The organism is Ferrovibrio sp. (assembly GCF_002796975.1).
GTDB lineage: Bacteria > Pseudomonadota > Alphaproteobacteria > Ferrovibrionales > Ferrovibrionaceae > Ferrovibrio.
Window position 1 is genome coordinate 23,602 of sequence record NZ_PEKV01000012.1, and the last position, 55,068, is coordinate 78,669.

General features: G+C 64.4%; 58 protein-coding genes, 1 other RNA gene and 1 riboswitch (1 of these 60 only partly in view). Of the genes, 32 read left to right on the top strand and 27 right to left on the bottom strand.

The window, feature by feature from the left end; genetic code table 11:
• The 15 genes from CTR53_RS13425 to CTR53_RS13495 all read left to right on the top strand — a co-directional run.
• Positions 1-870 (top strand): phenylacetate--CoA ligase family protein (locus CTR53_RS13425; protein ID WP_290814204.1); only part of this gene is annotated, 870 nt, incomplete at its 5' end.
• Positions 871-900: 30 nt separating this feature from the next.
• A complete protein-coding gene (gene ccmA, locus CTR53_RS13430; protein WP_290814207.1) occupies positions 901-1,533 on the top strand; it encodes a heme ABC exporter ATP-binding protein CcmA in 633 nt (210 codons plus the stop codon).
• Positions 1,530-2,195 (top strand): heme exporter protein CcmB, encoded by a 666-nt coding sequence (gene ccmB / locus CTR53_RS13435; RefSeq protein WP_290814210.1) that lies wholly within the window; start codon positions 1,530-1,532, stop codon positions 2,193-2,195. Before ccmA ends, ccmB begins: the two co-directional genes overlap by 4 nt.
• A 26-nt stretch (positions 2,196-2,221) precedes the next feature.
• The gene (locus tag CTR53_RS13440) at positions 2,222-2,953 is read left to right on the top strand and encodes a heme ABC transporter permease (protein WP_290815197.1); all 732 of its coding nucleotides are present in this window, start codon (positions 2,222-2,224) and stop codon (positions 2,951-2,953) included.
• Between the two features lie 72 nt (positions 2,954-3,025).
• A complete protein-coding gene (ccmD, locus tag CTR53_RS13445) occupies positions 3,026-3,226 on the top strand; it encodes a heme exporter protein CcmD (RefSeq protein WP_290814212.1) in 201 nt (66 codons plus the stop codon).
• The gene (gene ccmE, locus CTR53_RS13450; RefSeq protein ID WP_290814215.1) at positions 3,223-3,690 is read left to right on the top strand and encodes a cytochrome c maturation protein CcmE; all 468 of its coding nucleotides are present in this window, start codon (positions 3,223-3,225) and stop codon (positions 3,688-3,690) included. Before ccmD ends, ccmE begins: the two co-directional genes overlap by 4 nt.
• The gene (locus CTR53_RS13455) at positions 3,687-5,666 is read left to right on the top strand and encodes a heme lyase CcmF/NrfE family subunit (RefSeq protein WP_290814219.1); all 1,980 of its coding nucleotides are present in this window, start codon (positions 3,687-3,689) and stop codon (positions 5,664-5,666) included. Before ccmE ends, CTR53_RS13455 begins: the two co-directional genes overlap by 4 nt.
• A gap of 3 nt (positions 5,667-5,669) precedes the next feature.
• Positions 5,670-6,224 (top strand): DsbE family thiol:disulfide interchange protein, encoded by a 555-nt coding sequence (locus tag CTR53_RS13460; protein WP_290814223.1) that lies wholly within the window; start codon positions 5,670-5,672, stop codon positions 6,222-6,224.
• An 11-nt stretch (positions 6,225-6,235) separates the two neighbouring features.
• Positions 6,236-6,688: a cytochrome c-type biogenesis protein gene (locus CTR53_RS13465; RefSeq protein ID WP_367158977.1), complete on the top strand. Its 453-nt coding sequence runs from the start codon at positions 6,236-6,238 to the stop codon at positions 6,686-6,688.
• Positions 6,685-8,082, top strand: a complete 1,398-nt coding sequence (gene ccmI, locus CTR53_RS13470) for a c-type cytochrome biogenesis protein CcmI (protein WP_290814228.1) — start codon at positions 6,685-6,687, stop codon at positions 8,080-8,082. The genes CTR53_RS13465 and ccmI overlap by 4 nt, the downstream gene beginning before the upstream one ends.
• A gap of 119 nt (positions 8,083-8,201) precedes the next feature.
• Positions 8,202-8,489, top strand: coding sequence for a hypothetical protein (locus CTR53_RS13475; RefSeq protein ID WP_290814231.1), 288 nt, complete (start codon positions 8,202-8,204; stop codon positions 8,487-8,489).
• 109 nt (positions 8,490-8,598) lie between these two features.
• Positions 8,599-9,636: an ABC transporter substrate-binding protein gene (locus tag CTR53_RS13480; RefSeq protein ID WP_290814234.1), complete on the top strand. Its 1,038-nt coding sequence runs from the start codon at positions 8,599-8,601 to the stop codon at positions 9,634-9,636.
• 28 nt (positions 9,637-9,664) lie between these two features.
• Positions 9,665-10,375: an ABC transporter ATP-binding protein gene (locus CTR53_RS13485; RefSeq protein ID WP_290814237.1), complete on the top strand. Its 711-nt coding sequence runs from the start codon at positions 9,665-9,667 to the stop codon at positions 10,373-10,375.
• Positions 10,368-11,162, top strand: coding sequence for an ABC transporter permease (locus CTR53_RS13490; RefSeq protein WP_290814240.1), 795 nt, complete (start codon positions 10,368-10,370; stop codon positions 11,160-11,162). The genes CTR53_RS13485 and CTR53_RS13490 overlap by 8 nt, the downstream gene beginning before the upstream one ends.
• 10 nt (positions 11,163-11,172) lie before the next feature.
• The gene (locus CTR53_RS13495) at positions 11,173-12,480 is read left to right on the top strand and encodes an FAD-dependent oxidoreductase (RefSeq protein WP_290814243.1); all 1,308 of its coding nucleotides are present in this window, start codon (positions 11,173-11,175) and stop codon (positions 12,478-12,480) included.
• A 24-nt stretch (positions 12,481-12,504) separates the two neighbouring features.
• Here CTR53_RS13495 and CTR53_RS13500 read toward each other — a convergent pair whose 3' ends face one another.
• A complete protein-coding gene (locus tag CTR53_RS13500) occupies positions 12,505-12,987 on the bottom strand; it encodes a MarR family winged helix-turn-helix transcriptional regulator (RefSeq protein WP_290814245.1) in 483 nt (160 codons plus the stop codon).
• A gap of 180 nt (positions 12,988-13,167) precedes the next feature.
• Between CTR53_RS13500 and CTR53_RS13505 the strand changes: the two genes are divergently transcribed.
• Positions 13,168-13,704 (top strand): NUDIX hydrolase, encoded by a 537-nt coding sequence (locus CTR53_RS13505; protein WP_290814247.1) that lies wholly within the window; start codon positions 13,168-13,170, stop codon positions 13,702-13,704.
• Here CTR53_RS13505 and ftsY read toward each other — a convergent pair.
• From ftsY to CTR53_RS13530, 5 genes are all read right to left on the bottom strand, one after another.
• Positions 13,698-14,630, bottom strand: a complete 933-nt coding sequence (gene ftsY / locus CTR53_RS13510; protein ID WP_290814249.1) for a signal recognition particle-docking protein FtsY — start codon at positions 14,628-14,630, stop codon at positions 13,698-13,700. The genes CTR53_RS13505 and ftsY overlap by 7 nt on opposite strands.
• Positions 14,627-15,889 carry a tRNA (N(6)-L-threonylcarbamoyladenosine(37)-C(2))-methylthiotransferase MtaB gene (gene mtaB, locus CTR53_RS13515; protein ID WP_290814251.1) on the bottom strand — a complete coding sequence of 421 codons (1,263 nt, stop codon included), beginning with the start codon at positions 15,887-15,889 and terminating at the stop codon, positions 14,627-14,629. The genes ftsY and mtaB overlap by 4 nt, the downstream gene beginning before the upstream one ends.
• Complete coding sequence (gene dapF / locus CTR53_RS13520) at positions 15,889-16,743, bottom strand: diaminopimelate epimerase (RefSeq protein WP_290814253.1); 855 nt, start codon at positions 16,741-16,743, stop codon at positions 15,889-15,891. Before dapF ends, mtaB begins: the two co-directional genes overlap by 1 nt.
• Positions 16,744-16,825: 82 nt before the next feature.
• The gene (locus CTR53_RS13525; protein WP_290814256.1) at positions 16,826-17,335 is read right to left on the bottom strand and encodes an Hpt domain-containing protein; all 510 of its coding nucleotides are present in this window, start codon (positions 17,333-17,335) and stop codon (positions 16,826-16,828) included.
• Positions 17,336-17,352: 17 nt separating this feature from the next.
• Complete coding sequence (locus tag CTR53_RS13530) at positions 17,353-17,850, bottom strand: response regulator (protein WP_290814258.1); 498 nt, start codon at positions 17,848-17,850, stop codon at positions 17,353-17,355.
• 224 nt (positions 17,851-18,074) lie between these two features.
• On the opposite strand from CTR53_RS13530, the gene CTR53_RS13535 reads away from it, so the two are divergent.
• A complete protein-coding gene (locus CTR53_RS13535; RefSeq protein WP_290814260.1) occupies positions 18,075-19,280 on the top strand; it encodes a multidrug effflux MFS transporter in 1,206 nt (401 codons plus the stop codon).
• A 4-nt stretch (positions 19,281-19,284) separates the two neighbouring features.
• Here CTR53_RS13535 and thyX read toward each other — a convergent pair whose 3' ends face one another.
• On the bottom strand, positions 19,285-20,223 hold the full coding sequence (thyX, locus tag CTR53_RS13540) for an FAD-dependent thymidylate synthase (protein WP_290814262.1): 939 nt from the start codon (positions 20,221-20,223) through the stop codon (positions 19,285-19,287).
• A 109-nt stretch (positions 20,224-20,332) separates the two neighbouring features.
• Here thyX and ssrA point away from each other — a divergent pair.
• The 3 genes from ssrA to CTR53_RS13555 all read left to right on the top strand — a co-directional run bounded on the left by ssrA (position 20,333) and on the right by CTR53_RS13555 (position 22,991).
• Positions 20,333-20,662, top strand: a transfer-messenger RNA (tmRNA) gene (ssrA, locus tag CTR53_RS13545).
• A 135-nt stretch (positions 20,663-20,797) separates the two neighbouring features.
• On the top strand, positions 20,798-21,319 hold the full coding sequence (locus tag CTR53_RS13550) for an SspB family protein (protein WP_290814264.1): 522 nt from the start codon (positions 20,798-20,800) through the stop codon (positions 21,317-21,319).
• Between the two features lie 61 nt (positions 21,320-21,380).
• On the top strand, positions 21,381-22,991 hold the full coding sequence (locus CTR53_RS13555; protein WP_290814266.1) for a fumarate hydratase: 1,611 nt from the start codon (positions 21,381-21,383) through the stop codon (positions 22,989-22,991).
• A 478-nt stretch (positions 22,992-23,469) separates the two neighbouring features.
• Here CTR53_RS13555 and CTR53_RS13560 read toward each other — a convergent pair whose 3' ends face one another.
• Positions 23,470-24,009 carry a TetR/AcrR family transcriptional regulator gene (locus tag CTR53_RS13560; RefSeq protein ID WP_290814269.1) on the bottom strand — a complete coding sequence of 180 codons (540 nt, stop codon included), beginning with the start codon at positions 24,007-24,009 and terminating at the stop codon, positions 23,470-23,472.
• Between the two features lie 88 nt (positions 24,010-24,097).
• Here CTR53_RS13560 and CTR53_RS13565 point away from each other — a divergent pair, with 88 nt between their 5' ends.
• The gene (locus CTR53_RS13565) at positions 24,098-25,075 is read left to right on the top strand and encodes an NAD(P)-dependent oxidoreductase (protein ID WP_290814271.1); all 978 of its coding nucleotides are present in this window, start codon (positions 24,098-24,100) and stop codon (positions 25,073-25,075) included.
• A gap of 60 nt (positions 25,076-25,135) precedes the next feature.
• On the opposite strand, the gene CTR53_RS13570 is transcribed toward CTR53_RS13565, so the two are convergent.
• From CTR53_RS13570 to CTR53_RS21295, 10 genes are all read right to left on the bottom strand, one after another.
• Positions 25,136-25,849, bottom strand: coding sequence for an ABC transporter ATP-binding protein (locus tag CTR53_RS13570; RefSeq protein ID WP_290814273.1), 714 nt, complete (start codon positions 25,847-25,849; stop codon positions 25,136-25,138).
• Positions 25,846-26,571 (bottom strand): ABC transporter ATP-binding protein, encoded by a 726-nt coding sequence (locus tag CTR53_RS13575; protein ID WP_290814275.1) that lies wholly within the window; start codon positions 26,569-26,571, stop codon positions 25,846-25,848. Before CTR53_RS13575 ends, CTR53_RS13570 begins: the two co-directional genes overlap by 4 nt.
• Positions 26,568-27,569 carry a branched-chain amino acid ABC transporter permease gene (locus tag CTR53_RS13580; RefSeq protein WP_290814277.1) on the bottom strand — a complete coding sequence of 334 codons (1,002 nt, stop codon included), beginning with the start codon at positions 27,567-27,569 and terminating at the stop codon, positions 26,568-26,570. Before CTR53_RS13580 ends, CTR53_RS13575 begins: the two co-directional genes overlap by 4 nt.
• On the bottom strand, positions 27,566-28,435 hold the full coding sequence (locus CTR53_RS13585; protein WP_290814280.1) for a branched-chain amino acid ABC transporter permease: 870 nt from the start codon (positions 28,433-28,435) through the stop codon (positions 27,566-27,568). The genes CTR53_RS13580 and CTR53_RS13585 overlap by 4 nt, the downstream gene beginning before the upstream one ends.
• A 36-nt stretch (positions 28,436-28,471) precedes the next feature.
• On the bottom strand, positions 28,472-29,704 hold the full coding sequence (locus CTR53_RS13590) for an ABC transporter substrate-binding protein (RefSeq protein WP_290814282.1): 1,233 nt from the start codon (positions 29,702-29,704) through the stop codon (positions 28,472-28,474).
• 28 nt (positions 29,705-29,732) lie between these two features.
• Positions 29,733-30,341, bottom strand: a complete 609-nt coding sequence (locus CTR53_RS13595; RefSeq protein WP_290814284.1) for a MarR family winged helix-turn-helix transcriptional regulator — start codon at positions 30,339-30,341, stop codon at positions 29,733-29,735.
• Positions 30,342-30,604: 263 nt separating this feature from the next.
• The gene (locus CTR53_RS13600; RefSeq protein ID WP_290814286.1) at positions 30,605-31,198 is read right to left on the bottom strand and encodes a response regulator; all 594 of its coding nucleotides are present in this window, start codon (positions 31,196-31,198) and stop codon (positions 30,605-30,607) included.
• Positions 31,199-31,273: 75 nt separating this feature from the next.
• The gene (gene dapD / locus CTR53_RS13605; RefSeq protein ID WP_290814288.1) at positions 31,274-32,128 is read right to left on the bottom strand and encodes a 2,3,4,5-tetrahydropyridine-2,6-dicarboxylate N-succinyltransferase; all 855 of its coding nucleotides are present in this window, start codon (positions 32,126-32,128) and stop codon (positions 31,274-31,276) included.
• An 85-nt stretch (positions 32,129-32,213) separates the two neighbouring features.
• Positions 32,214-32,369: a hypothetical protein gene (locus CTR53_RS13610; RefSeq protein ID WP_290814290.1), complete on the bottom strand. Its 156-nt coding sequence runs from the start codon at positions 32,367-32,369 to the stop codon at positions 32,214-32,216.
• A complete protein-coding gene (locus CTR53_RS21295) occupies positions 32,353-32,811 on the bottom strand; it encodes a pyrimidine 5'-nucleotidase (protein ID WP_367158978.1) in 459 nt (152 codons plus the stop codon). Before CTR53_RS21295 ends, CTR53_RS13610 begins: the two co-directional genes overlap by 17 nt.
• A 165-nt stretch (positions 32,812-32,976) precedes the next feature.
• Here CTR53_RS21295 and CTR53_RS13615 point away from each other — a divergent pair, with 165 nt between their 5' ends.
• On the top strand, positions 32,977-34,221 hold the full coding sequence (locus CTR53_RS13615) for a sensor domain-containing diguanylate cyclase (RefSeq protein ID WP_290814293.1): 1,245 nt from the start codon (positions 32,977-32,979) through the stop codon (positions 34,219-34,221).
• 510 nt (positions 34,222-34,731) lie between these two features.
• Complete coding sequence (locus tag CTR53_RS13620; protein ID WP_290814294.1) at positions 34,732-35,373, top strand: DUF2336 domain-containing protein; 642 nt, start codon at positions 34,732-34,734, stop codon at positions 35,371-35,373.
• Positions 35,374-35,663: 290 nt separating this feature from the next.
• On the opposite strand, the gene xdhC is transcribed toward CTR53_RS13620, so the two are convergent.
• Genes xdhC through CTR53_RS13645 form a run of 5 tightly spaced genes read right to left on the bottom strand, consistent with a single transcriptional unit; the run spans position 35,664 to position 41,849 of the window.
• Positions 35,664-36,467 carry a xanthine dehydrogenase accessory protein XdhC gene (gene xdhC, locus CTR53_RS13625; RefSeq protein ID WP_290814296.1) on the bottom strand — a complete coding sequence of 268 codons (804 nt, stop codon included), beginning with the start codon at positions 36,465-36,467 and terminating at the stop codon, positions 35,664-35,666.
• Positions 36,464-38,788, bottom strand: a complete 2,325-nt coding sequence (xdhB, locus tag CTR53_RS13630; RefSeq protein WP_290814298.1) for a xanthine dehydrogenase molybdopterin binding subunit — start codon at positions 38,786-38,788, stop codon at positions 36,464-36,466. Before xdhB ends, xdhC begins: the two co-directional genes overlap by 4 nt.
• The gene (gene xdhA, locus CTR53_RS13635) at positions 38,785-40,242 is read right to left on the bottom strand and encodes a xanthine dehydrogenase small subunit (RefSeq protein WP_290814300.1); all 1,458 of its coding nucleotides are present in this window, start codon (positions 40,240-40,242) and stop codon (positions 38,785-38,787) included. The genes xdhB and xdhA overlap by 4 nt, the downstream gene beginning before the upstream one ends.
• A gap of 42 nt (positions 40,243-40,284) precedes the next feature.
• Entirely contained in the window at positions 40,285-41,058 is a 774-nt protein-coding gene (locus CTR53_RS13640) for an ABC transporter permease (RefSeq protein ID WP_290814303.1), read from the bottom strand.
• On the bottom strand, positions 41,055-41,849 hold the full coding sequence (locus CTR53_RS13645; RefSeq protein ID WP_290814305.1) for an ABC transporter ATP-binding protein: 795 nt from the start codon (positions 41,847-41,849) through the stop codon (positions 41,055-41,057). The genes CTR53_RS13640 and CTR53_RS13645 overlap by 4 nt, the downstream gene beginning before the upstream one ends.
• A gap of 212 nt (positions 41,850-42,061) precedes the next feature.
• Here CTR53_RS13645 and CTR53_RS13650 point away from each other — a divergent pair, with 212 nt between their 5' ends.
• Positions 42,062-43,276, top strand: a complete 1,215-nt coding sequence (locus CTR53_RS13650) for an MFS transporter (protein WP_290814307.1) — start codon at positions 42,062-42,064, stop codon at positions 43,274-43,276.
• Positions 43,277-43,322: 46 nt separating this feature from the next.
• Here CTR53_RS13650 and CTR53_RS13655 read toward each other — a convergent pair whose 3' ends face one another.
• Both CTR53_RS13655 and CTR53_RS13660 read right to left on the bottom strand, forming a co-directional pair.
• Positions 43,323-45,509 (bottom strand): xanthine dehydrogenase family protein molybdopterin-binding subunit, encoded by a 2,187-nt coding sequence (locus CTR53_RS13655; protein WP_290814309.1) that lies wholly within the window; start codon positions 45,507-45,509, stop codon positions 43,323-43,325.
• Positions 45,510-45,511: 2 nt separating this feature from the next.
• On the bottom strand, positions 45,512-45,973 hold the full coding sequence (locus tag CTR53_RS13660) for a (2Fe-2S)-binding protein (protein WP_290814312.1): 462 nt from the start codon (positions 45,971-45,973) through the stop codon (positions 45,512-45,514).
• Between the two features lie 348 nt (positions 45,974-46,321).
• Between CTR53_RS13660 and CTR53_RS13665 the strand changes: the two genes are divergently transcribed.
• Positions 46,322-46,774 carry a helix-turn-helix domain-containing protein gene (locus tag CTR53_RS13665; RefSeq protein ID WP_290814315.1) on the top strand — a complete coding sequence of 151 codons (453 nt, stop codon included), beginning with the start codon at positions 46,322-46,324 and terminating at the stop codon, positions 46,772-46,774.
• A gap of 3 nt (positions 46,775-46,777) precedes the next feature.
• Here CTR53_RS13665 and CTR53_RS13670 read toward each other — a convergent pair whose 3' ends face one another.
• Positions 46,778-47,245, bottom strand: a complete 468-nt coding sequence (locus CTR53_RS13670) for a PAS domain-containing protein (RefSeq protein WP_290814318.1) — start codon at positions 47,243-47,245, stop codon at positions 46,778-46,780.
• Positions 47,246-47,411: 166 nt separating this feature from the next.
• On the opposite strand from CTR53_RS13670, the gene CTR53_RS13675 reads away from it, so the two are divergent.
• Positions 47,412-47,777 carry a hypothetical protein gene (locus CTR53_RS13675; protein WP_290814321.1) on the top strand — a complete coding sequence of 122 codons (366 nt, stop codon included), beginning with the start codon at positions 47,412-47,414 and terminating at the stop codon, positions 47,775-47,777.
• Positions 47,778-47,836: 59 nt separating this feature from the next.
• On the opposite strand, the gene efp is transcribed toward CTR53_RS13675, so the two are convergent.
• On the bottom strand, positions 47,837-48,409 hold the full coding sequence (gene efp / locus CTR53_RS13680; protein WP_290814324.1) for an elongation factor P: 573 nt from the start codon (positions 48,407-48,409) through the stop codon (positions 47,837-47,839).
• Between the two features lie 124 nt (positions 48,410-48,533).
• On the opposite strand from efp, the gene epmA reads away from it, so the two are divergent.
• The 6 genes from epmA to CTR53_RS13710 form a co-directional block, all read left to right on the top strand.
• Positions 48,534-49,613, top strand: coding sequence for an EF-P lysine aminoacylase EpmA (epmA, locus tag CTR53_RS13685; RefSeq protein ID WP_290814327.1), 1,080 nt, complete (start codon positions 48,534-48,536; stop codon positions 49,611-49,613).
• Entirely contained in the window at positions 49,592-50,266 is a 675-nt protein-coding gene (locus CTR53_RS13690) for an extensin family protein (RefSeq protein ID WP_290814330.1), read from the top strand. Before epmA ends, CTR53_RS13690 begins: the two co-directional genes overlap by 22 nt.
• Before the next feature lie 30 nt (positions 50,267-50,296).
• Positions 50,297-51,697: a hypothetical protein gene (locus tag CTR53_RS13695; protein WP_290814333.1), complete on the top strand. Its 1,401-nt coding sequence runs from the start codon at positions 50,297-50,299 to the stop codon at positions 51,695-51,697.
• A 133-nt stretch (positions 51,698-51,830) separates the two neighbouring features.
• Positions 51,831-52,853, top strand: a complete 1,023-nt coding sequence (locus CTR53_RS13700) for a glycosyl hydrolase family 28-related protein (protein ID WP_290814336.1) — start codon at positions 51,831-51,833, stop codon at positions 52,851-52,853.
• 137 nt (positions 52,854-52,990) lie between these two features.
• Positions 52,991-53,072, top strand: a riboswitch (SAM riboswitch).
• An 88-nt stretch (positions 53,073-53,160) separates the two neighbouring features.
• Positions 53,161-54,375, top strand: coding sequence for an O-succinylhomoserine sulfhydrylase (gene metZ, locus CTR53_RS13705; protein ID WP_290814339.1), 1,215 nt, complete (start codon positions 53,161-53,163; stop codon positions 54,373-54,375).
• Between the two features lie 155 nt (positions 54,376-54,530).
• A protein-coding gene (locus CTR53_RS13710) for an OmpW family outer membrane protein (RefSeq protein WP_290814341.1) crosses the window boundary here: on the top strand, positions 54,531-55,068 show its 5' portion. 494 nt of this gene lie beyond the right edge of the window; only the first 538 of its 1,032 coding nucleotides appear in the window; the start codon lies at positions 54,531-54,533; the stop codon falls past the right edge of the window.

The window sequence follows — 55,068 nt, forward strand, 5'->3', positions numbered from 1 at the left end:
CCGGGCGATCTGGTGCATAATGCGTTTTCCTACCACATGACACCCGCGGGTCGCCTGACCGAGGGCTCCGCGCACGCCATCGGCTGTCCGGTTTTTCCGGCCGGCACCGGCAATACCGAATTGCAGCTCGATGCCATCGCGCAACTGCAGCCGCGCGTCTATACCGGCACGCCGTCCTTCCTGAAAATCCTTTTGGAGAAGGGTAGGGAACTTGGCAAACCGACGGCGTCGCTGAAGAAGGGCCTGGTCGGGGCCGAGGCGCTGCCGCCGTCTTTGCGCGCCGAACTGAAAGCGCTCGGCGTCGACGTGCTGCAATCCTACGGCACCGCCGATCTCGGCCTGGTGGCCTATGAATCGACGGCGCTGGAAGGCATGATTCTCGACGAAGACGTGATCGTCGAAATCGTGCGCCCCGGCACCGGCGATCCGGTCACGCCGGGCGAAGTGGGCGAGGTGGTGGTCACCGTGCTGTCCGGCAATGCGGTCTATCCGATGATCCGCTTCGCCACCGGCGATCTGTCTGCCGTGCTGCCCGGCATCAGCCCCTGCGGCCGCACCAACACCCGCATCAGGGGTTGGATGGGGCGCGCCGACCAGACGACGAAAGTGAAGGGCATGTTCGTGACGCCGGGCCAGATCGCCCAGATCGTCGCGCGCCACCCCGAGATCGCCAGGGCGCGGCTGGAAGTCGGTTCGGAAAACAATCTCGATACCATGACGCTGAAGATCGAAAGCACCAAGGCAATGGCCGCAGCTGTCGCCGAGACGCTGCAATCGGTCTGCAAGCTGCGGGGCAAGGTCGAGGTCGTGGCGCTGGGCAGCCTGCCGAATGACGGCAAGGTGATCGCCGATCTGCGGACCTACCAGTAAGGCCTTCAAACCGCTACACTCCGCCGCGCTATGGCTTTGGCGGTCGAACAGCTTGCCTGCATCCGCGGCGAGCGCCAGCTTTTCTCTGATCTGACATTCCGTCTTGCCCCTGGCGAGGCGCTGTTGCTGCATGGCCCGAATGGCAGCGGCAAATCTAGCCTGCTGCGTCTGCTCACCGGCTTCCTGCCGCCGGCCGCTGGCCGCGTGCTGTGGGACGGCGTGCCGGCGCTGGAGGATGCCGAGGTGCATCGCGACCGGCTGCAGTATCTCGGCCATCAGGATGCCGTGAAGTCGCAGCTCGGCACCGGCGACAACCTGCTGTTCTGGGCGCGGCTCTATGGTCTCGATCCGGTCGCTGCGGTGAAGGAAGTCGACGCCGCGCTGGAGGCTGCCGGTTTGCAGCGCCAGCGCGATCTGCCGGGCCGCTATCTCTCGGCCGGCCAGAAGCGCCGGCTGGCGCTGGCCCGCCTGCTGCTGAAACCTGCCGCACTCTGGCTGCTGGATGAGCCGACCAACGCGCTCGACACGGCTGCTGTGGCGTGGCTCGGCGAGTTGCTGGCGGCGCATCGCGCCAAAGGCGGCATGATTATCCTGGCCAGCCATGTCGATGTGCCGCTGAAAGACGCGCGTCGGCTCGACCTGCCTGAGGGCGTGCTGACATGAGCGCCTTCCTCGCCATCGTCGCGCGCGACCTGCGGCTGGGCTTCGGTGCGCAGGGCGCCATGCTCACCACGCTGCTGTTCTTCGTGCTGGCAGTCAGCCTGTTTCCGCTCGGTGTCGGCCCTGAACCGCAGATCCTCGCGCGCATCGCCGCCGGCGTGATCTGGGTAGCCGCATTGCTCGCGGCCATGCTGTCGCTCGACCGTTTGTTCCAGACCGATCAGGAAGACGGCACGCTCGACCTGCTGGCGCAGGCACCGCTGCCGCTCGGCCTTGTCGCGCTGGCCAAGACCTTGGCGCACTGGCTCACGACAGGGTTGCCTCTCAGCCTGATCGCGCCGCTGCTGGCGATCCTGCTGCAGATGGAGGCCGACGCGATCCCGGTGCTGCTGGCCGCGCTGCTGCTCGGCACGCCGTCCTTGAGCCTGATCGGCGCGATCGGCGCGGCACTCACGCTGGGCGCCAAACGCGGCGCGGTGCTGGTGCCGCTGCTGACGCTTCCGCTAGTGATACCGGTTCTCATCTTCGGTGTCGGTGCCGTGGAGGCTGCGGCTTATGGTCTCAGTGCCGGACCGCATCTTCTGTTGCTTGGCGCCTTCCTGGCCGGTGCGCTGGCGCTCAGCCCCTTCGCCATTGCCGCCGCCGTCAGACTGGCTCTCGAATAACCCGCGGCCTATATACTCAGCCCATGCTGCACGCCCTTGCCAATCCTGCCCGCTTCCTTCGCCTGATGGCGGCGATCCGCCCCTGGGCCGCGGGCGTGGCCGTACTCGGCCTCGGCGTCGGGCTGGCCTGGGGGCTGCTGTATTCGCCGCCGGATTACCAGCAGGGCGAAACCGTACGCATCATGTATATCCACGTGCCCGCCGCCTGGATGGGCATGTTCATCTATGCCGCGATGGCGGTGGCCTCGGCCACGGCGCTGATCTGGCGGCATCCGGTGGCTGAACTGGTTGCCAAGGCCTCCGCCCCGGCCGGTGCGGCCTTCACGCTGATTTGTCTGATCACCGGATCGCTCTGGGGCAAGCCGATGTGGGGCGCCTGGTGGGTGTGGGATGCACGCCTCACCTCGATGCTGATCCTGTTCTTCCTCTATCTCGGCTATATCGCGCTGTGGGAAGCCTTCGACGATCCCGCGCGCGCCGGTCGCGCCGCCGCCATTCTGGCGCTGGTGGGCGCGATTAATCTGCCGATTATCAAGTTTTCCGTGGACTGGTGGAACACCATGCACCAACCGGCCAGCGTGCTGACGCTGGAAGGGCCGAAGATCCACCCCGACATCCTCTGGCCGCTGCTGATCACGGCTATCGGCGCCAAGGGCTACTATGTATGGCTGCTGACCGTCCGGGTGCGGGCGGAAATCCTCAAACGGCAGGCCCGCATTCTGCGCTTTGCCGCCGCGACCGATCGCCGCGCCGGCTAGCCGCGCCGCCGGGAAGGTTATATTTTCCACCTGCCGCGGCCATAGGGGCCAAGGGAAACAAAGGGTTATTGCGTGTACTGGGCATCGCTCGCAGGTTTCCTGGCCATGGGCGGCCATGCCGCCTTCATCTGGCCGGCCTTTGCCATTGCATTGATCGTGCTGTGTGGCCTTGCGCTGCTGAGCCGCTGGGGGCTGACGGTTGCCGAGCGTGACCATGCCCAGGCGCGCCGCGAAGCTGGCCGTGACGGACCCCGGAACGAGGTGGGCGCGTGACCCGCAAGCGTAAACGCCTGTTGGCCGTGCTCGGCCTGGTCGGGGGGCTGGGCATCGCCGCGGCTCTGGTGCTCAGCGCCTTCAACGACAATCTCGTCTTCTTCCACTCGCCGTCCGATATCGCCGAGAAGCAGTTACCGGCGGGCCGGCTGTTCCGCCTCGGCGGTCTGGTCGAGCAGGGCAGCGTGAAGAAGGACGGGCTGAACACCGACTTCATCGTCACCGATCTGCGCGCCAGCATTCCGGTGCGCTATACCGGCATGCTGCCCGACCTGTTCCGCGAAGGGCAGGGCGTGGTCGCGAATGGCAGGCTGGATGCGCAGGGGCGGTTTGTCGCCACTGAAGTGCTGGCCAAGCATGATGAGAATTACATGCCGCCCGAAGTGGCCGAGGCGTTGAAGAAGTCCGGCCAGTGGCACGAAAAGGCCGGCGATCATGCCAAGCTGGTGAAGCCCGGTTCATGATCCCGGAACTGGGCCATATCGCACTGATCCTCGCGCTCTGTCTCGCGATCGTTCAGGGCGTGCTGCCGCTGGTGGGCGCGGCGCGCGGCATGCCGGGCTGGGTCGCGCTCGCGCCGCAGGCCGCATTGGGCCAGGCCGTGCTGGTCGCTTTCGCCTTCGGGTGTCTGACCTATGCTTACGTGACTTCGGATTTCTCGGTGCTGAATGTGGCCGAGAATTCACACACACTGAAGCCGATGCTCTACAAAGTCAGCGGTGTTTGGGGCAATCACGAAGGCTCGCTGCTGCTCTGGATCCTGATCCTGGTGATTTTCGGCGCGGCCGTAGCATTGTTCGGCCGCAACCTACCAGCCACCTTGAAGGCGCGTGTGCTGGGCGTGCAGGGTCTGATTGGCGTCGGCTTCCTGAGCTTCATCCTCTTCACCTCCAATCCGTTCAATCGCCTGCTGCCGGCGCCATTGGAAGGCAATGGCCTCAATCCGCTGCTGCAGGATCCCGGCCTCGCCTTCCATCCGCCGTTTCTCTATCTCGGCTATGTCGGCTTCTCGGTGGCGTTTTCTTTCGCCGTTGCCGCGCTGATCGAAGGCCGCGTCGATCCGGCCTGGGCGCGCTGGGTGCGGCCATGGACACTCGCAGCCTGGTGTTTCCTCACCATCGGCATCGCGCTCGGCTCCTGGTGGGCTTACTACGAACTCGGCTGGGGTGGCTGGTGGTTCTGGGACCCGGTCGAGAATGCCTCCTTCATGCCCTGGCTCGCCGGCACGGCCCTGCTGCATTCCGCCGTCGTGGTGGAAAAGCGCGACACGCTGAAAAGCTGGACCGTGCTGCTCGCCATCCTGACCTTTTCGCTCAGCCTGCTTGGCACATTTCTGGTGCGCTCGGGCGTGATCAACTCGGTACATGCCTTCGCGACCGATCCGACGCGCGGCGTATTCATCCTGCTGTTTCTGGTGCTGGTGGTCGGCGGCAGTCTCGTGCTCTATGCCTTCCGCGCGCCTGCTCTTCAGGGAGTGGGGGTGTTTGCACCGCTCAGCCGCGAGGGCGCGCTGGTGCTGAACAACCTGCTGCTCGCGGTCGCCTGCGCTGCCGTACTGCTCGGTACGCTCTATCCGATTGCGCTGGATGCCATCAACGGTTCCAAGGTTTCGGTCGGACCGCAGTATTTCAATGCCGTATTCATACCGCTGATCGCGCCTTTGATCGCCGCTGTCGCGATAGGTCCGCTGCTGGCCTGGAAGCGCGGCGATCTCTCGGTCGCCTTGCGCCGCCTGCTGCCGGCCGCGATTGCCCTGCTGATCGCGCTCGCCATTGGCCTCTGGCTGATCGACGGGCGCAGCTTCATGGCGTTGCTGGGCTTAGGGCTGGTTGCCTGGCTCGGCATCGGCGCGCTCTGCGAACTCAGCCTGCGTATCAAGCTGTTCGCCGCGCCGGTATCCGAGACGCTGTCGCGCGCCCGCCATCTGCCGCGCGCCGCCTGGGGCATGACGGTGGCACATCTCGGTGTCGCGCTGCTGGTGATGGGGATTACCGTTTCGCAAACCTGGCAGGTTGAAGTGCAGCAGGTGATGAGACCTGGTGAGAGTGTGCAGGTCGGCCCGGTGCAGTACCGCTTCCTTGGCGTATCTCCATACAAAGGGCCGAACTACACCGCGCAGCGCGGACGTTTCGAAGTTCTCGAGGACGGCCACGTGATGCATGAAATGCAGCCGGCGCAGCGGCGCTATCAGCAGCCGCCGATGGAGACCACCGAGGCTGCCATCCGGCCATCGCTGTTGGGCGATCTCTATGCCGTGGTGGGCGAGGGCGATGCAGATCGCGGCTGGGCCGTGCGACTCTACTGGAAGCCGCTGGTCAGCTGGATCTGGCTCGGCGCGCTGATCATGGCGCTGGGTGGCTTCCTGTCGCTGTCAGATCGTCGTCTTCGCGTCGGCGCACCGGCGCGGCGGCGTAGCGACGCCGCCGCAGCGGCGGAGTAATTCATGCGCCTGACTTATCTCGTTCCGCTTGCGCTGTTCGTGGTGATCGGTATCGGCCTTGCCATCGGCCTGACGCTGAACCCACGCGAAATTCCCTCGGCCCTGATCGGCAAGCCGGTGCCGGAATTCTCTCTGCCGCCAGTGCAGGGACGGGATCACGGACTCAGCACTGCCGATCTGAAAACCGGCCAGCCCAGCGTGGTGAATGTGTTTGCCTCCTGGTGCGTGCCCTGCCGCGTCGAGCATCCGCTGATCATGGCGCTGAAGCGCGACAATCTTGCGCCGATCCATGGCCTGAACTACAAGGACGATCCCGCCGATGTGGTGAAATGGCTGAATCAGCTCGGCGATCCCTTCACCCGCACCGGCGCCGACCGCAACGGCCGCGTCGGTATCGACTGGGGCGTCTATGGCGTGCCGGAAACTTTCGTGGTCGATGGCAATGGCCAGATCGTCTGCAAGCATGTCGGTCCGCTGATGCAGCATGATCTCGACACCAAGATTCGGCCGCTGCTGCAGGATCTCGCCGCCGGGCGCGCGAGCAAGGTGAAATGCTAAGGATACTCGCAGTGCTGTTCCTCTTCGTTGCGCTGCCCGCCGCCGCGCAGCATCTGGAGGATCGTCTGGCCGACCCGGCGCAGGAGGCACGTGCCCGCGAGTTGTCGCGCGAACTGCGCTGCCTGGTCTGCCAGAACCAGTCGATCGAGGATTCGAATGCACCGCTGGCGCGCGATCTGCGTCACATCGTGCGCGAGCGCGTCGTCGCCGGCGACAGCGACAAGGCCGTGCTGGACTATCTGGTGCAGCGCTATGGCGAATGGGTGCTGCTGAAGCCGCGCTTCAATGCGCGGACCCTGCTGCTCTGGCTCGGGCCGGCACTGTTGCTCATTCTGGGCGGCGGGATCGTGTTTATGCTCTATCGCCGGCAGGCAAGGGCGCAGGGGACGCCCCCCGCTGCGCTCAATGTTGACGAACAGCGCCGGCTCGATGCGCTGCTGCGCGATGACGAGGCCGGAAAATGATCTGGCTCGGCTTCATCGTTCTGGCACTTGCCACGCTGGGCTTCCTGCTCTGGCCGCTGCTGCGCGCGCAGCGCCAGGCGGCCGACCGCAAGGCGCATGACATCGCTGTCTATCGCGCGCAACTCGCCGAGATCGATGAGGAACTCGCGCGGGGCAGCCTGACCGAGGCCGAGGCTGGCGCGGCAAAACTGGAGATCCAGCGCCGCCTGTTGCGTGCCGATGCCACCGCCGAAGGCGGGGGGGCAACTGCATCGCAGCGCAGTGTCGTTACCGGCGCAATTGCGATTCTGCTGCTGGTGCCAATGCTGGGCGGCGGTATTTACCTTGCCATCGGCCGGCCCGAGGCCACGCAGGTCGATGTGGCGGCGCTGCAGCAGCGTGCCGCACGGGAGGCGAAGCTGCATGCCGAAACCGAACGCATGATCGCGCAGCTACGCGAGCGCCTGGCCGCCGAGCCCGACCGTGCCGATGGCTGGTTGCTGCTCGGCCGTTCGCTGCTGACGCTCGACCGCGCCGATGAAGCCGTGCCGGCACTGGATCGCTTCATCGCCCTGCGGCCACAGGAGGCCGATGGATACGCTCTCCGCGCCGAGGCGCAGACATTGGCGGCCGACGGATCGGTGACGCCACAGGCGCAGCGCGATTTCCGTACCGTGCTGGAGCGCGATCCGCAGCATCCCGGCGCACGCTACTATCTCGGTCTTGCGCGCCTGCAGGAAGGCGATACGCGCGGCGCCTATGACGATTGGCATGCGCTGGCGGCCGACAGTCCGGCCGATGCGCCCTGGCTCGACGTCGTGCAGGCCCGGCTGCGCGAACTGGCGCCGCGGCTCGGTATCGCACTGGCCCAGGCTGTGCCGGAACCGAAACCTGCCATCGACACTGCCCCCGCATCTGCTTCCGGCCCGAGCCGCGAGCAGATGGACGCCGCGCAGCAGATGTCTGCCGAAGACCGCAACGCCATGGTGCGCAGCATGGTCGAGCGGCTGGCCGAACGGCTGCAGGAAAATCCGGACGACGCCGATGGCTGGCTGCGGCTGGCGCGCGCCCGTGAGGTACTGGGCGAGGCGGAGGCCGCCCGCGAGGCGTTGCGCCGGGCAGTCGGCGTGGCGCCACAGCGGATCGATGTCCGGCTGGCGCTGGCCTTCAATCTGGCCGGCACTGCGGTCACCAGCCGCGATCCCCTGCCGGCCGAGGCGGCGGTGGAATTCGGCAAGGTACTGGACCAGGCCCCGGACCATCCCCAGGCGCTGTGGTTCGTCGGCCGCTCGGCCTACGAGTCGGGGAATACCGCGGCGGCCGCGACGGCCTGGAACCGCCTGCTGGCCCAGCTGCCGCCCGAGTCGGCGGAGGCCAAGGAACTGACCCAGCGGCTGGCCGGCCTGCCGCGCTAGTTACCCACATTAAAAACCGGCAACCCGGCTTGGCCGTTAAGACCTGTTTAAGAGACTCCTGCGCGTAATCGCCTCCGGGTTGAGGGGCCATTCCGGCCTCCGGTTTGACGGGCAGGGTCATGGCAGTCGGTCCCAGCAGTAATCTCCTCTCGGCGCTTTCGCAGCTGCAGGGCAGCCGCCCCACGCAGCCGGCACGGGCACCGCAGACGGCGCAGAATACCGGCGCCACGACGCAGACGGCCCCGACCCAGAAGACCAGCTTCGCCGCCCAGCTCGGCAGTATCGGCAACAGCATTCAGGTTGCGGCGGAACAACGTTCCGCCGCCCCCGCACCGGCGCAGAGCCAGTCGCGTCCGATCCCGACCCGCGGCGGCCTGCTGGGCCAACACGTCAATATCCTCGTATAAACTTTCCGTATTCTGGACGATTTCCCGATCGCAGGTGCGTCTGATTGACGCCAGCGGCCATGGCCTTTAGCTTGGCCGGCAACTGCATACAAACTATTGGGGAAACGTCATGTTGAAGCGCGCTCCGCGTCTCGCTGTCCTTTTTGCTCTGTTGCTCCTGGTGCCGGGTCTCGCATTCGCGCAGCCCAAGGAGAAAGTGACGATCTCGGCGCTGCCGTTCATTTCCACGTCGCCGATCTTCATCGCCAAGGAACGCGGCTATTTCGACGCCGAAGGCATCGATCTCGACATCAAGATCTTCAACGCCGCGCAGGCGGTGGCCGTTGCGGTCGCCTCCGGCGATGCCGATTTCGGCATCACGGCTTTCACCGGCGGTTTCTTCAACCTGGCCGGTAAGGGCGCGCTGAAGGTGATCGCGGCGCAGAGCCGCGAAGAGCCGGGCTACAATTTCGTGGCTTACGTGGCTTCCAAGAAGGCCTATGACGCCGGCTTCCGTTCGCCGAAGGATTTCGCCGGCAAGAGCGTGGCGATCACCACGGTCGGTTCCAGCTTCCACTACAATCTCGGCATGCTGGCCGATAAGTATCATTTCAAGCTCGACTCCGTGCAGATGAAGCCGGTGCAGTCGATCCCCAACATGATGGCGGCGCTCAGCGGCGGCCAGGTCGATGCCACCATCCTGCCGGCCAACAATGCGCTGAAGCTGGAAGCGGACGGCAGCGGCAAGATCATCGGCTGGGTGCATGAGCATACGCTGTGGCAGCTCGGTGCGCTGTTCGCCTCCAGCAAGATCGTCAAGGAAAAGCGTCCGCTGGTGGCGCGTTTCGTGCGCGCCTATCAGAAGGGTCTGGCGGATTACGCTGCCGCCTTCCTGGCCAAGGACAGCCAGGGCAACCGCATGATCGGCGAGAAGGCGCTGGCGCTGATGCCGGCGCTGGAGAAGTGGGTGAAGCCGAAGCCGAGCCTCGACACCGTCAAGATCGCCGCCAACTACATGGACCCGCAGGGTCGCCTGCTGGTGAAGAACATCTACGACCAGGTGGCCTGGGGACAGGCGCAGGGTCTGGTCGACAAATCGGTGAAGGCGGAAGACTTCATCGACCTCAGCTTCGTCAAAGGCCATCTCGACGTGCCGAAGAAGAAGTAAGTTCAAGCCCGCGTAGAGAGTCGCGTTCATGCAGGTGGTTCTGGAGGATGTCGGCTACGCCTATGGCGACCTGCCGGTCCTCGACGGGGTGGGCTTTTCGGTCAGGCAAGGCGAGACGGCGGCGCTGATCGGGCCGTCGGGCTGCGGCAAGTCCACCCTGCTCAACCTGATCGGCGGCCTGCTGCAGCAGCAGTCGGGCCGTATCGCGACCATCGGCGCACCGCCGCCCGGCTGCCTGAACCCGCTTACCTTCGTGTTCCAGGATTTCGCGCTGCTGCCCTGGCGCAGCGTGGCCGGCAATGTGGCGCTGGCGCTGGAACCTCATCGGCTGGGCCGAGCTGAACGGCAGGCCCGCATTGATGAAGTGCTGAAGCTCTGCGGTCTGTCGGATTTCGCCGATGCGCTCCCTAAGCAGTTGTCCGGCGGGATGCGGCAACGCGTCGGCATTGCGCGCGCGATCGCCGTGAAGCCCGCTGTCATGCTGATGGACGAGCCGCTCTCGGCGCTGGATGCGCAGACCCGCGAACTCCTGATGGAAGATCTGGTGGCGATCTGGGCCCGCGAGCGCACCACGACGGTCTATGTGACGCATAACCTGAGCGAGGCGGTGCGGCTGGCCGATCAGGTGGTGGTGCTGTCGCGCCGGCCGGGCCGGGTCAAGCGCATCGTTTCGATTCCGGTGCCNNGCCTGATCAAGGCCGAGGCGCAGGTGGCGGATCGCGAGATGCAGCATGTCTGAGACCGCCAAAAATACGATTGCTTTCCGCGGCGGCGGTTTTGTGCCCGGCACCAGGCGCTGGGCGCCCTGGCTGGCCTTCATCGTCATCATTGCCTGCTGGGAAATCGCCTCGCAACTGCGCTGGCTGCCGGCCCTGTTCATGCCGGCGCCGAGCGAAGTGGCGCAGGCGCTGCATGCACTGATGGTCGACGGCAAGCTGGTGGCGCATATCCTCGCCTCGCTGAAGCGGATCGTCTCAGGCTGGATCCTCGGCAGCATTGCCGGCGTCAGCCTCGGTTTCATGATGGGTATTTTCGTGCTGGCGCGTTCGGTCGGGTTGCCGATCGTCTCGGCGCTGTTCCCGATCCCCAAGATCGCGCTGCTGCCGCTGTTCATCCTGTGGTTCGGCATCGGCGAACCCTCCAAGGTCGCCACCATTGCGCTGGGCGTGTTTTTCCCCACCGTGGTCAGCGCCTTTTCCGCCGTGGACAACGTGCCGCGCAACCTGATCCGCATGGCGCAGAGCTTCGGCCTTAGTACCCGCCTGATCGTCTTCAAGGTGATCCTGCCCGGCGCCATGCCCGGCATTCTTGCGGGTTTCCGCATCTCCAGTTCGATTGCGCTGATCCTGGTGGTGGCGGCCGAGATGATCGGTGCGGATACCGGCATCGGTGCCTTTGTGCTGGCCGCCGGCAACCTGATGCAGATCGACCAGCTGATTGCCGGTGTGGTGCTGCTCTCCCTGCTGGGCCTCGGTGTCAGCGCGCTGCTCAGCTTCGCCGAGAAGATCGTGCTGCGCTGGCGCTAGGAGTTCCAGCATGAGCGACGCCTATCCCATTCCTTCCACCCGCATTGTCCGTAATGCCAATGCCGGGCCGCGTGTCGTCGAGGCCGATATCGTCGTGGTTGGGGCCGGCATCAGCGGCATTTCGGCGGCGCTGGAGGCGGCGAAACTCGGTCGCCGCGTCGTGCTGGTCGATGCCGGCCAGCAACTGGGCGGGCAATCCACCGGTTCGATGCTCGGCACCTTCTGCGGCTTCTATTCCAACGGTCCGGAACCCTATCGCGTCGTCTACGGCATGGTCGACGCGATGTTCGCGCATCTGAAGCGCGAAGATGCTTTCCATCTGCGCCGCGGCCGCAACAGCTACATCCCGCTCTATCAGGAGCAGGTGCTGGTGCGCTGGATCGAGCAGGCGGTGCATGCGGCTGGTATCGAAGCATTGCTCGGCGCCACCTTATTGGAGGTGCATCGCGACGGCGGGCGTATCACCAGCCTCAGTCTCGCCACCCGTTTCGGTCCGGTCGAACTGCGTGGGCAGGGTTTCGTCGATGCCTCGGGCGACGCGGCGCTCAGCTATCTCGCCGGCTTCGACTGTCGCGAGCCGGTCAGCCCGATCATGGGCACGCTGATGTTCACGCTGGAAGGCTATGACGAAGCCGCGGCGCTCAAACTCGACCGCTGGGCGATGCAGACGCGGCTCGCCGAAGCCGGCGGCAAATACGGACTGGTGCGACGCGACGGCTTTGTCTTCGCTTTTCCCGGCAAGGGCCAGGCCACCGTCAACATGACGCATGTGGAAACGCCGCTCGATGCCGCCGGCTATGCCAAGGCGCAGGCGGAAGGGCGGGCGCAGGCTGATCGCGTGGTGGCTTTTCTGCGCGGGGAATATGCCGACGTCTTCGCGAATGCGCGGGTGCGGCAATACGGCTTCCTCGGCATCCGGCAGACGCGCTGGATCGTCGGCGGTCACAGCCTGCAGATTGAGGAGGTGCGGCAGGGCCTGAAGCCTGCCGATGCCATCCTGCGCTGTTCGTGGCCGGTCGAACTGCATGACCGGCCGGAAGACGTGCATTGGGAAGAATTCGGCGACGACCATCTGCATTACGTACCATTCCGCAGCATGGTGCCGCGCGGTGCCGACAATCTGGTGGCGGCCGGCCGCTGCATCGACGGCGATCCTGCGGCGCTCAGTTCCGTGCGCGTGATGGGGCCCTGTGTCGCCATGGGTGCGGCGGCCGCACAGGCGCTCGACCTCGCCGGTGCCGGCTCGGTGACACAGATCGACGTCGCCGCTCTGCAACAGCGGCTGCATGACAATCTCGAACGGCGCGATCCGGCTTAAGGGACCGCGCCGCCGAAACCTCGATTACTGCGGTCGCGCTTCCAGCGTATCCACCAACTGCCGCAGCAGTGTGATGAATTCCGCCCGTTTGCCGGCCGGGATCGGATCCAGGATGCGATCCTGTGCCCGCGCCACGCCCGGCTGCGCCGCCCGCAACTGCCGTTCGCCTTCCGGCGTCACCGCCAGGGCGTTGGTACGGCGATCACTCTCGGTGCGCTGACGGATCAGCAGGCCGCGTTTGATCAATCGCGCCACCATCTCGGCCACCGTCGAGCGGTCGATACCAGTCTGGCGGACGAGGTCCACCTGGCTGATGCCGCTTTTCTGGAAGATGGCGAGCAGTAGCGCGAATTGCCGTGGCGTCAGTCCGTTGCTGCCAACTTCCGCCGTATAAAGATCGACGGCGAGCTGCTGGCAACGACGTAACAGATGCCCCGGAGCGTCCTGCAAACTGAAAACGCCGAGGGTATCCCCGGTACCGTTGTGGGTGGTCTTGTCCCCCGACATGGAACCTCCCGGTTTCTTATATTTTTTAACTGCCTACCTGTTTACTGGGCGGGTATTGATCCCGCTTCTCAGTCCACTGATAAAACGCCATTTGCATGGGATTCGTCTAGTGGAAGCGGCAATATTTTACGCGACGCCGCGAGATAGGCGGTTACTTGAGACTGCAAGCATCGGTGCCTTATGCAGAACCCCAGAAACTATCGTTTTTCCAAACAGGTGCCCGAAGGCGACAACCGCGAGCGCCATGTCTGCGGCGACTGCGGCTGGATCCATTACGTCAATCCCAAGATCGTGGTCGGCGCAGTGATCACGCAGGGCGACCGGATACTGCTCTGCCGGCGCGCCATCGAGCCGCGTCATGGCTTCTGGACCATACCGGCCGGCTATATGGAAGAGCGCGAAACCTCGGAAGCCGGTGCCATGCGCGAGGCGAAGGAAGAAGCCTGCGCCGACATACAGATCGATGCACTGCTGGCGGTCTACAACATTCCGCGCATCAGTCAGGTGCAACTGATCTATCGCGCCACGCTCGCCAGTCCGGATTTTTCAGCCGGTCCGGAATCGCTGGAGGCAAAGCTGTTCGGCTGGGGTGAGATTCCGTGGGACGATCTGGCCTTCCCGTCGGTGCACTGGGCGCTGCAGCAGCATCGCAGCGTGATCGGCCGCGACGGCTTCCCGGCCTTTTCCAATCCGCCGGGTGAATTCGGGAATTACTGATCCAGTCCAGCAAGCGCGCGGGCAAAACCCTGCGCCGAGAAGGGCTGCAGGTCGGCGGCCTGTTCGCCGACGCCGATGTAATGCACCGGCAGGCCGAACCTGTCGGCAATCGCCACCAGCACGCCGCCTCGCGCGGTGCCATCCAGTTTGGTGATCACCAGACCGGTGACGGCGCAGATCTCCCTGAAGGTCTGCACCTGGTTGATGGCGTTCTGGCCGGTGGTGGCATCCAGCACCAGCAACACGTGATGCGGCGCATCGGGGACCTGCTTTTTCAGCACGCGCACGATCTTGGCCAGTTCCTGCATCAGGTCGGCCTTGTTCTGCAGCCGGCCGGCTGTGTCGATCATCAGCACGTCGATGCCGTCTGCCTGCGCCTGGGTCAGCGCATCGAAAGCCAGGCCGGCCGCATCGGCACCGGTTTCGCGCGCCAGCACGGGCGCCCTGGCGCGTTCGCCCCAGACTTTCAGCTGTTCGATGGCGGCAGCGCGGAAGGTGTCGCCGGCCGCCAGCATCACGCGCTTGCCGTCGTCACGCAGCTTGCTGGCGATCTTGCCGATGGTCGTGGTCTTGCCGACGCCGTTGACGCCCACAACCAGGATCACCTGCGGCTTGGCGCCTTCCAGCAGCAGCGGCTTTTCCACCGGCTGCAGCAGCGGCGTGACGCACTCGGCCAACGCCACGCGGATCTCTTCGGCGGAAATGTCCTTGTCGAAGCTGTCTTTGGCAATCGCCTGCACGATCTTACCGGCCGTGCTGACGCCAAGATCGGCGGCGATCAACGTCTCTTCCAGTTCATCCAGGGCGTCGCGATCCAGTTTGCGCTTGGTGAACAGCGCACCGATCTGTTCGCCCAGCTGGCCGGCGGAGCGCGACAGCCCGGCCTTCAGGCGACCGAACCAGCCAGTCTTCTTCTCTTCGCTCATGCCGCATCCAGCCAGAGTTTGCCATCGCGCACCGCGGCGATGCGGGCAGCGACGATGCTGCCCTTGGTCATGTGATCAGGCAGTACGACCGGCGCATAGGTCTCGTCGCGCCCCATGCCTGCCTGCTCCACCAGAATCTGGGCTTCCACACCAATACGCAGGCTGAGGAATCGTTCCAGCGCTGCATCGGCGGTCTGACGCAGAATGGCGGCACGCGCCTTGCGCAGCTCGACCGGCAACTGCGGCATGCGCGCCGCCGGCGTGCCGGGGCGCGGCGAATAGGGGAAGACATGCACGAAGGCGAGGCCTGCCTCGTCGATCAGGCTGCGGCTGTTCTCGAAGGCTGCCTCGCTCTCGGTCGGGAAGCCGGCGATCAGGTCGGCGCCCAGAGCGATGCCGGGACGCAGGCTTTGCAGGCGCTGCGCCATCTCCAGTGCCTGCGCACGGGAATGGCGGCGCTTCATGCGCTTCAGGATCAGATCGTCGCCGGCCTGCAGGCTCAAGTGAGCATGCGGCATCACGCGCGGCTCATCGGCATACAGGCGCAGCAGGTCGTCGTCGATCTCGGCCGGGTCGAGCGACGAGAAACGCAGGCGTTCCAGACCAGGCACCAGATCGAGCAGGCGGCGCACCGCATTGCCCAAGGTCGGCCGGCCCGGCAGGTCTTGGCCGTAGGAGGTGATGTCCACACCGGTCAGCACGAATTCGCGGTAGCCGCGTTCGACCAATGCACGGGCCTGTTCGACGACCGCGCCGAGTGGCAGCGAGCGGCTCGGGCCACGGCCATAGGGAATGATGCAGAAAGTGCAGCGATGGTCGCAGCCCTGCTGGATTTCCAGATAGGCACGCGGCCGGCCGGGGAAGTGACTGACGGCAGGCAAAGCCGCCGGTGCGTCCAGCAGGATGTCGCCGACGACGACGCGGCTGCTGTCGTTGCCGAGATCCCGCCACAGATTCTCGCTCAGCTTCTCGCGGTTGCCGATCACGTGATCGACTTCCGGCATCGCCGAGAAAGCGCCGGCATTGACCTGCGCGGCGCAGCCGGTGACGACGATGCGGGCATCGGGCCGTTCGCGGCGCAGCCGGCGGATCGCCTGCCGCGCCTGCTTCTCGGCTTCCGCCGTCACGGCACAGGTATTCACCACCACGATATCGTCGCGGCCATGCTTGCCCAGTGCGGTGCGGATCGCCTCGCCTTCATAGGCGTTCAGGCGGCAACCGAAATTGAGGACGCCGGGCGTTGCTTGCGTTGCCGGCATCACGCGGCGTCGTGCAGGGCGGCCCAGAAACTCGGCGGGATTTCGCCGTGGAAAGCCTCGGTGGCCGGGCCGGTCATGTAGATGTGGTTGTCGGCGCCCCATTCGATGGTCAGCACGCCACCATCCAGCACGATCTGCGCCTTGCGTTCGCTCAGGTCGCGGCGGGCGGCCGCCACCAGCGTGGCGCATGCGCCGGTGCCGCAGGCGCGTGTGATGCCGGCGCCGCGTTCCCAGACGCGCATGCGGATCTGCTTGCGGTCGATGATCTGTGCGAATTCCACGTTGATACGCTGCGGGAACAGCGGATCATGCTCGATCTGCGGGCCGATCTCGGCCAGCGGCACAGCCTCGGCATTGGATACGAAGAACACGACATGCGGGTTGCCGACATTGACGCCGCCCGGCTTGTCGTAACCGCCATGGCTATACGCCATGCTCATGGTGTTCATCTCGCGCGCCAGCGGGATCGCCTGCCAGTCGAAACGCGGCTCGCCCATATCCACGGTGATCACACCGCTGGCACCAGCCTTGGCATTCAGCCAGCCGCCCAGCGTGTCGATGCTGACGGCATCCTTGCCGTTCTCGCGCATCAGCAGGGTGGCGACGCAGCGCGCGGCATTGCCGCAGGATTCCACCTCGCCGCCATCGGCATTGTGGATGCGCATGAAGGCATCCGCCTTGTCCGAGCGTTCGATGGTGATCATCTGATCGAAACCCACGCCGCGCTTGCGGTCGCCCAGCAGTCTTACGGCCGCCAGGTCGAGCGGCAGGCTGTGGGCGCGCGCGTCCAGCACCACGAAATCGTTGCCGAGTCCGTGCATTTTGACGAAGGGCAGGGGGGCGGTCGGATGCATGCGGGGGTTATAGGGCTGGAAAGGGGTGGAGTCCAGATAAGGCCGGCCTGACCGGAAAACCAGTGGGCCCCGGAGGCAGTGCTTATTGAGCCGGTTTGGTGCCCGGTTTAGCCTTGTCGACCGCGGCTTTCAGCGAGGCACGCAACTGCGCCTCCAGCGGGCCGCCCGAGCCTTTGATCTTATGCGACACCACCACATAGAGCGTGTCGACATGGATCGAGACGATTTCCTGCTGCAGCTCGTCGAGGTCTTCCAGTTCTTTCAGGAAGTCATGCAGCGACTTGGAAAACTCGGTCAGCAGCGGGTAGCCGAATACGCCACCCATGCCCTTGATCTGGAAAGCTTCCTCGCGGATATGGTCCAGTACCTCTTTGCGCGCAGAGGGTTCGGTTGCGGCGCGGCCCAGCGCTTCGCGCAGGCCTTTCAGACTTGCCACCGTCTCGCTCAGGAACTCGGCAGAGGAATTCTCGACCAGCTGCTCCATCTTCTTGAGCGTGGCTTCGTCGAGCTTGATCTCCATGCCGGTCTTGTAGTTGACCGCCTTGCGTTTCAGCTCGCCGCGATTGGGGATGAACTGGGGTTTGTTCCGCATTGTGCGTGCCTGGCGGCTTACTCAGGCTTCTGCTGGCGACGGTCAGGTCCTTCGAAGGGGATCTGCTGCCGCCGACGATCAGGGCCGAAATAGCCTTTCACGCTGACAAAGTCGCGCGGCCGTGCGATCACCGACACCAGGCGGCGATACATGCCGTCCGCCGTGAAGGGCTTGGCGAGGAATTCGGTGACGCCCTTGTCGCGCGATTCCATCACGTATTCGACTTCGGAATTTGCCGTCAGCATGATCACCGGCATCATGCGGTCGGGCGAACCGCCGTCGGTGCGCATCCAGTCGAGCAGTTCAAGGCCCGAGCGCGGCTTGAGGTTCCATTCCGTGATCAGCACGTCATAGCCGCCGGCGCGCAGGTTGGCGATCGCCTTCTCGCTGTCGCGCGCAGTGGTCACCTGCGTGCAGCCAAGCATCATCAGGATGTCCTTCACCAGCTGGCACATCAGCCGGTTGGTGTCGACGACGAGAAACCGGACATGGCTGAAATCGATCTTTTCCGACATCCCCTTCGACCGCCCCTCTGCTCACAACCCGAATACGCGGGTAGGTCAGCGTTTTCTGACTGCACGGGCTCCTGCCCGCGCTTGACCGTGCTGTGCTAGAATCGTGGAAATACTTTTGCGATCATATATATACTGGCAATCCAGTGAAGCCAACCAATCCGTGTCACCTGTGAGGGGATTGGCTTGACCTTTATTCTACCTGCCATTCTCCATCCCTGGGCCCGATGTCCAAACCTCCCGCGCCGGCCGGTCTGCTGCTGCTGATTACCATCCTGTATGCGAACGGGATTCTGGCAGCCACCATGTATCTGCCGTCGCTGCCCACCATTGGCGCGCAACTCTCTGCGCCGGCTGAGGTTCTGCCCATCACCCTGACGGCCTATTTCCTCACTTTCGCCGGCGGACAGCTGCTGTTCGGCCCCCTGAGCGACCGCTACGGCCGCCGGCCGCTGCTGCTGGGCGGGCTGGCGATGATGGTGGTCGGATCCTCCGCCTGCGCGCTGGTCGACAGCCTGCACGGTCTGCTCTGGGCCCGCGCCGCCCAGGGGCTGGGCGCCGCCAGCGCTATGGCCATCGGCCGTGCCATCATCAACGACGCCTATGAACGGGCCCAGGCCGCCCGCGCCACCTCGGTGATCAGTGCCGCGATGGCGATTGCGCCGATCGTTTCGCCGCTGCTCGGCGGCCTGATCGAGCATTACATCGGCTGGCGCGCCAATTTCTGGATCAGCGGCGGTATCACACTTACCGTCATGCTGGTGCTGATGCAGCGCATGCCGGAAACCTATACGCCGGGGCTGAACAGCGGCCCGCTGCTGTCCGGCATCTTGCGTGCCTACGGTTTCCTGCTGGGCAGCCGGATTTTCCTCACCTTCGGCCTGCTCAACATGGCGATTTTCGCCGGCCTGCACGGCTTCAGCGCCGCGGCGCCTTCGGTGCTGATCGTCAGCATGGATCTCGATCCGGTCAGCTTCGGCGTGCTGATGTCCTTCGGCAGCGCCGGCTTCTTCGTCGGTGCGGTGGCGTCGTCCTGGCTCGGCGCGCGGCTTGGCCTGCGCCGCATGGTGGATCTCGGCGTGATCTGCATGGTGGTGGGCGCCCTCGGCCTCGCCCTGTGGGTCGAGGTCTTCGGCCCCAGCATTACCGCCATCGTGGTACTGCGCACACTCTGGGCCGTCGGCATGGGGCTGGCGCTGCCCAATTCTGTGGTGGCGGCGGTCGGCGTCCACCCTGCCGCGATCGGCGCCGGTGCGGCGCTGTCGGGTTTTCTGCAGACCATGGGCGGCATCATGGGATCGGCGGTGAATGCCCTGTCCCCGGCCGGCGACGCTTTTTCGCTCGGCTTCGCCTTTGCCTGCACCGCGCTGTTCGGCGCCGTGGTGTGGTGGTTCAACCGCAATGTCGCCGCGCCGGCGATCAAAGCCGGCTGACTGCTCAGGCTTCGGGCTTCAGCACCGCCATCAGTTCGCGCCATTCGCGCGCGCTCAGGCCCGAATTGGCCTGCTCGACCTGCTCGCCCGCCAGCATGCGGCGTACCGCCTTGATCGCCGTGGCCGAGAGCGCCGCGCCGCCGATACGGTATTCGCGGAAGGCGTCGTAGCAGGCCGGCACCCAGCGCTTCACCGTATCCAGCATGGCTTCGGCATAGACGCGGATTTCATACTGCGCATGGCTGTCGGCGCGTAAGGACAGGAAGTGCAGCAGGTTCAGCAGGTCGGTCTTCCAGTACCACTGGGTATAGAAGTTGACCGTCAGGTTCATGCGCGCCAGTTCACGCGCTAGGCCTTCGCGGCCCTCGTCGCGTTTCGAACCGTCCGGCTTCTCGTTCAGCATCTCTTCATAGGATGCATAGCTCTGCATCGCGTCGCGCTTCAGCAGGTCGAGCACGCGGGCGGCTTCCGGCCCGGTCAGCACATCGCCGCGGCCCTGGCGGTTCGAGCTCGACTGCGCCGCCAGCTGGTCCGGCGCGGGGATGTAGAACTCGTTGTCGAGGATCGAATAGCGCGCCGAGTATTCATTCACATTGGCGGTGCGATGGCGGATCCACTGGCGTGCCACGAAGATCGGCAGCTTCACGTGATACTTGATCTCGCACATCTCGAACGGCGTGGTATGCCGGTGCCGCATCAGGTAGTTGATCAGGCCGCGATCCTCGCTGACCTTCTTGGTGCCGCGGCCGTAGGAGACGCGGGCCGCCTGCACCACGGCCGAGTCGTCGCCCATATAGTCGATGACACGGACAAAGCCATGGTCGAGCACGTTGAGCGGCTCGTACAGGATTTCCTCCAGCGCCGGCACGGTGGCGCGGCGGGTGGTCTGGCTCTGGCTGCGCAGGGCGGCGATCTCGGCGGCCTGCTCCGGCGTCATGGTCATGCGGCAAATCTCCGGGCAATACCGGCGACTCGGGCCGCCGGGCGAAAGCAGGAGGTTATAGACCGGCACCCCGAGTCCGCCCAAGCCCCGGAAAGACCATCCGGCCAGGGCCCTTCAAAAACTCCTCCGGACACCCTAAATTACCCCTGTCGGGTAACCGACTATGGCGATAAACGCCGTGCGGAATAGGCGTTACGGACCCGGGGGCAGTACCCGGCGCCTCCACCATGAGCCCAGACCACCCGCCAAAGCGGGGCTTACTCTGGGTTGATGCTGGGGGCGAATCAGGCTCGACGTGCGCAGTAAAAACACGGTTTTTGCCCGGCATGATACCGCCGTTATCGGGTCAACCTCTAAGTGCCAACGACAATCGCGTTGCACTCGCTGCCTAACAGGTAAGCGCGGCTCGGGGGGCGCCGGGCAACAGAAGCCCCCCACTTTCCTCCAGGCGCCCATTTTCCGACAAGGATGGGGACATTAGCTGTGGATGACCACGGCGACGGCCCGGCTTGGAATTGAACCCCCTGGAACAGCGGGGTAAAATGGCGCAATCGAGTTTCCGAGAAGATCAGTCATGGCCGGCAAGCTGCTCGACTACAACCTCCTGGTGGAAACCGCGCTGCGTGGCGCGGTGCGCGAGGCGCTGAAGCGCGTCGCGGAGTTCGGCCTGCCTGGCAACCACCATTTCTACATCACGTTCCGCACCGACCAGCCCGGCGTCGAACTGCCGGAATATCTGTATGAGCGCTACGCGGAAGAGATGACCATCGTGCTGCAGCACCAGTATTGGGGACTGGAAGCGCATGAGGACTGGTTCCAGGTCACGCTCAGCTTCAACAAGGTGCCCGAACGCCTGGTGATCCCCTATGCGGCGATCACCGCGTTTGCCGATCCCAGCGTGCAGTTCGGGCTGCAGTTCCGCGTCACGCCGAATGCCGAGACCCGCCCGTCGATGGCGACGCCGGCGCCGATCGGCAACGCGGAGCAGCCCGGCAAGACCGAGGATGCCGCCGACGCGCCCGCCACTGACGAGGCGGCCGAGCGCAAGACCGGCGACGTGGTCGCGCTGGACGCCTTCCGCAAGAAGAAAACCTAGACCACCGCCTTTCTTTTCCGGCTCCCGCTCAAGGAGCCGCGTACCAGCCCCGGAGACGACAATGCCCGAGTTCCGCTACGAGGACCTGCTTCCGCTCGGTCCCGACACCACACCCTATCGCAAGATTTCCAGCGACGGCGTCGACGTCATCACGGCGGCCGGTAAAGAGATATTGCAGGTCAGCGACCAGGCCTTGAGCGATCTCACCTTCAACGCCATGCGCGACATCGCGCATCTGTTCCGTCCCGGCCATCTGGCCCAGCTGCGCGCCATCCTGGCCGACAAGGACGCGTCGCCGAACGATCATTTCGTCGCGCTCGAGCTGCTGAAGAACGCCAATATCTCCGCCGGCATGGTGCTGCCGTCGTGTCAGGATACCGGCACCGCCATCGTGATCGGCAAGAAGGGCCAGTATGTCTGGACCTCGGGCAGCGACGAGGCGGCGATCTCGAAGGGCGTCTACCGCACCTATACCGAAACCAGCCTGCGCTATTCGCAGCTCGCGCCGCTGACCATGTTCGAGGAAAAGAACACTGGCACGAACCTGCCGGCGCAGATCGAGCTCTATGCCACCGAAGGCGACGCCTACAAATTCCTGTTCATGGCCAAGGGTGGCGGTTCGGCCAACAAGACCTATCTGTTCCAGCAGACGCCGGCGGTGCTGCGCGGCGACAATCTGATCAAATTCCTCGACACCCAGATCAAGACGCTGGGCACCGCGGCCTGCCCGCCATACCACCTCGCCATCGTGATCGGCGGGCTTTCCGCTGAACTGAATCTCAAGACCGCCAAGCTGGCCTCGGCCCGCTATCTCGACAACCTGCCGACCGGGGGCAGCGACACCGGCCATGCTTTCCGCGATGTCGAATTCGAGCAGAAGATTCTCGAACTGACCCGCGCCAACGGCATCGGCGCGCAGTTCGGCGGCAAGTATTTCTGCCACGACGTACGCGTCATCCGCATGCCGCGCCATGGCGCCTCCGTGCCGATTGGCATGGCGGTATCCTGCTCGGCCGACCGTCAGGCGCTGGGCAAGATCACCCGCGACGGCATCTATCTCGAACAGCTTGAGACCAACCCGGCGCAGTATCTGCCCGAACATGAAGACAAGCTGTCGACCGAGGTGGTCAAGATCGACCTCAACAAGCCGATGAGCGAGATCCGCGCCGAGCTGTCGAAATATCCGGTCAAGACGCGCCTTTCTCTGACAGGGACTCTCATTGTGGCGCGCGATCTGGCGCATGCCAAATTCGCCGAACGCATCGAGCGCGGCGAGGGGTTGCCCGACTATGTGAAGAACCACATGATCTATTATGCCGGCCCGGCCAAGACGCCGGACGGCATGGCTTCGGGTTCGTTCGGCCCGACCACGGCCGGGCGCATGGATTCTTACGTCGGCACGCTGATGGAAAACGGCGGCGGCTTCATCAGCCTCGCCAAGGGCAACCGCTCGAAGCAGGTGACCGAAGCCTGCAAGAAATTCGGCGGCTTCTATCTCGGCTCGATCGGCGGTCCGGCCGCGATCCTGGCCAAGAACTGCATCAAGCATGTCGAGCAGCACGAATATCCCGAACTCGGCATGGAAGCGGTGTGGAAGATCGAGGTGGAAAACTTCCCCGCCTTCATCATCGTCGACGACAAGGGCAACGATTTCTTCGCCAATCTGGCGTAACGAAAGACCCTCACCCTCCCACCGCTTCGCGGCGGGTCCCTCCCTCTCCCACTGCGTGGGCGAGGGGACGCAGAAGCCTCTCTGATTTTTCGGAGAGGCTTTTTGCTTTTCTCCCTCTCCCGCTTGCGGGAGAGGGTTGGGGTGAGGGTGCTTTAACTGCCCGTTCCGTCCCATTCGGGAGTCTGTTACGTCCCATTCAGGGCCAGTTCCGTCCCGTTTCAGCCCGTTTCGTCCTGTTATATCCCGCATAAACCCTTGGCAGTCCGTGCCAAGTCATTGATTTCCCGAGCCACGTTGTCCAACAGCGACGGCCTTTGCCGTTCAGAGTCATTCGTACGCTTACCCGTGTGTGCGAACAAATGTTCTTAATATAGGAATATTAGCAGATAATCGGGCGGATCGCAAGGAAAGCCCTCGCCCCCGCAGTGGTGAGGGAGAGGCCCGGTCGCGGCGCATCCTGTCGTCGCGCGAGAGACGGTTAGCGTTGCGACAGTTTTTCGACCACAGCATCGAACAGCAGGCCGCTGACTGCGACGACCTCCTTTCGCGATACACCGCGATGCAACAGCGAAACCACGCCTTGAGATGCTGCCCACACGGCAAGTGCCGCAGCATCCACCGGCGCCCGGAAGCGGCCCATATCCACCAGCCGCTGAACGCGGGCGTGCATCAGCGCGTAAGAATCGGCGAGCACTTCGGGGCGCGCGAGGACGTGATGCGAGAGAAGCGCGTGAAGCGCTGGACGCTTGAGCGCAAACTCGACTGCGACGTCCCAGCCGTCACGGAGCTGGTCCAGCGGATCGGCCGAAGCCGGGGCCCGCTGCTTGCGTCGCATGAAATCGGCCAGTCCATGCCGGATCAGGGCGCGTTCCAGTCCATCCTTGTCGCCAAAATGGTGGTAGAGCGTCGGCGACTTGATGCCCGCAGCCTCGCACACGGCACGGGTCGTCAGGCCCTCCGGCCCTTGTGCCTCAAGCAGGGCTGAAGCTGCGTCCAAAATCACGGTTTCGGTATCCATCGTCGTCCTCGGCATTCTCGCGCACGGCATTTGACTTCACTATATCAATGATATATAAAACGTATATCTCTGATATAGGAGACGTTTCATGACTTCTACATTCCTGGTCACGGGTGGCTCTGGTTTCGTTGGCGGCCGGCTCATCGAACGGCTCGTTGCCAAAGGCTATCAGGTCCGGGCACTGGCCCGTAGCGACGACGCCATCCGAATCGTGCAAAAAAGGGGAGCCAAGCCGGTGCGCGGGTCGCTGAACGACGTCGCCTCGTTGGCGCACGCGGTTCGCGGCTGTGACGTGGTGATCCACGTGGCGGCGTACTTTAAGCTGTGGGGCGACCCTGCCGAGTTTGAGCGATCCAACGTCGACGGCACGGCCAATCTGCTGCAGGCGGCGGCGAATGCGTCCGTCCGCCGTTTCGTGCAACTGGGTGCGGCTGCGGTGGTGATGGGCGATATGACGCCGATGCTGCGCGCCGACGAGTCGCTGCCGCGCCAGGAGCGCTCATGGGCACCGTACAGCGCGTCCAAGGCGCGCAGCGAAGCGCTCGTGCTCGCAGCCAACCGTGACGGTGTGTTCGAAACCGTTGTCGTACGCCCGCCGATGATCTGGGGGGCCGGCATGCCGACTCTGGACCACATGATCGAGACGGTGAAAGCGGGCCAGTTCCGCTGGGTAGACAGCGGGTCGCAGGCCATGTCCACGGCGCATGTCGACAATGTCTGCCATGCGCTCGAACTCGCCATCGAGAAAGGTCGTGGCGGCGAAGCCTATTTCGTCAGCGACGGAACCGACACTACGCTCAAGGGGCTGATCTCCGCCTTGCTGCGGACGCGCGGCATCGAACCGCCGCGCGCTTCGGCGCCGCTGCCGGTGGCCTGGGTCATGGCCAGCGTGATGGAATGGGTTTGGCGCACATTTTCGCGCCAGGGCGAACCGCCGATCACGCGCCAGATGCTGCGTCTCATTGGTGAGCCCTTCACGCTGGACATCGGTAAGGCGCAGCGCGACCTGGGCTATCAGCCCGAGGTGTCGCCGGAACAGGGACTCAGGGCTATGCAGGGCGCCTGAGGATGCGCGGCTGCTAAGGCGTGTGGCGCGGCCGGGAGGATAGCGTCTCATGTGAGGGACTTACAGCCCCATATAGGCCTGTCGCACGCGGTCGTCATGCAGCAGATCCTGGCCGCTGCCCTGCATCACGATGCGGCCGTTTTCCAGGACGTAAGCCTGATCCGCCAGTTTCAGCGACACGGCGACATTCTGCTCGACCAGGATCACCGTCATGCCGCGCTGCGCATGCAGCAGCCTGATGATGCGGAAGACTTCCTGCACCACGGCGGGTGCGAGGCCCAATGACGGCTCGTCAAACATGATCAGGTCGGGCTGGCCCATCAGGCAGCGGCCGATGGCCAGCATCTGCTGTTCGCCGCCCGACATGGTACCGGCCAGCTGGTCGCGCCGCTCGGCCAGACGCGGGAACAGGCCGAAGACCTCGTCCAGCGTCGCTTTCTCCTTGCCGCGTGCCCGCGGCAGCAGCGCGCCCATCTCCAGGTTCTCGATCACGGTGAGGCTGGGGAAAATCTGGCGGCCCTCGGCGACCTGGCCGATGCCGAGGTTGCAGACTTTATAACTGGGCAGACCGCCGATCTGTGCGCCCTTGTAGCTGATCTGGCCGCGCCGCGGCGTTTCGATGCCAGCGATGGTACGGATCAGTGTCGACTTGCCGGCGCCGTTGGCGCCGACGATGGCGACGATGCTGCCCTGCGGCACCTCCAGCGAGACGCCGTCCAGTGCCTGCGCATCGCCGTAGAAGACGTCGAGGTCTTTCAGGCTGAGGCTGCTCATACCTCGGCCTCCTCGCCCAGATAGCATTCCAGCACGGCCGGGTCGCGCACCACCTGTTCGGGCGCGCCATCGGCAATGATCTGGCCATGATGCAGCACCACCACATGCTGCGACAGCGCCATCACGGCGCGCATCACATGCTCGATCAGCAGGATGGTCAGCCCCTTGCGGTTCAGGTCGCGGAACACCGCCACCATCTGGTCGGTCTCGGTCGGGCGCAGGCCCGCCATCACCTCATCGAGCAGCAGCAGTTTGGGATCGGTGGCCAAGGCGCGCGCCACTTCCAGCCGCTTGCGTTCGGGCAGGGTCAGCTGCGCGGCCGGCTGGTCGCGCTTGTCCAGCATGCCGAGCTGGTCGAGCACGCTTTCGGCCTTCTTCTTCGCCGCCCGCGTGCTGCTTTCGTTGCGCAAAGCGCCGACGATCACATTCTCCAGCGCGGTGAGATCCTTGAAGGGCTTCACGATCTGGAAGGTGCGGCCGATGCCGGCATGGCAGATCTGGTCGGGCCGGAGCCCCGCGATGCTGCGGCCGTCGAACAGGATGCTGCCTTCGTCGGGTTTGAACACACCGGCAATCATGTTGAAGCAGGTGGTCTTGCCGGCGCCGTTCGGGCCGATCAGGCTGACAATGCCGCCCTGCGGCACAGTCAGCGAAGCCTCACTCACAGCTTTCAGGCCGCGGAAGCTTTTCGAGATGCCGTCGACCGTGAGAAGAGCGGTCATAGCCGTTCTCCCAGCCGAAGCCATTTGCGCAGGGGCGGCCAGATGCCGTTCGGCAGCCACATCACGACGATCAGCAGGCAGAAGCCGTAGAAGAGCAGCTTCACGCCCGGCAGTTCATAGCCCAGCGCCACCATGATGTCGTTCAGCACCTCGGCCAGCGCGGTCAGCACGAAGGCGCCGAGGATCGGCCCGAACAGCGAGCCGACGCCGCCGATGATCGGGCCGAGGATCAGTTCGATCGAGCGGTTCATGCTGAAAATCTGCTCGGGGAACAGGTTGTTGTAATAGAAGGCGAAGAACACGCCGCTCAGGGCGGTCATGCCGGACGAGATGGCGACGGCGATCATCTTGCAGCGGAAGATGTTGATGCCGAGCGTCTGCGCGGCTTCGGGTTCCTCGCGGATCGCCAGCCAGTAATAGCCGATGCGGCCGGTCAGCAGCCAGCGGCAGAAGATGAAGGCCAGCACGGTGATGCCGAGCAGGATGTAATAGAACATCGTCGGCGAGCCGCGCAGGTTGAGCACATCGTTCACGCTGTACTGCGCCACCGGCAGGAAGAAACCGCCCGAGCCGTTCACCCACATGAAATGGTCGAAGCCGACGCGGGTGAATTCGGCGAAGGCGATGGTCAGCAGTGCGAAATACACGCCGCCGATGCCGAAGCGGAAGGCGAGGAAGCCGACCACCAGCCCGGCCGCCATGCTGATCAGAATGGCGATCCAGACACCCGCCCACGGCCCGATGCCGAAATGCACATAGAGCGCGGCGGCGGTATAGGCGCCGAGGCCGACATAGAGCGAATGGCCGAGGCTGAGCTGGCCGGCAAAGCCCATCATCACATTCCAGGCCTGGCCAGTGTAGGCGAAATACAGCACCAGGATCAGCACCGACAGGATGTAGTTGCCGACGAACAGCGGCGCGACCAGCAGGAAGGCCAGCAGCAGGCCGAGCAGAATCAGGGCGCGCTTCGGCACGCCGTCGAGCAGACGCGCGATCATGCTTTGCGTCCTAACAGGCCCTGGGGCCGGAACAGCAGAACCAGGATCAGGATGGCGACGCCGAACATGGTTTTGGCGGATGGTGCGAAGAAGAGTCCCGACATTGCCTCAGAGAGGCCGATCAGCACGCCGCCGAGCAGCGCGCCGGGCATCGAGCCGAGGCCGCCGATGATGACAATGACGAAGGCCTGCAGGGTGAAGACCGGCCCGATGTTGGGCGTGGTGTCGATCAGCAGGGTCATCATCGCGCCGGCGGCGCCGACGATGGCCGAGCCGATACCGAAGGTGAGGGCATAGAGGTGTTTGACGTTGAGGCCGACCACCAGGGCGCCGAGGTGATTGTCGGCGCAGGCACGGATCGCCTTGCCGGTGCGGCTCAGTTTGAAGAAGGCGAAGAGGCCTGCGGTGATGACCAGCGCCAGCACGGCGGTGATCACGCGCACCTTGTCGATCAGCAGCGGACCGACTTCGATGGAGTCGAGCGCATAGTCGACCAGCACGTTGCGGGCATCGGGCCCGAAGATTATCAGCAGGCCGTTGACCATGATGATGGCGACGGCGGCCAGCAGGATGAACTGGCTGTGTTCGGGCCGGTTGATGAAGGGATTGATCAGCACCGTCTGCATCGCATAACCCAGTGCGAACAGCAGGACGGCAATTGGGATCATCGAGATCAGCGGGTCGATATTCCAGGCGCCGAAAGCGACGATCGCGGCATAGGACGCGATCGTCATCATCTCGCCATGGGCAAAATTGACCACGCGGACCACTCCGAAGATGACCGACAGGCCCAGGGCCATCAGGCCGTAAACCAGTCCGGTCAGGATGCCCTGTACGGCAACGGTAAGAATCAAATCAGCAGGCATCGGTTTCTTCGAAGGGTCTCGCGTGGGGTATGACGATCAGGTGCGCTTCTGCCAGCTTGGCATCGGCAGGGTCAGGTTGTCTTCCGCGATATCCAGCGGCAGCACGACCTTCGGGCGCTGGTCGAGATTCTGCAGCGTCACCGACTTGATGTTGACGTTCTGGCCCTTCTCGTTGAACTGCAGCGGACCGCCGGCCATCACATGGTCGGTGAGGTTGGTCTTGCGGATCGCATCGGCCAGCGCCGCGCCGGCCGTGCTCTTGGCGGCATTATGCGCCAACACGGCGACCATGACGGCTTCAAACGAGAAGCCGACATTCAGCTCGAACAGTTCGCCCTTGTAGGTCTTGGTGAATTGGTCGAGCAGCTTCTGCGTCATGGCCGAGCGCGGATTGTACCAGGGCACGTTGGTCAGCAGGTAGTTCGAGAACTTGCCCAGCGTCTTGTAGAACTGGCCTTCGTAGAAGCCCGGCGCGCCGGGGCTCATCACGATCTTCGGCTCCCAGCGCTGCTTCACCATCTCGCGCACCATCAGGATGGCGTCGTTCAGGCGGGTCACCGGCATCAGCAGTTCGGCGCCGGTCGCCTTGGCCTTGGCGATTTCGACCGACAGATCCTTGGCCTGCGGATCGTAGGCGATCGTCTCGACGATCTGGAACGGCAGGTTGAAGCGCGGGGCCATCGCCTTGATGGCGCCGGCCATCGACTGGCCGAAGGTGTCGTTCACATGCATGAAGACGGCGGTCTTCGGCGTGATGCCGCTCTTCTCGAACACGCTTTTCATCAGGTTCAGGCCGTCGCCGACCAGCATCGGCGCGGTCGGGAAGTTGCGGAACACGAACTTGTAGCCCTGTTCGGTGATCTGCGGCGCCGCCGCCACGTTGATGATGTAGGGCACGCCTTTCTGCTCGGCGACCTGGGCGATGGCCGAGGACTGACCGCTGTCGAAAGCGCCGATCAGCACGTTGGCGCCGTCGTTGATCAGTTTCTCGGCGCGGGCGCGGGCCACGTCGACATTCGACTCGGTATCGGCGTTCATGATCTCGACATCGGCCTTGATGCCGAGCTGCTGCAGCACCTTCGGCGCCAGGTCGATGCCGCGCTGGCAGGCGATGCCGAGCTGGGCCTGGAAGCCCGAGCGCGGATGGATCGAACCGATCTTCAGTTTGCCGGTCTGCGCTTTCACGATGTTGAAGGGCGCGGAACCGGCGACCAGTGCGGCGCCGGCCGCGGATGCCGCGAACTGGCGGCGAGTAAGCTTGATGCTCATGGTTTCCTCCGTTTTTACCCGTTATGCCTCAGGACAATGATGCGCGCCGTCTGGCAGGGACGGTGCGTTTGGTGCGCGATGCTACTGGATCATCTTCGGCGTCGGAAAGCCCTGCCTCGCGGCGTTCCTCGGCGATGGGGGCGGGAGCCGCGACGAATTTATGCAAAAGTTGCATCAGGGTACGATGTTCGTCCGGGCTCAGCACCTTGTTGATCAGCATGTCGTGCTGCTGCACCCGGGCGACGAATTCCGCCATGCGGCGCTCGCCGTCATGAGTCAGGAACAGGCCATAGGCGCGGCGGTCATGCGGATCGGCGCGGCGCTCGACCAGACCGAGGCGTTCCAGCCGGTCGGTCATGGTCATGGCGCCGGAGCGGGCGACGCCGAGCGCTTCGCCCAGCCGGCTCTGCTGGATGCCGGGGTTGCTCCGCACCAGCATCAGCGCCGAGAACAGCGCCGGGCTGACGCCGGTATCGCCCATGCGGCCGTAGAAATCCTCCCACACCCGCAGCTGCGCGAGGCGGAGCAGATAGCCGACATGATTGGGCAGCGTGCCGTAGTCGACGGCGCGGCTTTCGCTGCGCCGTTCGGATCTGGCGCCGCTGCGGGTGGCGGCGCTGCGCATCGGCGCTGGCACGGTGATCAGTCCTCCCCGGACATCCCTGACCGGGCTTCTGGCGGCCCGGGCGAATTCCTGTGCGGCAGATTGTAGCGGGGAATAACAGTAATGCAAGCGAACGAATTTGCCGTTGCCCAGTGAGTACAACAGGACTGGACCCGTCACGCCAGCGTCATGGTCGGGCGCCAGGCTGCGAATCGCCCGGCGCAGATGCGCCGGCCCCAACCTGCCCGGCCGGTCTGGCTTCCCGCCCTGACCGGTCTTTTTTGGCTAATAAGTGATCAGGCCGACCTGGGTTTGCGGCGTTCGTCGCCGCTGCGGCGGCTCGGCCGCTGGCGGCGTTCCTGCTCCGGCGGCAGCGGCATTTCCGCCCGGCGGTCGATCACGCGGCGGCGTTCGGCCAGGCGCCGGCGATCCGGGCCGACGAAGCCCGGGCTGCGGATGAACCGGCGCGGCACCTGCAGCACATGCATCAGGCGCAGCACCAGGCTTTCCATCGACAGCGGCTTGCGCACGATCTCGTTGACGCCGGCATCGCGCGCGGCCGCCACCAGGGTCGCATCGGGCGCGGTGGTCATCAGGATGATCGGCAGCGGATCGCACTCGCGGCGCAGCCGGCGGGTCAGCGTCAGGCCGTCGCTGCCATTGGTGCCGGGCAGCTTGTGGTCCAGCAGCACCACGCTCGGCCGCTGCTCCACGATCAGACGCATGGTCTCGGCGGCGGTGCTGGCCAGCACGATGGAGGGAAAGCCCATGCCGAGCAGGACATCGCGCAAGGTGCGGCGCAGGCCGCGATCGCCCTCGGCCACCAGGATGGTGGAGCGGCGGAAGGCGCTCGGGTCGATGCGGCGGGACTTGGGCTCTTGGATGGTCATGCTGGCGGGACTCAAGGGATTCTGACCCTCAAGCTTCGCCATGCATCGTTAAGGAAAGGTGTGCGCGCCGCGATTTCAGTCGCGGAGCAGATCGTTAATGGATGTTTTCGAGCGGGTCTGGGCGTCGACGCGCTTGACGATCACGGCGCAGTACAGCGACGGGCCCGGCGTGCCGTCGGGCAGCGGCTTGCCCGGGATATTGCCCGACACCACCACGGAATAGGCCGGCACGCGGCCGACGAAGACCTCGCCGGTGGCGCGGTCGATGATCTTGGTGCCGGCACCGAGATAGACGCCCATGGAAAGCACGGCGCCTTCCTCGACGATCACGCCTTCCACCACTTCGGAGCGCGCGCCGATGAAGCAGTTGTCCTCGATGATCACCGGGTTGCCCTGCAGCGGCTCCAGCACGCCGCCAATGCCGACGCCGCCCGAGAGATGCACATTCTTGCCGATCTGAGCGCAGGAGCCGACGGTGGCCCAGGTATCGACCATGGTACCGCTGTCGACATAGGCGCCGAGGTTGACGAAGCTCGGCATCAGGATCACGCCCGGCGCAACATAGGCACCGCGACGCGCCACCGCGCCCGGCACGGCGCGGAAGCCGGCGGCGCGGAACCGCTGCTCGCTCCAGCCGGCAAATTTCGACGGCACCTTGTCGAACCAGCTGGCGCCGCCCGGGGCGTCGCTGATCAGCATATTGTCGGTCAGGCGGAAGCTCATCAGCACGGCCTTCTTGGCCCACTGATTCACGCTCCATTTGCCATCGACCTTTTCGGCGACGCGCAGCTTGCCGTCGTCGAGCGCGTTCAGCGTGGCATCCACCGCGTCGCGCACTTCGCCCTTGGTCTGGAAATTGACCTGGTCGCGCGCCTCCCAGGCGGCATCGATCACGGGCTGGAGCTGCTTGACGAGGGCGGCGTCGGTCATGGCGGAAATCCTTGCGAAATGCGGGTTCGGCGAGATCGCGCGACAATAACCGGCCGGATTTTCGAGTCAACCCGGAGGGACGTTTCTAGGCCGGCAGGGCGGCCAGGAAAGCGGTCAGGTCCGGCGCGGTGTAATGGATATGCGACTGGTCACCGGCGTCGGGCTTGGACCAGGCCGCTGCGGTCGGCACCCAGATGGTGGTCATGCCCAGTTCGGCGGCAGGCTTAAGATTGCGCGCCATNNGGCTTGGGCAGGTAGTCGGAGGCGACGATGTCGAACACCGCCTCGAAATGATGATGCACGCCGAGCTTGCGCATGATGCGTTCGGCATGCGCCACCGTGCCGTTGGTGTAGATCAGCTTGCGGCCGGGCAGGCGTTGCAGCTGCTCGGCCAGTGCCGGCATGGCGGCCACGACGCTCAGGTCGATGTCATGCACGTAATCCAGAAAGGCGACCGGGTCGACGCCATGTTCGACCATCAGGCCGCGCAGGGTCGTGCCGTGTTTCTGGAAGAAGTATTTCCGTTTCTCCGCCGCAGCAGTGGCATCGAGCGCAAAGGTGGTCGAGATGAACTCACCCATGCGCTGCTGCACCTGGTCGAACAGCGCGCATTCGGCCGGATAGAGCGTGTTGTCCAGATCGAACACCCAGGTATGGGCATCGCGGAGGGCGGCGCCTGACAACGGGGCTTTGGCGGATTGGGAGGGTGTGGATGGCGAGGAGATCACGGTATCGCAGCTTAGGGGCTTCCGGCTAAAATGGCGAGCATCCGGGCGGCAACGCCCGCCAGCGAACCGAGGACGGCTTTGGGTTTGGGCAGGGCAGCACAGGACACCGCAGCGCAGGGCATGGGGCTCGATCCCGCCCTGCTGGTGCCGCAGTTTCCCGGACCCGCCGCCCTGCTGGCCGACGATGGCGCCGCGCTGGTGGCCAATGCTGCTGCCGCGCCGCTGCTCGATGCACTCGCCGAACAGAAGCTGCCGGGCCTGGCTGCTGCGATGACGGCCGCGCTACGCGACGGCCAGATGCGGCAGGACCGTGCCGACCTGCCGGGTCCGCGCGGCGGCACGGCCTTGCAGGTGACACTGATTCCGATGGGCGATGGAGCGGAGCGCCGTGTGCTGCTGCTGGCGCGCGATGGCACGCTGGAGCGCAACCTGATCAATGCGCTGATGCAGTCGCGCCAGCTGTTCAAGGATCTGGTCTCCTGCTCGACCGATTTCGCCTGGGAGACCAAGGCCGACGGCCGGCTCGGCTTCGTCTCGCCGCGCGGCGCGCTGGGCTACACGGCGCGCGAGCTGGAAGGCCGCAATGCGCGCGAGCTGGTGGCGGCGCATACCGCCGATACGCCAGTGCCGGCCTTGCTGCCCTTTGAAGCGCAGATGCCGCAGGATGTCGCTGAGATGTTCCTGCAGCGCAAGGATGGCACGGTCGGCTGTTTCGAAGTCTCCTGTCTGCCGGTGCGCGATCCGCAGGGCAACTGGCTCGGCGCCCGCGGCGTGGCGCGCGATGTGACCGAAGCGCGCGAACGCGTCGATGCGCTGCGCCGCGCCCACAAGCAGCTCAATAAACTCGCCAGCACCGACGGTCTCACCGGGCTGCTCAACCGCCGCGCCTTCCTTGCCGAACTGGAAAAGCGGCTCGGCCGCCATCTGCGCAACGGGCTGCGCGGCACGCTGATCTATTTCGATCTCGACAATTTCAAGAAGGTGAACGACCTGCGCGGCCACAAGGTCGGCGACGACGTGCTGACGCATGTCGCCGATGCGGCGAAGCGACTGATGCGCGGCGTCGATCTTGCGTCGCGTATCGGCGGCGACGAATTCCTGCTCTGGCTGGAAGAGACCGACCGCAGCGCGGCGGAATCGATCAGCCAGCGTCTGCACGAGATCGGCCGCGAACTGGATGCGCTGTTCGGCGTCGAGGGTTTTCCGCTCGGCCTGTCGGTCGGCGCCGTGTTTTCCCGGCTTGATGAAGCGGAGACTACCGAGGCGCTGATCGCCCGCGCCGACGAGGCGATGTATGCCGCCAAGAAGGGCGGCAAGGGGCGCAGTCATATCGCACCGCTGCCGGATCACGAGGGTCAGACGTGAGCGGGATCGATTACGAAAAGGCGAAGGCGCTGGCGGCCTCGGCGGATGCGGCCGAGCGGCTCAAGCTTGCCACCCGCACCGATACGCAGCCTGAAATCCTCTACTATCTCGCCATCGACCAGGCCGAGGAAGTGCGCCGCGCCATCGCCGACAACGAGGCGACGCCGGCGCAGGCGCATCTGCTGCTGGCCAACGATTCTTCGGAAGAAGTGCGCCATCGCCTGGCCGCCAAGGTCGCCCGCCTGCTGCCCGACCTGCCCGAAGACGAGGCCGGCAAAGCGCGCGAAGTGGCGATCCAGACGCTGGAACTGCTGGCGCAGGACGAACTGTCGCGCATCCGTGCCGCGCTGTCGGAGGCGCTGAAATCCGCCGTCAACGTGCCGCATCACCTGGTCAAGCAACTCGCACTCGATGTCGAGGTGATCGTCTCGGCGCCGGTGCTGCAATTCTCGCCGCTGCTGACCGATGACGACCTGCGCGAGATCGTCTCCGGTTCGGCGCATTCCGGNNGTGGCTGCGCTGCTGGCCAATGACTCGGCGCAGATCCGCGAGGAAACGCTCGACCTCATTCTCGATTCCGCCCCCGGCATCGAAACCTGGCATGAGCCGCTGGTGCAGCGACCCAACCTGCCGGGTGGCGCGGCCAAGCGGATCGCCGGCTTTGTCGCCGGCTCGCTGCTCAAGCTGCTGGCCAGCCGCAAGGATCTGTCGGCGGATACGCTGGCCGAAGTGAGGCAGGTGATGGAAAAACGCCTGGAAGTGACGCTGGAGGAAGCCGACACGGAAACCGACGCGCAGACGCCCATGGCCGAGGCCGAGGCGAAAGTGAAAAAGCTGATCAAGGACAAGAAGCTCGACAGCGATATGGTGCAGGATGCCATCGAACGTGGTGACAGGAATTTCGTGCTGCAGTCCCTGATCCAGAACGGCCGTATTCCGATGTCGGTGATCCAGAAGGCTTTCGACGTGCGCAACGGCCGGCTGATCACAGCACTGGTCTGGCGCGCGAAATTCTCGATGCGCACCGCCGTGATGGTGCAGCGCGACCTCGCCCGCGTGCCGCCGCGCATGATGCTGAATGCGCGCAATGGCTCGGACTATCCGATGTCGGAAGCGGAATTGCAGGATCAGCTGAAGATTCTGGGATTGTAGACGGCCCTCACCCTCCCGCCGCTGACGCGGCGGGGCCCTCCCTCTCCCACAAGTGGGAGAGGGTAAGGCGCGGCATTCACTCCCTCTCCCGCTTGCGGGAGAGGGTTGGGGTGAGGGTGTCTTACGCCGCGCTCTTATCCATCTCGTCGACACAGACCGCCAGGTGGGCTCCTCCGGCCAATTATTAGGTGTCATGCCCGGCCTTGTGCCGGGCATCCACGACTTTCTTTTGTTGTGGGAGAAATAAGGCGTGGATGGCCGGAACAAGTCCGGCCATGACAAAAAATGACCTAAGCCGCGCTTTCGTCCACCACGCGCAAATTCGTGCGCCTCGCCTCGCGCAGGCGCAGCAGCTGTGCCGCTGTCGCAATGGCGATCTCGCCGGGATGCTTGCCGTTCACGCCATCGATACCGATCGGGCAGGTCAGCTTGTCGATCTGCGTATCCGTCAGTCCCAGTTCGCGGAAGCGCTTGAGGAAACGTGCGCGTTTGGTCTCCGAGCCGATCAGGCCGATATAAGCGAAGCGGTCTTCCAGCAATGCTTTGGCGGCAATGCCGAGGTCCATCGCATGGCTGTGGCTCATGATCAGCAGCCAGGCATCGTCGGGCAGGCTGCTGACCTCGCGTTCCGGCGCGTTGCTGATCTCGATCTCGACGCCCGGTGGCACATGGCTGGGGAATTCGTCGGGCCGCGGATCGATCCAGCGGATGCGACAGGGCAGGGCGGAGAGAACCTGAACCACGGCCTTGCCGACATGGCCGGCGCCGAACAGCGCGACCGTGAAAAGGTCTGGCCGCTGCGGCTCAAACAGCAATGTCATGGTGCCGCCGCAGCATTGCCCCATCGAAGGGCCGAGCGGGAATTTGCGCAAACTCGGCCCCTGCCTGTTGCTGAGCATCTGGCGTGCGATCTCGATGGCGCGGAATTCCAGGGTGCCGCCCCCAATGGTGCCGACGGTCTCGGCGGGCGTCACCACCATCTTGGTGCCGGCTTCGCGCGGTGCCGAACCGTCCGTGGCAGCCACCGTGATCAGGACAGCGGGAATGCCGCGCGTTTCCAGGTCGCTCAGGGCGTTGAGCCAGCTGCTGCTCATGTGCCGGCCGCCATATCGGTTGGTATCGTCATGGCCTTTTGCTTCGCCGCTTCGATGGCCAGCAGCACGCGTTCCGGCGTTGCCGGCGCGTCGAGATGCACCTGTCGCGTACCGGCCGCAGCAACCACCGCATCCTTCAGTGCCAGCCAGCCCGAGATGCCGAGCATCAGCGGCGGTTCGCCCACGGCCTTGGAGCGGAACACCGTGTTGGCGGGATTGGCGCGACCGGAAACGAGCTGCACGCGAAAATCTTCCGGCAGGTCGCGCGCGGTCGGGATCTTGTAGGTGCTGGGCGCATGGGTGCGCAGGCGGCCTTTATCGTCCCACCACAGCTCTTCCATGGTGAGCCAGCCGAGCCCCTGAATATAGCCGCCCTCGACCTGGCCGAGATCGATGGCAGGGTTGAGCGAGCTGCCGCAATCATGCAGCAGGTCGGCGCGGGTGAAGCGATACTCACCGGTGAATGTATCGACCAGCGCCTCGGTCGCCGCCACGCCATAGGCAAAGTAATAGAATGGCCGACCGCGTCCGCTGGCGCGATCGAAATGGATATCGGGGGTGGCGTAAAAGCCGGATGCTGCCAGCGACACGCGCTCCAGCCAGGCCTTGTGCGTCACTTCGGCGAAGGCGACGGACCTGCCGGCGGCGCTGGCCTGGTCATTGGCAAACACCACCTGATCGGGTGCGGCTCCCAGCATGGCGCCAGCCACGGCGGCCAGACGTTCGCGGATCTGCAGGGCGGCGGCTTGGGCGGCCTTGCCATTCAGGTCGGCACCGGCGGACGCGGCGGTCGCCGAAGTGTTCGGCACCTTGTCGGTGCGCGTCGCGGTGATGCGGATTTTATCGAGCGAGATGCCGAAGGTTTCGGCCACCACCTGCGCCACCTTGATATAGACGCCCTGGCCCATCTCGGTGCCGCCGTGATTGAGCTGCACCGAGCCATCTTCATAGACCAGCACCAGCGCACCGGCCTGGTTGAGGAAGGTGGTGGTGAAGGAAATGCCGAATTTCACCGGGGTCAGCGCCAGGCCCTTTTTCAGGTAAGGGCTCTGCGCGTTGAAGGCATCGATCTCCTGCCGGCGGCGCTTATAGTCGCTGCTCGCCAGCAGCTCGTCGAACAGTTCGGGCAGGATATTGTCGGTCACGGTCTGGAAATAGGGCGTGACGTTGTTGGCATCCTTGCCGTAGAGATTGGCGAGGCGGATCTCCAGCGGATCGCGGCCGAGATAGCGCGCGATCTCGTCGATCACATATTCAGTCGTTGCCATGCCCTGGGGCCCGCCGAAGCCGCGGAAGGCGGTGTTGGAAACAGTATTGGTTTTGCAGCACAGGCCGGTGATCGTCACATCCGGTAGCCAGTAGCTGGAATCGGCATGGAAGACGGCACGGTCGACCACGGCGCCAGTCAGGTCGGCGGCCCAGCCGCCGCGGCCCGCCAGCGTCAGGTCATAGCCGAGGATGCGGCCATCGCTGTCGAAGCCGACCTCGTAGCGCGACAGGAAATCATGCCGCTTGCCCGTGATGATCATGTCCTCGTCGCGGTCGAGCCGCAGCTTCACCGGCTTGGCCGTCTTGCGCGCCAGCACGGCGGCGATACAGGCGAATTGTGCCGCCTGCGTCTCCTTGCCGCCGAAGCCGCCGCCCATGCGCCGGCATTCCACCGTCACGCTGTGCATGGACGTGCCCAGCACGCGGGCGACCAGCTTCTGGACTTCGGAAGGATGCTGCGTCGAGCAGCGCACGATCACGTCGCCGTCCTCGCGCGGCTCGGCGAGGCTGGCCTGGCCTTCGAGATAGAAATGATCCTGGCCGCCGATATTCAGTTCGCCCTTTAAGCGATGCGGCGCTTTCGCAATCGCCGCCGCCGCATCGCCGCGTTTCAGGCCGAGCGGCGGCAGCAGGAAGCTCTGCTTCTCGATGGCCTCCGCGATGCTCAGGATCGGAGGCAGGTCTTCATATGTCACCTTCACCAGTCGCGCGGCGCGGCGCGCGGTCGGCAGATCGATTGCTGCAATTGCCACCACCGGCTGGCCATGGAATTCCACGGCACCCTTTGCCAGCATCGGTTCACCGCGCACCACCGGTGCGATATCGGGATCGCCGGGCACATCATCAACCGTGATCGCGGCAATCACGCCGGGCAGGGCAAGCGCAGCCGAGACATCGATGCTGAGGATTTTCGCATGCGTGCGCTCACTCAGATGCAGGGCAGCATGCAGCAGGCCTTCCGGCTCGGGCAGATCGTCGATATAGCGCGCCGTGCCAGCGACATGCTTGGGGGCGCTGTCATGCCTGATCGGTTTGTGGACGACAGCCGTCATTCTGCCGCCTCCGCTGTAATCGTCTTGCCGCTGCTCACCTCGACGCAGAATTTGCGCAGCAGGTTCTGCGCCGCCAGCAGGCGATACGCGGCCGAGGCGCGCATGTCGCTCATCGGTGTGAAATCGTCCGCCAGCGCCGCGACAGCGGGTTCGATCTCGTCGGGGGTGAAGCGCCGGCCGGTCAGTAAGCCTTCCGCCTTTTTTGCCCGTGTCGGCGTACCCGCCATGCCGCCGAAGGCCAGTCGCGCGCTGGTTACGGTGTCGCTATCCAGCGTGATGTGAAACGCCGCCAGCACGGCAGAGATATCCTGGTCGAAGCGTTTGGAGAGTTTGTAGATACCGACCCGGCTGGTCCTGTCGGGTTTGCGCACCGTCACGCTGGCGACGAATTCGCCGGGCTGCAACGCCGTTTTGCGATAGGCGAGGAAGAAATCCTCCAGCGGCATTTCGCGCGTGCCGGCTTTGCTTTGCAGCTTCAGCCTGGCGCCGAGCGCGATCAGCGCCGGCATGCTGTCGCCGATCGGGCTGCCATTGGCGATATTGCCGCCGATGGTGCCGGAGTTGCGGATCTGTGTCGAACCCAGCCGCCGCACCATGCGGGCGAAAGCCGGATGCAGGGTGTCAATGGCGCCAAAGGCATCCGTGTAGGTGACGCCGGCGCCGATCTCGATGGTGTCGCCGTGATCGGTGATCCGCTGCAGTTCCGTCACGCGGCCGAGATAGACGAGGCTGCGCGGTACGCGATGCTGCTTGGTTACCCACAGGCCCACATCGGTGCCGCCGGCCAGCATCCAGTTATCGCCTAGCGGAAGGTTGTGCAGCAGCTCGGCCAGTTCATCGGCCGTGCGCGGCGCGAGGAAGCTGCCTTCGGGCGTGGAATGGTCCAGCATCCGTTCGCGCGCCAGCCCTGACAGCTGCTTCACAAGCGCAGCCTCCTGCGGCGCGAAGCGGTCATCGCGGCCGGCCTCGTACATCTTCGCACCGGCGTCCAGGATCGGGCGATAGCCGGTGCAGCGGCACAGATTGCCAGCCAGTGCATCCTTCAGGCTGCTGGCGTCGGCCTTGTCATGGGTCTTGAAATAGCCGAACAGCGACATGACGAAGCCGGGCGTGCAGAAGCCGCATTGCGAGGCATGCGTGTCCACCACGGCCTGCTGCACCGGATGCAGATGTTCTCCGTCAGCCAGATCGTCGACGGTGAACAGCGCTTTGCCATCGAGCTGGTGCACGAAGAGGATGCAGGCATTCACCGCGCGGTGCCGCAGTTTGCCGTCCGGTGTGGCCTCGGCCACAACGACGGTGCAGGCGCCGCAGTCGCCTTCGGCGCAGCCTTCCTTGGAACCGGTGCGGCGCAGCCGCATGCGCAGATACTCCAGTACCGTCATGGTGTGGGGCACATCGGGTGCCACCGTCACCACCTGGCCGCGCGATACGAACCTCACGGGTTCGGACATGCTGCCTCCGGTACTGTTCCCTCCCGTTCCGGTCCGCCCGGATCAGGACATCAGGTCGCTGCCGCGGAAGGCCCAGCCGGTCATGCGGCGTTCGAACCACACGGCGACCGCATACATCACCACGCCCATCACGGCGACGACGACCAGGCCGGCAAAGACCAGCGGCACATTATAGCTCGAAGAGGCCGACAGCATCAGGTATCCGATGCCCTCGTTGGAGGCGACCGTCTCCGCTATCACCGAGCCGACGAAAGCCAGCGTGATGGCTATCTTCAGCGAGGCGAACAGATAGGGCATGGCGCGCGGAAGTCCAATCTTGGTCAGGATTTCCGTCTTGCTGGCGCCCAGCGAGCGCAGCACGTCGCGCAGCTCAGGTTCGATGGTGGCCAGCCCGGTCGCCACATTCACCACGATGGGGAAGAAGGAGATCACGAAGGCGGTGATGATGGCGGGCACCGTACCGATGCCGAACCAGATCACCAGCACCGGCACCAGCGCCACTTTCGGGATCGAGTTGAAGCCGACCAGCACCGGATAGAGCCCGACATAGACCAGCCGCGAGGCGCCGATGAAGACGCCGAGCAGGCCGCCGCCGACGACGCCGAGCACGAAGCCGGCCGTCGTGGTGTACAGGGTCTGCAGCGAATGATGGGCGATCTGCGGCGCGAACTGCACCATGGTTTCGAAAACCAGGGTCGGCCGGGGCAGAATGAATTTCTCGATTCCGGTGACGATGCAGAGCAGTTCCCACAGGATGAACAGGCCGATGGTCACCAGCCAGGGCATCAGGCGGATCAGGGTTTTCTCGCTCATCATGATTCGCGCACCGAGTGAATATGTTCGCGCAGTTCATGCACGATCTCGCCGAAATGCGGCTCGAAGGTGGTGTCCAGCGTGCGCGGTCGCGGGACGTCGATTTCCTTCGACAGAATGATCTTGCCTGGACGCTTGCTCATCACGAAGACGCGGTCGGCCAGAAAAGTGGCTTCGCGCAGGTCGTGGGTGATCAGGATCGAGGTGAATTTCTTTTCCATCCACAGCGCCTGCATCACGCCCCAGAGTTCCTCGCGCGTGAAGGCATCCAGCGCGCCGAAAGGTTCGTCCAGCATCAGCAGGCGCGGATTGTGGATGATCGAGCGGCAGACATTGGCCCGCTGCTGCATGCCGCCTGACAACTGCCAGGGGAATTTGTCGGCGAAATCGGCCAGGCCGACGGTCTTGAGCAGGGCCATGGCCTGCTCGATATAGGCCTTCTTTTCCTTGCGCAGACGGCGCTTGTGCGGCTCGACGATCTCAAGCGGCAGCATCACGTTGTCCAGCGTGCTGCGCCAGGGCAGCAGCGTCGAATTCTGGAACGCCATGCCGACGCCCTGCACCGGGCCTTTCACTGGCTTGCCGCCGATGGTAATGCGGCCAGCCGTAGTATCCAGCAGCCCGGTGACCAGCTTCATCAGGGTGGACTTGCCGCAGCCGGACGGGCCGACCACGGCGACAAACTCGCCTTCCTGGATGTCGATATTCAGATCCTCGACGGCAAGGGTTTCTTCCTCGGCCTGCCGGTAGACCAGACTGACGCCGTCAATTTTTACGAAAGCGGGGCCCTGCATCACTGCGTCCCGCCGGCGGCGTTTTGGCCGCATCCTCTTGTCATCGCCCGCATGATGCGATCTTGTCCCCCTGCGAAATCCTGTCGGATTGCCGTGTGCTGACCGGCGCCCCGCTCTCAAGTGCGCCGCATATAAAAGGAATTGTAACCACGCGCCATGCAAAATTGTAGACAATTTTGCTCTGCCCGATTCGCGGGCAGTCGGAGCATTTCATGAGCGCCCCAGTTTCAAACGGCTCGCAGACCGAAGCTGTGGAAAACCATCGCGGCATCGGCCTGCGCATCAGCCTGCATTACGCGGCGCTGTTCCTGGTTCCCGGTGTCTATCTGCCGTTTTTCGCCGCCTGGCTCGAATCGCGCGGCCTGCATCCGACCGAAATCTCGATCATGCTGGCGGTCGGCATCCTGATGCGGCTGGTCGCCGGGCCCGCGGCTGCGCATGTCGTGGATCGCAGCGGCCGGCGCAAGCTGGCGATCCTGCTGCTCGTCTGGGTCAGCATCGCCAGTTTCGCACTGCTCGGCTGGGTGGAGGGCTTCTCGGTGATGCTGCTGGTCTGGATCGTGCATTCGGCCGCCTGGGCGCCGATCACGGCCTTCAGCGACAACATCGCCCTGCTGGCGGCAACCAGGCACCAGCTGAATTACGGCCGTATGAGATTGTGGGGCAGCGTCAGCTTTCTGCTTGCTGCCTATCTCTCCGGCCTGTGGCTCAAGGGCCGCGACGAGGAGTGGATCTTCATCCTGCTGCTGGCCGGCTATGCGGTGCTGGTCGGCGGCGCGCATCTGCTGCCCGATCTGCGCCTGCCGCTGGCCCATCCGCGTGTTGGGGCGCGCGCCGGTGCACCTGCCTTGCAGCTGCTGCGCCAGCGTCGCTTCCTGCTCTTCGTCGGCGCCACCGCCTGCCTGCAGGCCAGCCATGCCGCCTTCTACACCTTCGGCACGCTGCACTGGCGCAGCATGGGCCACAGCGACGCCGCGATCGGCTGGCTCTGGGCCGAAGGCGTGCTGGCCGAGATCGTGCTGTTCGCTTTCGCGCAGCAGATTCCGGCACGGCTCGGCGGCGCCGGGCTGCTGTTGATCGCTGCTGCAGGCGGCTTGCTGCGCTGGAGCATCACAGCCGGCGCCGAGGACTACACGCTGCTGGTGATCCTGCAGATCCTGCATGCCGCCACGTTCGGTGCAGCGCATCTCGGCGCCATGCGGCTGCTGGCCGAGGGCTGCGCGCCGGAAACTTCGGCCACCGCACAAAGCCTCTATGTTGCCGCCAACAGCACGATGCTGGCGCTGGCGACGATTGCCGTGGGCCCGATCTTCGCGGCCGGCGGCGGTGCGATCTACTGGGCGATGACGGTGCTGTCGCTCGGCGGCGGCATCTGCGCCGTCATGCTGTGGCGCCGGCGCGACCGGCTGCAGTTCAGCGCGTCATAGAAAAGCCGCCGCCGGTTGCCCGGCGGCGGCTTCCCGGCCTGCCTGTTCAGGCGGACTTTGTCGCCGTTGCCGGCAGCGGCAGGGCGCGGAACACCACCTTGGTACCGCTCATCAGTGCATTGGCTACCGCCGGCGCCACCGGGGGCGTGCCGGGTTCGCCGATGCCGGTCGGCTTTTCCTTCGACGGCACGATATGCACCTCCACCTTCGGCATTTCGTGGATGCGCAGCACTTCATAGTCGTGGAAGTTCGACTGTTCCACCGCACCGCCCCTGGCCAATGAGATGCCCGGCTTGATCGTGGCCGACAGGCCATAGCCGATGCCGCTCTCGACCTGGGCGCGGATGATGTTGGGGTTGATCGGCGTGCCACAATCCACGGCGGCGACGATCTTCTCCACTTTCCAGCTGCCATCGGGCTGCAGCGCCACCTCGGCCACTTCGGCAACGAAGGAGGCGAAGCTTTCATGCACGGCGATGCCGCGCACCCTGCCGGTCGGCAGCGGCTTGCCCCAGCCGGCCTTTTCGGCGGCCAGGTTCAGCACACCCAGATGCCGCGGATGTTTGGCCAGCAGCTTGCGGCGCAAAGCCACCGGATCCTGGCTGGTCGCATTGGCGATCTCGTCCAGGAAGACTTCCGTGGCAAAGGCTGTATGCGTGCTGCCCACCGACCGCCACCACAGCACCGGCACGCCGGTCTTCGTGGTGTGCAACTCGACGCTTATGTTCGGGATGGCATAGGGCAGGTTGGCGGCGCCCTCTACGGATGTGGCATCGATGCCGTCCTTGACCATGAACTGCTCAAACGCCGTGCCACCCATGATCGACTGGCCGACGATGCGATGCTGCCAGGCGATGATCTCGCCCTTGTCATTCACGCCGGCTTTCAACACGTGGTGATACATCGGACGGTAACGACCGCCCTGAATATCGTCCTCGCGCGTCCAGACCAGCCTTACCGGCGCCTTGCCATTAATGGCCTTGGCGATCTCGACGCCTTCCACGATGTAATCCGACTGCATCGTGGCGCGGCGGCCGAAACTGCCGCCGGCATAGAGTGTGTTGATCTTCACCTGCTCGGGCTTGAAGCCCAGCACATGGGCAGCATTGCCCTGGTCGACGGTCTGGAACTGGTCGCCGGCCCAGATTTCCACCTTTTCGGCATCCAGTTTCACCACGCAGTCGAGCGGCTCCATCGGCGCATGGGCCAGATACGGGAAGTCGTAGCTCGCCTCGATCACCTTCGCGGCCCTGGCAAAGGCGGCCTCGACATCGCCGTCCTTGCGTGCCGGCAGGCCGGGCGTCTTCGCCAGTTCCTTATATTCGGCCATGATCTCGTCGGTGCCGCGCTTCTCGGCCGCCGAGTCATCCCACTGGATATCCAGTGCCTCGCGGCCGAGCTTCGCGGCCCAGAAATTCTTGGCCACGACGGCGACGCCGTTGGAAATCTGCACCACGTCGACCACGCCGGGCACGGCTTTCGCCTTGCCAGCCTCGAAGCTTTTCACCTTGGCGCCGAACAGCGGTGCGCGCTGCAGCAATGCGGTGAGCTGGCCGGGCAGTTTCACGTCGATGGTATACTGCGCGGTGCCGTTGCTTTTGGCGCGGGCATCCAGACGCGGCACATCCTTGCCGATCAGCGTGAACTTCGCAGGATCCTTCAGCGGTGCGTCCGTCGGAGGCGTCAGAGTCGAGGCCTTCGCCGCGAGCTGGCCGAAGGTCGCCTTCTTGCCGCTGGCATGGCGCACCACGCCCTTGGAGACCGTGATCTCGCGGGCCGGCAGCTTCCACTGCTCGGCGGCGGCCTGCACCAGCATGGCGCGCGCCGTGGCGCCAGCCTTGCGCAGCTGGTCCCAGGAATTGGCCATCGCCGTGCTGCCGCCGGTGCCCTGCATGCCGAAGGCCAGATTGGCATAGAGTTTCACATCGGCCGGCGCCCCCTCGGTGCGCATCTGCTTCCAGTCGGCATCCAGTTCCTCGGCCACGATGGTGGCAAGGCCGGTATAGGTGCCCTGGCCCATCTCCAGATGCTTGGACAGCACAGTGACGGTGTTGTCCGGCGCGATACGGATGAAGGCATTCATCGCGGCGGGTGTGCCGGCCGCGGCCTTCTGCGCCATGGCGTTGCGCGGTGCCCAGTGGAAGCCGACAACGAGGCCAAGCGAGGCAGCGCCAGCGCCCTGTAAAAAGCGGCGACGCGACGCGGTGATCTGAATTTTGCTCTGGTCGGTCATGATCAGGCCCTCACGCTCTTGGCGGCATCGTGGATGGCGGCGCGGATGCGCACGTAAGTGGCGCAGCGGCAGATATTGCCCTGCATCGCTTCGTCGATCTCGGCATCCGACGGCTTCTTGTTGTCATTCAGCAGGGCCACGGCCGACATGATCTGGCCCGACTGGCAATAGCCGCATTGCGCCACTTCATGCTTGACCCAGGCGGCTTGCACGGCCTGGGCCACCTTGCCGCCCAGCCCTTCGATGGTCGTTACCTTCTGGCCTTCGATGGCCGAGAGCGGCGTGGAGCAGGCGCGCACCGGTTCGCCCTCCACATGCATGGTGCAGGCGCCGCACTGGGCCGCGCCGCAGCCGAATTTGCTGCCGGTCAGTCCGATCTCGTCGCGTACGGCCCAGAGCAGCGGCATGTCGGGATCGACATCCAGGCTGACGGGCTTGCCGTTCAGGATGAATTTGATAGCCATGATGATCCTCCACTGAAGCTAGGAAGCTTTGGGGCTGTGAAGACGAAAAGACGGATCGCCCCTCCGTTACCGGAAGGCGTCCACGGAAATTGATGAAAAATCGTCGGGGGCATTCGGGCGGCCCCTGCTGGTTAACGCGGTCAGTATACCTCATGCAGGCGAATGCCCGCCTCGGATTCTTTTCGACGATGTGTGACTGCTGTCAGCAATCGGCATGACGGCCGGCGGAAAACTGTGGCCTTGCCGGTCGTCATGCGATTATCTGTCTGCATCGCGCGATCATATAAAGACCTGCATTCGAACGGCAATAAGGCACTTATGGCACCCGATAGGCACCCGGCGGAAACCATGAAAAGCGATGTAAACGATGTAAAGGAGCGTTCGCAGCAGCTGGCGCCGGAGGCTTGCGCACAGGCCTGCGTGGTCAGCAAGGAAGCCGAGGATCTCGTGCGCGACCTGCTGGTGCGCTTTGGCGACAAATGGAGCATGCGGGTGATGGACGAGCTCTACGAGCGCGGCGCGCTACGCTTTACGCGGCTGCGCGACTGCCTGGCCGGCGTCAGCCAGAAGATGCTGACCCAAACGCTCCGCCAGCTGGAACGCGACGGCGTGGTGGGGCGCCGCGTCTATGCCGAAGTTCCGCCGCGCGTGGATTACGAACTCACGCCGCTCGGCATCGAACTGGCCGAAGCGCTCTGCGGCGTCTGGGAATGGGCGATGCGCCATGAATCGCGCGTTGCGACCGCCCGCGCCGCCTATGATGCGCAGGCCGGCACCAGGGCCGGCCGCACCGAGCAATAGATATCAGCCAGCCATGGCATAAGTGTCGCATCCGCTGTCATTGGCCGGCAGCGGATACATCGCCACCAGGATGCGGTCGACGGTAACGCCATCCTCGCTCAACGGCAGCAGCATCTTGCCCATGTCCGTATAGATCGCGCTGTTGGGCGAATTGTCGTGCAGGTAATGTACCGGCATGCCACGCGTCACACAGTCGCGATAATAAGGCGTGGTATCTTCGATGCCGCTGCAAACCTCGTCGACATAGCGTCCGGTGATACCGTGGCCGCGATAGCTGTCGAGCTGGGTGCCGGAAAGAGCGACGCGGAAACGCATGTCACGCATATCGCGTTCCACCGCGATGATGGCAAGATTGCCGAGCCAGGGGCGCAGTTCCTCCGGCGTGAAATCGCTGCGCCGGGGCAGGGCGCGACCGCCGCGTTTCATATGCCAAAAGGCTTCGAGCGACCGCAATTCTTCCGGGCATGACATGACGCATCACTCCCTTTGTCGGTCGCCGGCCTGCGGGGATATGCAGGCCGGCGACGTGAAAGATGAACGCGAGACGAAGTGNNGGTCGAAACGGACCTGTGCCGGCGGTCACAGTTTGCTCTAGACTGCCGGCCATCAGCCGGAACGGTCAGCGGGAGGACGCACCATGATGGCGCTTGATGATATGGTCGATACCTATTGCGCGGCCTGGAATGCAGCGGATGCGGCCGAACGCAACCGCCTGCTACGCGTGGCCTGGACAGCCGACTGCCGCTACAGCGACCCGATGGTGCAGGATCTCGACCGCACGGCGCTGGTGGCGCATATCGGTGTACTGCTCGACCGGTTTCCCGGCAGCACGATCCGCCGCACAACTGCAGTCGACAGTCACCATGGCTGGCTGCGCTTCGGCTTCATGCGGCTGGCCGCCGATGGCAGTATGATGCGCGAGGGTGTCGATGTCTGCCAGCTCGGCGAGGGCAGCCGGCTGCAACGCGTCACCGGTTTCTTCGGCGCACTGCAGGCTCTCTAGGCAAAGAAAAACCCGCCGCATCGCTGCGGCGGGTTCGATCCGTGTGACTGGGCGAAAGCTCAGTCCTTGGCGCGTTCCATATAGGTGGCGCCTTCCTGGATGTTGATCACGATGCGCACGCCCGACGAGACATGCGGCGGCACCATGACGCGCTGGCCGTTCTCAACGATGGCCGGCTTGTAGGACGACGACGCGGTCTGGCCCTTCACGGTCGGCTCGGTCTCGGTGATGGCCATGATCACGGTCTGCGGCAGGGTGACCGACACCGGTTTGCCGTCATACAGCGCGATCTCGACTTCCATGCCTTCCTGCAGCCAGACGGCCTGCTCGCCGACCACGTCGCCCGACACGGCAACCTGCTCGTAGTTCTCCTTGTCCATGAAGGTGTACATATCGCCTTCGGCGAACAGGAAGCTGAACTCGCGGGTGTCGATGAAGACGCGTTCGACGCTTTCGGTGGTGCGGTAGCGTTCGGTGGTCTTGATGCCGCTGCTCAGGTCACGCAGGTCGAGCTGCATCACCGGGGTGCCTTTGCCGGGCTGGATGTTCTGCGCGGTGATCACGGCGAGCAGCTTGCCATTGATCTCGACCACGTTGCCCTTGCGGAGCTGGTTGGCGTTTACCTTGGGCATGGACTTGTATCTCCAAACGAATAGCGGGCCCTTCGTCATCCGGACCCGCTTGCGAAAAAACCGCGCGGAAACTATCAGGTTGGGATTGCCTTCTCAACCCGAGTCGGCGCGGAAAGTACCGCAAATGACAGCTTCTGGACGATCCGGCCCTACGCCCTGGTGGCATCCCGAGCTTTATGCCCGCCGCCGCCCCAACCTGATGCTGCGCCAGGCCGCACTGGCCGCGCTGCGCTCGGGCTTTGCCGGACTCGGATTCGTCGAGGTGGAAACCCCGGCCCTGCAGGTCTCGCCCGGACTGGAGCCGCATCTGAAGGCCTTTGCCACCGAGCTGGAAAACCCGGATGGCAGCACCCGGCCGCTCTACCTGCATACCTCGCCGGAATTCGCCATGAAGAAGCTGCTGGTGGCCGGCGAGCAACGGCTGTTCCAGTTTGCGCCGGTGTTCCGCAACGGCGAGCGGGCGGCGACGCATCATCCGGCTTTCCTGATGCTGGAATGGTATCGCGCCGGCGCGGACTACCGCCGCATCATGCAGGATTGCGAGACCCTGCTGCGCGGCATTGCAGCAGCGACCGGCAAATCCGTCCTGACCTGGCAGCGCCCCAATAAAGAGACAATGCGCGCTGACGTGATGCAGCCCTGGCAGTATCTGACCGTGCATGAAGCCTTCGAGCGGTTTGCCGGCCTTGATCTCGCCGCCTGCATCGGCACCGAGCCTCTCTCGCCAGATCTCGCCGCCATGCGTGCGGCCTGCGCCGGCATTGGCGTCCGCGTGACGGATGGCGACAGCTGGGACGATCTCTATTTCCGCGTCGCGCTGGACAAGGTCGAACCCCATCTCGGGATCGGTGCCCCCTGCATCCTGCATGACTATCCGATCCACCAGGCCGCACTCAGCCGGCCAAAAAAAGACGCGCCGCATCTGGCCGAGCGCTTCGAGCTTTATGCCTGCGGTGTGGAACTGGCGAATGCCTTTTCCGAACTGACCGATGCCAACGAACAACGCCGCCGCTTCGCGGCCGATATGACGCTGAAGCGGCAGCTGTACGGCTACGACTATCCGATCGACGAGGATTTTCTGGCGGCGCTGCAGCATGGCCTGCCGGATTGCGCCGGCATCGCTCTCGGCGTCGATCGCCTGATCATGCTGCTGGCCGGTGCGTCGCGCATCGAGGAGGTTTTGTGGCTTCCCGTATCAGAATAGCGACCCTCAGTCTCCTGCTGTTGACGGCGGCCTGCGCGCCGCGTCGCGAGCTGCCGCCGCAGGTGCCGCCGCCGGTCCCGACCCAGCCGCAGGCCAGTTCGCAGTGGATCGGCCGCGACGTGATCCAGGCGGCCTGCCTGAACGACCTGCAGGCCACCGGCGCGAAATTCGAGCTGATCGCGCAGGCCGAACCGGGCAAGGACGGCTGTACGCTGCAGAATGGTGTGCGGTTGATTGCAACCTCAGTGGAACTGGTGCGCCCGGTCGAACTGACCTGTCCGATGGCGCTGCGCCTGATGCAGTTCGAGAAGGAGATTCTGGTGCCGGATGCGCAGCGGATTTTCGGCCAGCCGCTCGGCCAGATCAATCATGCCGGCGGTTTTACCTGCAAGCGCATGACTGGCAATTCCAGTCGCATCAGCGAGCATGGCCATGGCCGCGCCCTCGATATCTGGGGTTTTTTCCTGCGTGACGGCACGCGCATTTCGGTCGACCGGCATTTCCGCGCCCGCGGCAAGGAAGGCGAGTATCTGCGCGAAGTGAATCGCGCCGCCTGCCGCTATTTCTCGGTCGTGCTCGGCCCCAATGCCGATGCGGCGCATGCCAAGAGCTTCCACTGGGATATCGGCCAATGGAAACGCTGCGGGGCGTAGGTTGTTGCAGCGAACTGTCAGCAGCGTGACGTGACGGATAACGTTCCCATTTGGGCTGATCCTTCGCCGCGCTACACTGACAGCATGACCCTGCCGCCGCGCTCTGCCGCCGATACCGCCGCCCGTGAGGCCTGGGCGGCGTCTTCACTGCGCTTTCTCTATCTCGATCTCAACAGCTTCTTCGCCAGCGTCGAGCAGCAGGACAATCCGGATTTGCGCAACCGGCCGGTTATCGTCGTGCCGGTGATGAGCGACACGACCTCTGCGATCGCAGCCTCGATCGAGGCGAAACAGTTCGGCATCAAGACCGGCACGCCGGTCTGGGAGGCGAAGCAGAAATGTCCCGGCATCGGCATCGTCAATGCGCGGCATGACCGCTACGTGGAAGTCCACGAACTGATCAAGCAGGAGATCGACAATCATATTCCGGTCTTCAAGACCTGGTCGATCGACGAAGTCTCCTGCGAGCTGATGGGGCCGCAGCGGCTGAAGACCAATGCGATCGAACTGGCCGGGCGTATCCGCGCCGGCCTGCACGCCAACAAAGACCTGGGCGAGTGCATGCGCTGCTCGATCGGCATCGCGCCCAACCAGTTTCTCGCCAAGCTGGCGTCTGACATGCAGAAGCCTGACGGGCTGACGGTGATCGAGCAGCATGAATTGCCGGCCCGCCTCCTGCCGCTGAAACTGCGCGACCTGCCCGGTATCGGCCCCAACATGGAAAAGCGCCTGAACGACGCCGGGATCGGCAGCATCGCCGAACTCTGGGCCATCGAGGCCGAGGATGCCCGCCGCATCTGGGGCAGCAAGGAAGGTCCGGCCTTCATCCAGCGCATGCGCGGCATCGGCGATTATGAGCAGACCAATGCCACGCGCAGCATCAGCCACGAACATGTCTTGCCGCCCCAGCACCGTGACGAGGAATCCGCCCGGCTGATCGCGCGTCGGCTCGGCGTGAAGGGCGGCGCACGGCTGCGGCGCATGGGTTTCGTCGCGGGCAATCTCGGCCTCAAGGTGCGCTTTGATGACGATCAGCGCTGGTCGGCCGAATTCCGCCTGACCCAGACGCAGGATAATTTTGTCATCCTCGACGGTATCGACCGGCTGTGGACGCAGATGCTGCGGGAAACCGGGGCGGGCAAACGTAACTGGCGCGGCCGGTTCATGAAGGTCGGCATGTGGCTCACGCAACTGACGCCGAAGGATGATGTGACACTGGACCTTTTCGGGGGTGCCTCCGGTCTGGACAATGACGATGCGGCAGCTGCGGCCAGGCGCGAGAAGCTGTGGAGCGCGATGGACGCGCTGAACCAGAAATACAAGAAGAAGGACACGGTTCAGATTGGCGCTCTGCCGAAGCACAAATCCGATTTCATGGGCGCCAAGATCGCGTTCAACCGTATTCCGCAGAAGGAGGAGTTCAACGAATAGCTGACCGCTCTATACGCGCCGGCGTTGTTGCGCATGCTGGTTTCGGCGCTGGCCCTGTGATCCTTTTTCCACAGGGCAACTTTTCGCAGTCGCTTCCTGTTGCAACCGCGATCAAGCAACAAGGAGGCTTCCCATGGCTCTGCTTTCACCTGCAAAACGAATGTTGTCGGTCGCGGATTTCGGCGCCATCGGCGACGGTGTGGCCGATGATACCGCCGCCCTGCAGGCCGCGCTCGACCGGGTTTCGACCAACGGCGGTACCTTCGTCGATATTCCGCCGGGCACGTATAAAGTGACCTCCACCCTGAACATTGCCTTCTCCCAGGATTCGGCAGCGCATGTCGGCATTCTCTCACATGGCGCCATCCTGAGTTCGGCAATCACCGATGGCTCGCCGGTGCTGCAGGTGGTCAGCAATGCGGTCGTGCGCTTCTTTCTGATCGAGGGACTGCAGATCAGGGGGAATGGCGAGGAAGGCCATGGCCTTGTGCTGCGGGCCGACAACCAGGCGGTGTTTCTTTACAATATCTGCCTGCGCGATGTGTTCATCGAGGGCTGTGGCGGCGACGGCTGCCAGCTGCTCGGCAATGTTTTCGAGTCGCAGGTCGACAACTGCTTTTTCCGCCAGAACCAGAACGGACTGGTGATGGGCAACTCGCCGGCCGGCGGTGTACTTTCGGCCATCCATCTCTATGGCTGCGTCCTCGGCCAGAATCGTGAAACCGGCTGCCTGCTGGTCAACGATGCCACCGATGCCGGTTTCCACGGCTGCTACTTCCTCGAAAACGGCACCTGGGGCGCCAACTGCCCGAACGGCTTCACGCTGATGTCGAACTGCGGTTTCGAGAATAACTGGATGTCGGCGGGCAGCTTTTCGGCAGGCAATGCCGGCGTTGCCTTCCAGAATTTCGGCAACATGCTCGCCTGCAGTGCCACTTCGCGGCATTACCAGACGCATCTGGTGAACGGCTATGTCACCAGCATCTTCTCGATGACCGGCTGCTTCCGCTCCGGCGTCGAGACCGCCGGCAATATGCACCTGAGCAATCTCAGCGGCACGCCGGGCGGGCGCGCCAGCATCATCAGCTGCAACGGTGAACGCGATTACCGCGACGGCTTTGAGGCTCGTACCACGGAAATCGCCAGCCGGCCTTAAACCGAAACGAAAACAGGAAGATAGTGCGAATATCGCTGACGGCCTGCAGTCTTGGGCCGCCAGCGGCTTCAGGCGCCATTGCGTTTTGCCGCTTGACGATGCTGCCTGCACGCCGTATCACCGCTGCCAACCCCGATCCGGGGTGTCGTGGTGATTTGGAGCCGACCGGCTTGCGGACCACGTTAAACAATCCGCTAAAGAGGTCGGGTGGTTGTTCAAACCCCGGGCCTCGTGGCACGGGGTTTTTTTGTTGCCCTGCTGCCACGGGGAATCGGGCCCGCACATGCGGATCGAAGAGGCAGGGCACATGAGCAAGAACGAGAGCGAGAAATCCTGGCGGCTGGCGACGCAGATGGTACGCGGTGCCACTCTGCGCAGCAATTTCGGCGAAACCTCCGAGGCAATCTTCATGACCTCGGGTTTCTGCTACGACAGCGCGGAAGCCGCCGAGGCGCGTTTCAAGAACGAATTGCCGGGCTTCATCTACAGCCGTTTCAGCAATCCCACCGTCGAGATGTTCGAGCAGCGCATGACGCTGCTGGAAGGCGCCGAAGATGCACGCGCCACGGCCAGCGGCATGGCGGCGGTGAACGCGGCGCTGATGTGCCAGCTCAAGGCCGGCGACGAAGTGGTCTGCGCGCAGGCGGTATTCGGTTCGATCCGCTACATCGTGGAAGACCTGCTGCCGCGCTTCGGCGTGAAGTCGCAGCTGGTCGATGGCACCGATCTGTCGGCCTGGGAACGTGCGGTCACGCCGAAGACCCGCATCGTTTTCCTGGAGACGCCGTCGAACCCGACGCTGGATGTCATCGATCTGCCGGCGGTGGCTGCCATCGCCCACAAGCATGGCGCCCGGGTGGTGGTCGACAACGTTTTCGCCACGCCGGTGCTGCAGAAGCCGCTGCAGCTCGGCGCCGATATCGTGGTGTATTCCGCCACCAAACATATCGACGGCCAGGGCCGCTGCCTGGGCGGCGTGATCCTCGGCTCGAAGGATTTCATTAACAACGAACTGACCCCCTATCTGCGCCATACTGGCCCGGCGCTGAGCCCGTTCAATGCCTGGGTCATGCTCAAGGGACTCGAAACCCTGGAATTGCGGGTCACCCGGATGACCGAGTCGGCCGCCCGGATCGCCGATGCCCTGGCCGGCCATCCCGGCCTGGCGGCGCCGACCAATGTGCCGGCGCTGCTCTATCCCGGCCGCCCGGATCACCCCCAGGCCGCCCTGGTCCGCCGGCAGATGGCGGGCGGCGGCAACATGATTGCCTTCCGGCCCAAGGGCGTGAAGGCCGGCACCTTCCGGCTGCTCAACGCCCTGAAATTGGTGGATATCTCGAATAATCTGGGCGATTCCAAGAGCCTGATCACCCATCCGGCCACGACCACGCACCAGAGGTTGAGTGCCGAGGAACGTGCCCGGCTGGGTATCACGGACGATCTGGTCCGCCTCTCGGTCGGCCTGGAAGACCCTCAGGATCTGATCGAGGACATCAGTCATGCGCTTGAAAAAGCGGGCTGATCCGGTGTTGCCAATATGCCACAGCCAGGCATTATCGCTTGGTAACCCGGGATCAAGGCGTGCGGTGGACGTTCGGTCATGGGTATATTGCCCCCGGTTGAGGCGTGCGATGCCGCGGGGCGCGGCTGAAGATTTCTTGTCCTGAGGAGATTCCCATGAATATTCGTGTCGCTCTGCTGACTGCTGCCGCTGCTGCGGCCCTGGTGTCGGCCTCGGCATCGGCCCAGCAGCAGGGGCCCTATGTCGGCGCCGGCCTCGGTGCGACCTGGCTCGATGAAGCCGATGTGAAGGGCACCCCGTCGGGCAAGTTCGATTTCGACACCGGCTACGCCGGTTTGCTGAAGGGCGGTTACGCCTTCGGCAACGGCTGGCGCGCTGAAGGCGAATTCGGCGTCCGCGAATGGGGTGCCGATGGCGCCGGCAGCGGTGACCTGCGCGCCTACAACATCTTCGCCAACGCGCTCTATGATTTCATGCCCAACAGCAATTGGAGCCCCTACCTGGGCGCCGGTGCCGGTGTGGTGCGCTATGCTTCGGATGGCCTCGCCTTCGGCGGCGTGACCAGCAACGACCAGAGCAATACCTGGGGCGTGCAGGGTATCGCCGGCCTGTGGTACGCGCTGAACGACAACTGGCTGCTCTCGGCTGACTATCGCTACATGTACACGGGCGATGCCAAGCTGGACACCAGCG

Bases quoted from the DNA above. Each gene is read 5' to 3' on its own strand.
- ccmA (WP_290814207.1), top strand. From the start codon at position 901: ATGGCTTTGGCGGTCGAACAGCTTGCCTGCATCCGCGGCGAGCGCCAG.
- ccmB (WP_290814210.1), top strand. From the start codon at position 1,530: ATGAGCGCCTTCCTCGCCATCGTCGCGCGCGACCTGCGGCTGGGCTTC.
- CTR53_RS13455 (WP_290814219.1), top strand. From the start codon at position 3,687: ATGATCCCGGAACTGGGCCATATCGCACTGATCCTCGCGCTCTGTCTC.
- CTR53_RS13460 (WP_290814223.1), top strand. From the start codon at position 5,670: ATGCGCCTGACTTATCTCGTTCCGCTTGCGCTGTTCGTGGTGATCGGT.
- ccmI (WP_290814228.1), top strand. From the start codon at position 6,685: ATGATCTGGCTCGGCTTCATCGTTCTGGCACTTGCCACGCTGGGCTTC.
- CTR53_RS13475 (WP_290814231.1), top strand. From the start codon at position 8,202: ATGGCAGTCGGTCCCAGCAGTAATCTCCTCTCGGCGCTTTCGCAGCTG.
- CTR53_RS13480 (WP_290814234.1), top strand. From the start codon at position 8,599: ATGTTGAAGCGCGCTCCGCGTCTCGCTGTCCTTTTTGCTCTGTTGCTC.
- CTR53_RS13490 (WP_290814240.1), top strand. From the start codon at position 10,368: ATGTCTGAGACCGCCAAAAATACGATTGCTTTCCGCGGCGGCGGTTTT.
- CTR53_RS13495 (WP_290814243.1), top strand. From the start codon at position 11,173: ATGAGCGACGCCTATCCCATTCCTTCCACCCGCATTGTCCGTAATGCC.
- CTR53_RS13500 (WP_290814245.1), bottom strand. From the start codon at position 12,987: ATGTCGGGGGACAAGACCACCCACAACGGTACCGGGGATACCCTCGGC.
- CTR53_RS13505 (WP_290814247.1), top strand. From the start codon at position 13,168: ATGCAGAACCCCAGAAACTATCGTTTTTCCAAACAGGTGCCCGAAGGC.
- ftsY (WP_290814249.1), bottom strand. From the start codon at position 14,630: ATGAGCGAAGAGAAGAAGACTGGCTGGTTCGGTCGCCTGAAGGCCGGG.
- mtaB (WP_290814251.1), bottom strand. From the start codon at position 15,889: ATGCCGGCAACGCAAGCAACGCCCGGCGTCCTCAATTTCGGTTGCCGC.
- dapF (WP_290814253.1), bottom strand. From the start codon at position 16,743: ATGCATCCGACCGCCCCCCTGCCCTTCGTCAAAATGCACGGACTCGGC.
- CTR53_RS13525 (WP_290814256.1), bottom strand. From the start codon at position 17,335: ATGCGGAACAAACCCCAGTTCATCCCCAATCGCGGCGAGCTGAAACGC.
- CTR53_RS13530 (WP_290814258.1), bottom strand. From the start codon at position 17,850: ATGTCGGAAAAGATCGATTTCAGCCATGTCCGGTTTCTCGTCGTCGAC.
- CTR53_RS13535 (WP_290814260.1), top strand. From the start codon at position 18,075: ATGTCCAAACCTCCCGCGCCGGCCGGTCTGCTGCTGCTGATTACCATC.
- thyX (WP_290814262.1), bottom strand. From the start codon at position 20,223: ATGACCATGACGCCGGAGCAGGCCGCCGAGATCGCCGCCCTGCGCAGC.
- CTR53_RS13550 (WP_290814264.1), top strand. From the start codon at position 20,798: ATGGCCGGCAAGCTGCTCGACTACAACCTCCTGGTGGAAACCGCGCTG.
- CTR53_RS13555 (WP_290814266.1), top strand. From the start codon at position 21,381: ATGCCCGAGTTCCGCTACGAGGACCTGCTTCCGCTCGGTCCCGACACC.
- CTR53_RS13560 (WP_290814269.1), bottom strand. From the start codon at position 24,009: ATGGATACCGAAACCGTGATTTTGGACGCAGCTTCAGCCCTGCTTGAG.
- CTR53_RS13565 (WP_290814271.1), top strand. From the start codon at position 24,098: ATGACTTCTACATTCCTGGTCACGGGTGGCTCTGGTTTCGTTGGCGGC.
- CTR53_RS13570 (WP_290814273.1), bottom strand. From the start codon at position 25,849: ATGAGCAGCCTCAGCCTGAAAGACCTCGACGTCTTCTACGGCGATGCG.
- CTR53_RS13575 (WP_290814275.1), bottom strand. From the start codon at position 26,571: ATGACCGCTCTTCTCACGGTCGACGGCATCTCGAAAAGCTTCCGCGGC.
- CTR53_RS13580 (WP_290814277.1), bottom strand. From the start codon at position 27,569: ATGATCGCGCGTCTGCTCGACGGCGTGCCGAAGCGCGCCCTGATTCTG.
- CTR53_RS13585 (WP_290814280.1), bottom strand. From the start codon at position 28,435: ATGCCTGCTGATTTGATTCTTACCGTTGCCGTACAGGGCATCCTGACC.
- CTR53_RS13590 (WP_290814282.1), bottom strand. From the start codon at position 29,704: ATGAGCATCAAGCTTACTCGCCGCCAGTTCGCGGCATCCGCGGCCGGC.
- CTR53_RS13600 (WP_290814286.1), bottom strand. From the start codon at position 31,198: ATGACCATCCAAGAGCCCAAGTCCCGCCGCATCGACCCGAGCGCCTTC.
- dapD (WP_290814288.1), bottom strand. From the start codon at position 32,128: ATGACCGACGCCGCCCTCGTCAAGCAGCTCCAGCCCGTGATCGATGCC.
- CTR53_RS13610 (WP_290814290.1), bottom strand. From the start codon at position 32,369: ATGGCGCGCAATCTTAAGCCTGCCGCCGAACTGGGCATGACCACCATC.
- CTR53_RS13615 (WP_290814293.1), top strand. From the start codon at position 32,977: ATGGGGCTCGATCCCGCCCTGCTGGTGCCGCAGTTTCCCGGACCCGCC.
- xdhC (WP_290814296.1), bottom strand. From the start codon at position 36,467: ATGAGCAGCAGCTGGCTCAACGCCCTGAGCGACCTGGAAACGCGCGGC.
- xdhB (WP_290814298.1), bottom strand. From the start codon at position 38,788: ATGACGGCTGTCGTCCACAAACCGATCAGGCATGACAGCGCCCCCAAG.
- xdhA (WP_290814300.1), bottom strand. From the start codon at position 40,242: ATGTCCGAACCCGTGAGGTTCGTATCGCGCGGCCAGGTGGTGACGGTG.
- CTR53_RS13640 (WP_290814303.1), bottom strand. From the start codon at position 41,058: ATGATGAGCGAGAAAACCCTGATCCGCCTGATGCCCTGGCTGGTGACC.
- CTR53_RS13645 (WP_290814305.1), bottom strand. From the start codon at position 41,849: ATGCAGGGCCCCGCTTTCGTAAAAATTGACGGCGTCAGTCTGGTCTAC.
- CTR53_RS13650 (WP_290814307.1), top strand. From the start codon at position 42,062: ATGAGCGCCCCAGTTTCAAACGGCTCGCAGACCGAAGCTGTGGAAAAC.
- CTR53_RS13655 (WP_290814309.1), bottom strand. From the start codon at position 45,509: ATGACCGACCAGAGCAAAATTCAGATCACCGCGTCGCGTCGCCGCTTT.
- CTR53_RS13660 (WP_290814312.1), bottom strand. From the start codon at position 45,973: ATGGCTATCAAATTCATCCTGAACGGCAAGCCCGTCAGCCTGGATGTC.
- CTR53_RS13665 (WP_290814315.1), top strand. From the start codon at position 46,322: ATGAAAAGCGATGTAAACGATGTAAAGGAGCGTTCGCAGCAGCTGGCG.
- CTR53_RS13670 (WP_290814318.1), bottom strand. From the start codon at position 47,245: ATGTCATGCCCGGAAGAATTGCGGTCGCTCGAAGCCTTTTGGCATATG.
- CTR53_RS13675 (WP_290814321.1), top strand. From the start codon at position 47,412: ATGATGGCGCTTGATGATATGGTCGATACCTATTGCGCGGCCTGGAAT.
- efp (WP_290814324.1), bottom strand. From the start codon at position 48,409: ATGCCCAAGGTAAACGCCAACCAGCTCCGCAAGGGCAACGTGGTCGAG.
- epmA (WP_290814327.1), top strand. From the start codon at position 48,534: ATGACAGCTTCTGGACGATCCGGCCCTACGCCCTGGTGGCATCCCGAG.
- CTR53_RS13700 (WP_290814336.1), top strand. From the start codon at position 51,831: ATGGCTCTGCTTTCACCTGCAAAACGAATGTTGTCGGTCGCGGATTTC.
- metZ (WP_290814339.1), top strand. From the start codon at position 53,161: ATGAGCAAGAACGAGAGCGAGAAATCCTGGCGGCTGGCGACGCAGATG.